The 56142-nt window shown below is 67.8% G+C and carries 56 protein-coding genes and 19 pseudogenes (1 of these 75 only partly in view); 13 read left to right on the forward strand and 62 right to left on the reverse strand.

Annotation, left to right across the window (positions count from 1 at the left end; genetic code table 11):
* The 16 genes and pseudogenes from QQK48_RS00005 to QQK48_RS00080 form a co-directional block, all read right to left on the reverse strand.
* A partial coding sequence (locus QQK48_RS00005) for a hypothetical protein (protein ID WP_284327056.1) occupies window positions 1–1123 on the reverse strand: 1123 nt, incomplete at its 3' end.
* A 178-nt stretch (window positions 1124–1301) separates the two neighbouring features.
* Window positions 1302–1725 (reverse strand): annotated as a pseudogene (gene nusB, locus QQK48_RS20820) (transcription antitermination factor NusB).
* Window positions 1725–2290 (reverse strand): annotated as a pseudogene (efp, locus tag QQK48_RS00015) (elongation factor P). The pseudogenes nusB and efp overlap by 1 nt, the downstream one beginning before the upstream one ends.
* 62 nt (window positions 2291–2352) lie before the next feature.
* The gene (locus QQK48_RS00020) at window positions 2353–2793 is read right to left on the reverse strand and encodes a type II 3-dehydroquinate dehydratase (RefSeq protein ID WP_284327057.1); all 441 of its coding nucleotides are present in this window, start codon (window positions 2791–2793) and stop codon (window positions 2353–2355) included.
* 5 nt (window positions 2794–2798) lie between these two features.
* Window positions 2799–3920: a 3-dehydroquinate synthase gene (gene aroB, locus QQK48_RS00025; RefSeq protein ID WP_284327058.1), complete on the reverse strand. Its 1122-nt coding sequence runs from the start codon at window positions 3918–3920 to the stop codon at window positions 2799–2801.
* Entirely contained in the window at window positions 3917–4438 is a 522-nt protein-coding gene (locus QQK48_RS00030) for a shikimate kinase (protein WP_284329258.1), read from the reverse strand. The genes aroB and QQK48_RS00030 overlap by 4 nt, the downstream gene beginning before the upstream one ends.
* A pseudogene (gene aroC / locus QQK48_RS00035) lies at window positions 4438–5620 on the reverse strand (chorismate synthase). The gene QQK48_RS00030 and the pseudogene aroC overlap by 1 nt, the downstream one beginning before the upstream one ends.
* 67 nt (window positions 5621–5687) lie before the next feature.
* A complete protein-coding gene (locus QQK48_RS00040; protein WP_284327059.1) occupies window positions 5688–5900 on the reverse strand; it encodes a hypothetical protein in 213 nt (70 codons plus the stop codon).
* Between the two features lie 401 nt (window positions 5901–6301).
* Window positions 6302–6514 carry a hypothetical protein gene (locus tag QQK48_RS00045; RefSeq protein ID WP_284327060.1) on the reverse strand — a complete coding sequence of 71 codons (213 nt, stop codon included), beginning with the start codon at window positions 6512–6514 and terminating at the stop codon, window positions 6302–6304.
* Window positions 6515–6516: 2 nt separating this feature from the next.
* Entirely contained in the window at window positions 6517–6942 is a 426-nt protein-coding gene (locus tag QQK48_RS00050) for a hypothetical protein (protein WP_284327061.1), read from the reverse strand.
* 97 nt (window positions 6943–7039) lie between these two features.
* Window positions 7040–8335, reverse strand: a complete 1296-nt coding sequence (pilM, locus tag QQK48_RS00055; protein WP_284327062.1) for a pilus assembly protein PilM — start codon at window positions 8333–8335, stop codon at window positions 7040–7042.
* Window positions 8336–8403: 68 nt separating this feature from the next.
* Window positions 8404–9123, reverse strand: a complete 720-nt coding sequence (locus QQK48_RS00060) for a prepilin peptidase (RefSeq protein WP_284327063.1) — start codon at window positions 9121–9123, stop codon at window positions 8404–8406.
* Between the two features lie 70 nt (window positions 9124–9193).
* Entirely contained in the window at window positions 9194–9514 is a 321-nt protein-coding gene (locus tag QQK48_RS00065; protein WP_284327064.1) for a hypothetical protein, read from the reverse strand.
* A gap of 16 nt (window positions 9515–9530) precedes the next feature.
* Window positions 9531–10847, reverse strand: coding sequence for a TadE/TadG family type IV pilus assembly protein (locus tag QQK48_RS00070; protein ID WP_284327065.1), 1317 nt, complete (start codon window positions 10845–10847; stop codon window positions 9531–9533).
* Window positions 10847–11356, reverse strand: coding sequence for a hypothetical protein (locus QQK48_RS00075; protein WP_284327066.1), 510 nt, complete (start codon window positions 11354–11356; stop codon window positions 10847–10849). The genes QQK48_RS00070 and QQK48_RS00075 overlap by 1 nt, the downstream gene beginning before the upstream one ends.
* Before the next feature lie 84 nt (window positions 11357–11440).
* Window positions 11441–12259, reverse strand: coding sequence for a type IV pilus modification PilV family protein (locus tag QQK48_RS00080; RefSeq protein ID WP_284327067.1), 819 nt, complete (start codon window positions 12257–12259; stop codon window positions 11441–11443).
* Here QQK48_RS00080 and QQK48_RS00085 point away from each other — a divergent pair.
* Window positions 12258–12494 (forward strand): hypothetical protein, encoded by a 237-nt coding sequence (locus QQK48_RS00085; RefSeq protein ID WP_284327068.1) that lies wholly within the window; start codon window positions 12258–12260, stop codon window positions 12492–12494. The two genes, QQK48_RS00080 and QQK48_RS00085, sit on opposite strands and share 2 nt — an antisense overlap.
* 55 nt (window positions 12495–12549) lie before the next feature.
* Here the strand turns inward: QQK48_RS00085 and QQK48_RS18490 are convergent, their stop codons facing one another.
* The 14 genes and pseudogenes from QQK48_RS18490 to QQK48_RS00140 form a co-directional block, all read right to left on the reverse strand.
* Complete coding sequence (locus QQK48_RS18490) at window positions 12550–13125, reverse strand: type II secretion system F family protein (RefSeq protein ID WP_348523727.1); 576 nt, start codon at window positions 13123–13125, stop codon at window positions 12550–12552.
* A 2-nt stretch (window positions 13126–13127) separates the two neighbouring features.
* A complete protein-coding gene (locus QQK48_RS18495) occupies window positions 13128–13508 on the reverse strand; it encodes a type II secretion system F family protein (RefSeq protein ID WP_348523339.1) in 381 nt (126 codons plus the stop codon).
* Window positions 13444–13785 (reverse strand): hypothetical protein, encoded by a 342-nt coding sequence (locus QQK48_RS18500; protein ID WP_348523340.1) that lies wholly within the window; start codon window positions 13783–13785, stop codon window positions 13444–13446. Before QQK48_RS18500 ends, QQK48_RS18495 begins: the two co-directional genes overlap by 65 nt.
* An 11-nt stretch (window positions 13786–13796) precedes the next feature.
* The gene (locus tag QQK48_RS00095) at window positions 13797–14078 is read right to left on the reverse strand and encodes a hypothetical protein (protein WP_284327069.1); all 282 of its coding nucleotides are present in this window, start codon (window positions 14076–14078) and stop codon (window positions 13797–13799) included.
* 115 nt (window positions 14079–14193) lie between these two features.
* A pseudogene (locus tag QQK48_RS18505) lies at window positions 14194–14259 on the reverse strand (hypothetical protein); the annotation flags it as partial.
* Window positions 14246–15445, reverse strand: coding sequence for a type IV pilus twitching motility protein PilT (locus QQK48_RS00100; protein ID WP_284327070.1), 1200 nt, complete (start codon window positions 15443–15445; stop codon window positions 14246–14248). The pseudogene QQK48_RS18505 and the gene QQK48_RS00100, both read right to left, overlap by 14 nt.
* 76 nt (window positions 15446–15521) lie before the next feature.
* A pseudogene (locus QQK48_RS00105) lies at window positions 15522–17205 on the reverse strand (GspE/PulE family protein).
* An 89-nt stretch (window positions 17206–17294) separates the two neighbouring features.
* Window positions 17295–18152 carry a shikimate dehydrogenase gene (locus QQK48_RS00115; RefSeq protein ID WP_284327072.1) on the reverse strand — a complete coding sequence of 286 codons (858 nt, stop codon included), beginning with the start codon at window positions 18150–18152 and terminating at the stop codon, window positions 17295–17297.
* Between the two features lie 2 nt (window positions 18153–18154).
* Window positions 18155–18850 carry an endolytic transglycosylase MltG gene (gene mltG / locus QQK48_RS00120; protein WP_348523728.1) on the reverse strand — a complete coding sequence of 232 codons (696 nt, stop codon included), beginning with the start codon at window positions 18848–18850 and terminating at the stop codon, window positions 18155–18157.
* A 437-nt stretch (window positions 18851–19287) separates the two neighbouring features.
* Complete coding sequence (ruvX, locus tag QQK48_RS00125) at window positions 19288–19641, reverse strand: Holliday junction resolvase RuvX (protein ID WP_348523729.1); 354 nt, start codon at window positions 19639–19641, stop codon at window positions 19288–19290.
* Window positions 19613–19774: pseudogene (gene ruvX / locus QQK48_RS18510) on the reverse strand (Holliday junction resolvase RuvX); the annotation flags it as partial. The pseudogene ruvX (QQK48_RS18510) and the gene ruvX (QQK48_RS00125), both read right to left, overlap by 29 nt.
* A gap of 8 nt (window positions 19775–19782) precedes the next feature.
* Window positions 19783–22444 (reverse strand): annotated as a pseudogene (alaS, locus tag QQK48_RS00130) (alanine--tRNA ligase).
* A 161-nt stretch (window positions 22445–22605) separates the two neighbouring features.
* Window positions 22606–23235, reverse strand: a pseudogene (gene rpsD, locus QQK48_RS00135) (30S ribosomal protein S4).
* Between the two features lie 161 nt (window positions 23236–23396).
* Window positions 23397–24753 (reverse strand): annotated as a pseudogene (locus QQK48_RS00140) (replication-associated recombination protein A).
* A 77-nt stretch (window positions 24754–24830) separates the two neighbouring features.
* Here QQK48_RS00140 and QQK48_RS00145 point away from each other — a divergent pair.
* Window positions 24831–25097: an ArsR/SmtB family transcription factor gene (locus tag QQK48_RS00145; protein ID WP_284327074.1), complete on the forward strand. Its 267-nt coding sequence runs from the start codon at window positions 24831–24833 to the stop codon at window positions 25095–25097.
* Window positions 25087–26784, forward strand: a complete 1698-nt coding sequence (locus QQK48_RS20825; RefSeq protein WP_431308254.1) for an MFS transporter — start codon at window positions 25087–25089, stop codon at window positions 26782–26784. Before QQK48_RS00145 ends, QQK48_RS20825 begins: the two co-directional genes overlap by 11 nt.
* A gap of 570 nt (window positions 26785–27354) precedes the next feature.
* Here the strand turns inward: QQK48_RS20825 and QQK48_RS20830 are convergent.
* Both QQK48_RS20830 and QQK48_RS00160 read right to left on the reverse strand, forming a co-directional pair.
* Window positions 27355–28017 (reverse strand): annotated as a pseudogene (locus QQK48_RS20830) (S-layer homology domain-containing protein); the annotation flags it as partial.
* A 33-nt stretch (window positions 28018–28050) separates the two neighbouring features.
* Window positions 28051–28992: a LysR family transcriptional regulator gene (locus QQK48_RS00160; protein WP_284327076.1), complete on the reverse strand. Its 942-nt coding sequence runs from the start codon at window positions 28990–28992 to the stop codon at window positions 28051–28053.
* 71 nt (window positions 28993–29063) lie between these two features.
* Between QQK48_RS00160 and QQK48_RS00165 the strand changes: the two genes are divergently transcribed.
* Window positions 29064–29984, forward strand: coding sequence for an EamA family transporter (locus QQK48_RS00165; protein WP_284327077.1), 921 nt, complete (start codon window positions 29064–29066; stop codon window positions 29982–29984).
* Between the two features lie 91 nt (window positions 29985–30075).
* Here the strand turns inward: QQK48_RS00165 and aspS are convergent.
* From aspS to QQK48_RS00175, 3 genes and pseudogenes are all read right to left on the reverse strand, one after another.
* Window positions 30076–31860: pseudogene (gene aspS / locus QQK48_RS00170) on the reverse strand (aspartate--tRNA ligase).
* Between the two features lie 95 nt (window positions 31861–31955).
* Window positions 31956–32483, reverse strand: a complete 528-nt coding sequence (locus QQK48_RS18515) for an ATP phosphoribosyltransferase regulatory subunit (RefSeq protein ID WP_348523341.1) — start codon at window positions 32481–32483, stop codon at window positions 31956–31958.
* A complete protein-coding gene (locus QQK48_RS00175) occupies window positions 32413–33303 on the reverse strand; it encodes an ATP phosphoribosyltransferase regulatory subunit (RefSeq protein ID WP_348523342.1) in 891 nt (296 codons plus the stop codon). The genes QQK48_RS18515 and QQK48_RS00175 overlap by 71 nt, the downstream gene beginning before the upstream one ends.
* A gap of 96 nt (window positions 33304–33399) precedes the next feature.
* Between QQK48_RS00175 and QQK48_RS00180 the strand changes: the two genes are divergently transcribed.
* The 6 genes and pseudogenes from QQK48_RS00180 (at window position 33400) to QQK48_RS00205 (ending at window position 36251) form a co-directional block, all read left to right on the forward strand.
* Window positions 33400–33834, forward strand: a complete 435-nt coding sequence (locus QQK48_RS00180) for a hypothetical protein (protein ID WP_284327078.1) — start codon at window positions 33400–33402, stop codon at window positions 33832–33834.
* The gene (locus QQK48_RS00185; protein ID WP_284327079.1) at window positions 33803–34201 is read left to right on the forward strand and encodes a peptidylprolyl isomerase; all 399 of its coding nucleotides are present in this window, start codon (window positions 33803–33805) and stop codon (window positions 34199–34201) included. The genes QQK48_RS00180 and QQK48_RS00185 overlap by 32 nt, the downstream gene beginning before the upstream one ends.
* Window positions 34198–34665, forward strand: coding sequence for a hypothetical protein (locus tag QQK48_RS00190; protein WP_284327080.1), 468 nt, complete (start codon window positions 34198–34200; stop codon window positions 34663–34665). The genes QQK48_RS00185 and QQK48_RS00190 overlap by 4 nt, the downstream gene beginning before the upstream one ends.
* Window positions 34577–35068, forward strand: coding sequence for a DUF349 domain-containing protein (locus QQK48_RS00195; RefSeq protein WP_431308385.1), 492 nt, complete (start codon window positions 34577–34579; stop codon window positions 35066–35068). The genes QQK48_RS00190 and QQK48_RS00195 overlap by 89 nt, the downstream gene beginning before the upstream one ends.
* Window positions 34971–35495, forward strand: a pseudogene (locus QQK48_RS00200) (DUF349 domain-containing protein); the annotation flags it as partial. The gene QQK48_RS00195 and the pseudogene QQK48_RS00200, both read left to right, overlap by 98 nt.
* Before the next feature lie 135 nt (window positions 35496–35630).
* Window positions 35631–36251, forward strand: coding sequence for a hypothetical protein (locus QQK48_RS00205; protein ID WP_284327083.1), 621 nt, complete (start codon window positions 35631–35633; stop codon window positions 36249–36251).
* Here the strand turns inward: QQK48_RS00205 and QQK48_RS00210 are convergent.
* The 27 genes and pseudogenes from QQK48_RS00210 to thrS form a co-directional block, all read right to left on the reverse strand.
* Window positions 36226–38475 (reverse strand): annotated as a pseudogene (locus QQK48_RS00210) (RelA/SpoT family protein). The gene QQK48_RS00205 and the pseudogene QQK48_RS00210 sit on opposite strands and share 26 nt — an antisense overlap.
* A gap of 271 nt (window positions 38476–38746) precedes the next feature.
* Entirely contained in the window at window positions 38747–39424 is a 678-nt protein-coding gene (gene secF / locus QQK48_RS18520) for a protein translocase subunit SecF (protein WP_348523343.1), read from the reverse strand.
* A gap of 101 nt (window positions 39425–39525) precedes the next feature.
* The gene (locus QQK48_RS18525; RefSeq protein WP_348523344.1) at window positions 39526–39819 is read right to left on the reverse strand and encodes a hypothetical protein; all 294 of its coding nucleotides are present in this window, start codon (window positions 39817–39819) and stop codon (window positions 39526–39528) included.
* Between the two features lie 10 nt (window positions 39820–39829).
* The gene (locus tag QQK48_RS18530) at window positions 39830–40585 is read right to left on the reverse strand and encodes a preprotein translocase subunit SecD (protein ID WP_348523345.1); all 756 of its coding nucleotides are present in this window, start codon (window positions 40583–40585) and stop codon (window positions 39830–39832) included.
* Between the two features lie 166 nt (window positions 40586–40751).
* A pseudogene (locus QQK48_RS20835) lies at window positions 40752–40829 on the reverse strand (hypothetical protein); the annotation flags it as partial.
* Window positions 40830–40987: 158 nt separating this feature from the next.
* Window positions 40988–41326 (reverse strand): hypothetical protein, encoded by a 339-nt coding sequence (locus tag QQK48_RS18540; protein WP_284329250.1) that lies wholly within the window; start codon window positions 41324–41326, stop codon window positions 40988–40990.
* Window positions 41319–41852: a preprotein translocase subunit SecD family protein gene (locus QQK48_RS18545; protein WP_348523347.1), complete on the reverse strand. Its 534-nt coding sequence runs from the start codon at window positions 41850–41852 to the stop codon at window positions 41319–41321. The genes QQK48_RS18540 and QQK48_RS18545 overlap by 8 nt, the downstream gene beginning before the upstream one ends.
* Before the next feature lie 107 nt (window positions 41853–41959).
* Window positions 41960–43010 (reverse strand): annotated as a pseudogene (gene ruvB / locus QQK48_RS00225) (Holliday junction branch migration DNA helicase RuvB).
* Window positions 43003–43212, reverse strand: a complete 210-nt coding sequence (locus QQK48_RS00230) for a hypothetical protein (RefSeq protein ID WP_284327084.1) — start codon at window positions 43210–43212, stop codon at window positions 43003–43005. Before QQK48_RS00230 ends, ruvB begins: the two are co-directional and overlap by 8 nt.
* 86 nt (window positions 43213–43298) lie before the next feature.
* Window positions 43299–43667, reverse strand: a pseudogene (gene ruvA / locus QQK48_RS00235) (Holliday junction branch migration protein RuvA); the annotation flags it as partial.
* 48 nt (window positions 43668–43715) lie between these two features.
* On the reverse strand, window positions 43716–44270 hold the full coding sequence (gene ruvC, locus QQK48_RS00240) for a crossover junction endodeoxyribonuclease RuvC (protein WP_284327085.1): 555 nt from the start codon (window positions 44268–44270) through the stop codon (window positions 43716–43718).
* Window positions 44271–44274: 4 nt separating this feature from the next.
* Window positions 44275–45029, reverse strand: a pseudogene (locus QQK48_RS00245) (YebC/PmpR family DNA-binding transcriptional regulator).
* Window positions 45030–45051: 22 nt separating this feature from the next.
* Entirely contained in the window at window positions 45052–45471 is a 420-nt protein-coding gene (locus QQK48_RS00250; protein ID WP_284327086.1) for a hypothetical protein, read from the reverse strand.
* Window positions 45468–45695: a hypothetical protein gene (locus QQK48_RS00255; RefSeq protein WP_284327087.1), complete on the reverse strand. Its 228-nt coding sequence runs from the start codon at window positions 45693–45695 to the stop codon at window positions 45468–45470. Before QQK48_RS00255 ends, QQK48_RS00250 begins: the two co-directional genes overlap by 4 nt.
* The gene (locus QQK48_RS00260) at window positions 45689–46105 is read right to left on the reverse strand and encodes a hypothetical protein (protein ID WP_284327088.1); all 417 of its coding nucleotides are present in this window, start codon (window positions 46103–46105) and stop codon (window positions 45689–45691) included. The genes QQK48_RS00255 and QQK48_RS00260 overlap by 7 nt, the downstream gene beginning before the upstream one ends.
* Before the next feature lie 31 nt (window positions 46106–46136).
* Window positions 46137–46361: a tetratricopeptide repeat protein gene (locus tag QQK48_RS20840; protein WP_431308255.1), complete on the reverse strand. Its 225-nt coding sequence runs from the start codon at window positions 46359–46361 to the stop codon at window positions 46137–46139.
* Window positions 46261–47115 carry a pyridoxal 5'-phosphate synthase glutaminase subunit PdxT gene (pdxT, locus tag QQK48_RS18550; protein WP_348523348.1) on the reverse strand — a complete coding sequence of 285 codons (855 nt, stop codon included), beginning with the start codon at window positions 47113–47115 and terminating at the stop codon, window positions 46261–46263. Before pdxT ends, QQK48_RS20840 begins: the two co-directional genes overlap by 101 nt.
* A complete protein-coding gene (locus QQK48_RS18555; protein WP_348523349.1) occupies window positions 47066–47242 on the reverse strand; it encodes a hypothetical protein in 177 nt (58 codons plus the stop codon). The genes pdxT and QQK48_RS18555 overlap by 50 nt, the downstream gene beginning before the upstream one ends.
* Window positions 47243–47302: 60 nt before the next feature.
* Window positions 47303–47533 (reverse strand): NUDIX hydrolase, encoded by a 231-nt coding sequence (locus QQK48_RS00275; RefSeq protein ID WP_284327090.1) that lies wholly within the window; start codon window positions 47531–47533, stop codon window positions 47303–47305.
* Entirely contained in the window at window positions 47487–47726 is a 240-nt protein-coding gene (locus tag QQK48_RS00280; protein ID WP_284327091.1) for an NUDIX domain-containing protein, read from the reverse strand. Before QQK48_RS00280 ends, QQK48_RS00275 begins: the two co-directional genes overlap by 47 nt.
* Before the next feature lie 81 nt (window positions 47727–47807).
* On the reverse strand, window positions 47808–47999 hold the full coding sequence (locus QQK48_RS00285; RefSeq protein WP_284327092.1) for a beta/alpha barrel domain-containing protein: 192 nt from the start codon (window positions 47997–47999) through the stop codon (window positions 47808–47810).
* Window positions 47965–48714: a beta/alpha barrel domain-containing protein gene (locus QQK48_RS00290; protein WP_284327093.1), complete on the reverse strand. Its 750-nt coding sequence runs from the start codon at window positions 48712–48714 to the stop codon at window positions 47965–47967. Before QQK48_RS00290 ends, QQK48_RS00285 begins: the two co-directional genes overlap by 35 nt.
* On the reverse strand, window positions 48711–49829 hold the full coding sequence (locus QQK48_RS00295) for a glycosyltransferase family 4 protein (protein WP_431308256.1): 1119 nt from the start codon (window positions 49827–49829) through the stop codon (window positions 48711–48713). The genes QQK48_RS00290 and QQK48_RS00295 overlap by 4 nt, the downstream gene beginning before the upstream one ends.
* Window positions 49830–49889: 60 nt before the next feature.
* Window positions 49890–50786, reverse strand: coding sequence for a phosphatidylinositol mannoside acyltransferase (locus tag QQK48_RS00300; protein WP_284327095.1), 897 nt, complete (start codon window positions 50784–50786; stop codon window positions 49890–49892).
* Complete coding sequence (gene pgsA / locus QQK48_RS00305; RefSeq protein ID WP_284327096.1) at window positions 50783–51463, reverse strand: phosphatidylinositol phosphate synthase; 681 nt, start codon at window positions 51461–51463, stop codon at window positions 50783–50785. Before pgsA ends, QQK48_RS00300 begins: the two co-directional genes overlap by 4 nt.
* Before the next feature lie 42 nt (window positions 51464–51505).
* Window positions 51506–52015 carry an HIT family protein gene (locus QQK48_RS00310; protein ID WP_348523350.1) on the reverse strand — a complete coding sequence of 170 codons (510 nt, stop codon included), beginning with the start codon at window positions 52013–52015 and terminating at the stop codon, window positions 51506–51508.
* A 3-nt stretch (window positions 52016–52018) separates the two neighbouring features.
* Window positions 52019–54023 (reverse strand): annotated as a pseudogene (gene thrS, locus QQK48_RS00315) (threonine--tRNA ligase).
* 174 nt (window positions 54024–54197) lie between these two features.
* Here thrS and QQK48_RS00320 point away from each other — a divergent pair.
* From QQK48_RS00320 to QQK48_RS00330, 3 genes and pseudogenes are all read left to right on the forward strand, one after another.
* Window positions 54198–55295: a HAMP domain-containing protein gene (locus tag QQK48_RS00320; RefSeq protein WP_284327097.1), complete on the forward strand. Its 1098-nt coding sequence runs from the start codon at window positions 54198–54200 to the stop codon at window positions 55293–55295.
* Window positions 55225–55674, forward strand: coding sequence for a sensor histidine kinase (locus QQK48_RS00325; RefSeq protein WP_284327098.1), 450 nt, complete (start codon window positions 55225–55227; stop codon window positions 55672–55674). The genes QQK48_RS00320 and QQK48_RS00325 overlap by 71 nt, the downstream gene beginning before the upstream one ends.
* Window positions 55671–56142, forward strand: a pseudogene (locus tag QQK48_RS00330) (response regulator transcription factor) (it continues 196 nt past the right edge of the window). Before QQK48_RS00325 ends, QQK48_RS00330 begins: the two are co-directional and overlap by 4 nt.

Here is a 56142-nt window from a genome sequence, read left to right on the forward strand (position 1 = left end):
GCTCGAAGTCGCCGAGCGACATGTCCTCGGCGGTGTCCAGGGTCGGACCTCCTGCCGTCGGCACTGGTGCGACGTTACCGGGATCGACAGCCGCCGACGGCTCAGTCTGAGTGCCCCACTTCTTGCGGTACTGGTGCACGGGTGACGGCGTGCCGGGGTTTCCTGCGTGGTCGAGCGGCACCACTCGCCAATAGCGCGTGTGGTTGGCCGTCTCCGACGTCGGCACATAGACCGTTCCGTTGACCACCCGCGTGACGGGGTTGAGGATGCCGTTACCCGAGGGATCCGAACCGAACTCGAGACGGTACTTCGCGGCGCCAGGCACCGGGTCCCGCCTGAACAGCAACTCAGAGTGAATGGTCGTCGTCTCGTTCACGGGCACGAGGTTCGAGGGAGCCTCCGCCCACGTGATCTGGAACTCCCGCTCCGGCGACCACGCTCCGGTCACCTCAGGGCTCGTGGTGGACGTGCCGTTGTACATTTCTGCGCGCACACGCCACTTCCACGTCAACACGCCTCCCGCGTTGTCCACGCGCGCGAGCGGCACTGCAGGTGCGTACTGGGTGCCATTGACCTTCACGGTCGTGCCAGACACTCCGCTACCGAGGGTCCCCGACGTGTACTCGAGCCGATAGCGGATAGCACCGGGCACGGGCTCCCACGAGAAGACCGTCGCGTCTGGGTACTCCACGATCCCCCGAACATCTTCAGCACCGGGCCCGATGGGCTGCGGCGTCACATCGTGCCCCACCACCAGCAGCGAGGCTTCGGTGGGCTCGCTCACGGTGAGAGCGCTACCCGATCCCGTGGTCGACGCCACACGCCAGTAGAGATCAGTCTCGTCGCCGACCACCGGCAGTGAGGTGGTGATGTAGTCGAGTGCGTACGTGTCCACCGTCTTGACGGTGCCGGTCGCGAACTCGGGGTTCTCGGACCACTGCAAGCGGTAACCGCTCGCGCCAGGTGCCGCGTTCCACGAGAAATGCACCGTGCCATCGGCGTTGGCGCTGGCCTCGCCACCGAGCGGAGCATCCGGCCCTGCCGCCTGCGCGGGCAGCGCGACCAACGTTGTTCCGATCAAGGTGGCTACCGAAATTGCCGCGACCGACCTGAGAAGGCTCATGCGTGCGCCTCTTCCTCAAAAGTGCGTCACCACGTCGCTTCGTCGGACGTGCTGGCCACACATTAGCGGAGCACGAGCCCCGGAACCAACGATTCCGCGACGGCGTGTGAGGGTGGCGACAGCACAAAGGGGACGAAGCGGTGCTTCGTCCCCTTTGTGCCCCGGAAGGTGCCCGGTTCTAGTCCTCGCTGGGTAGCGCTGGCGCGTCGCGTGCGATGCGGCCGAGCACTCCGTTGACGAAGTTCGCGGAGTCGTCGGTGGAGAGGTCTGCGGCGAGGTCGACCGCCTCGTCGATGGCCACGGCGGTCGCGACCTCGTCGTTGCAGAGAATCTCCCAGGCGCCGATGCGCAGAAGGTTGCGGTCGACGGCGGGCATCCGCTCCAGCGTCCACGACGTGGAGGCATCCTCGATGATCGCGTTGAGGCTCACGCCAGCGAGACACGATGCCGCGCACAATCTCCTGCGAGTACGCGGGCAGGGGGTGCTGGTGACCGGGGTGCGCGAGGCGCTCGTCGAGGACGTCGCCCACGTTCACGCCGCGCTGCTCGGCTTCGAAGAGGACGTCGAGCGCGCGCTTGCGTGCCTTGGTGCGGGCTCCCACTAGTCGTTCACACGGCCGAGGTAGTCGCCCGACTCGGTGTTGACCTTGACCTTGGTGCCGGCCTCGAGGAACAGCGGCACCTGGATCTCCTTGCCGGTCTCGAGGGTGGCGGGCTTGGTGCCACCGGACGAGCGGTCGCCCTGCAGGCCGGGCTCGGTGTAGGTCACTTCGAGCACCACGGAGGCGGGCAGGCTCGAGGAAGATGGGGTTGCCGTTGTGCGAGCCGATGGTCGCGTTCTCGTTCTCCAGCAGGAAGTCGGTCGCACTGCCCATGACCTCGGGCGACACGTTGACCTGGTCGAACGTGTCGGGGTCCATGAACACGTAGGACGCGCCGTCGTTGTAGAGGTACTGCATGGTGCGGCGGTCCACGGTCTCGAAGTCGACCTTGGTGCCTGCGTTGAAGGTCTTGTCGACGACCTTGCCCGAGAGGACGTTCTTGAGCCTTGGTGCGGACGAAGGCGCCGCCCTTGCCGGGCTTCACGTGCTGGAACTCGATGACGGACCAGAGGTTCCCGTCGAGGTTGAGCACGGAGCCGTTCTTGATGTCGTTCGAGGTCGCCACGGTGTAGTCCTTCGGAAGTTCTGAAAAAGAGCCGTCGGAAAGTCTACCCGCCGCATGCGGTTCTAGGCGCGTGAACCGATCGCGTCGAGGGCAAGGCGGTACGAGTCGACGCCGAGGCCGGCGATCACACCCGTCGCGACGCCGCTGATGACCGACGTGTGGCGGAACTCCTCGCGGGCGTGCGGGTTGGTGAGGTGGATCTCCATCAGCGTCAGTCCCGCGCCGGTGACCAGCGCGCAGGCGTCGCGCAGCGCGTACTCGTAGTGGGTGAAGGCGGCCGGGTTCAGCACCACGTGCCACCCGTCGTCGACGGCCCGATGCATCCAGTGCACCAGCTCGGCCTCGTCATCGGTCTGGCGCACCACGGCCTCGAGACCGTGCTCGCTCCCCCACTGCATGCACAGGGCGGCGATTTCGTCGAAGGTGGTGGTCCCGTATTTCTCGGGTTCGCGGGAGCCGAGACGGCCGAGGTTGGGGCCGTTGGCGACGAGCACGGTGGTCATGCGGGTCAGCCTAGCGAGATGGTGCCGCCGGAGACCGGAGCCGACGAGACCGCATCGTACGCTCCGAGGAGCAAGGCAGGGTCGGGGCCCTCGAGGCGCACCGGGTTGCCGATGCCCTGGAGCACCACGAATCGCAGCAGGTCGCCTCGCGTCTTCTTGTCCCGGCGCATCGCCGTGGACAACGCGTCCCAGCGGTCCCCCGGGTACGTGGTGGGAAGTCCCAGTGACTCGAGAATGCTGCGGTGGCGCTCCACCGAAGCCTCGTCGAGGCGCCCCGCGAGATGCGCCAACTCCGCGGCGAAGACCATGCCGACGGCGACGGCGGAGCCGTGACGCCACTGGTATCGCTCGGTGTACTCGATGGCGTGACCGAACGTGTGACCGTAGTTGAGGATCTCGCGCTGGAACGACTCCTTGAGGTCGGCCGCCACCACCGTGGCCTTGACCTGCACCTTGCGGGCGATGAGTTCCTCGAGAACGTCGAGCGTGGCCGGGTCGAGCTCCGGCGCGCTGAGCGCGGCCGCATGCTGCTCCACAAGGTCCAAGATCACGGTGTCGGCGATGAAGCCGCCCTTGACCACCTCGGCCAGTCCTGCCACGCGATCGTGGACGGGCAGGTTGGCGAGGGTGTCGAGGTCGCACCAGACGGCAAGGGGCTCGTGGAACGTGCCGACGAGGTTCTTGCCCTCGGCGGTGTTGATGCCTGTCTTGCCGCCGATGGCCGCGTCGACCATGGCGAGCACGGTGGTAGGCATCTGGATGACGCCGACGCCACGCAGCCAGGTGGAGGCGACGAAGCCTGCGAGATCGGTCACGGCGCCACCACCGAGGCCGATGATCACGTCGGTGCGCGTGAAATCGGACTTGCCGAGGACCTGCCACAGGAATGAGGCGACTTCGGCGGACTTGCCGCTCTCAGCGTCCGGGACCTCCGCCAGGATTGCGGTGCGGCCCGAGGCCTCGATGCGCGCCCGCAGAATCTCGGCCATGGCGGCCAGCGGCGCCGCGTGCACCACGAGGACGCGCACGGCGGCCTCGGGGATGGACGCCACGGCCGGCTCGATCAGCCCGGTGCCGATCGTCACGTCGTAGGGCTGCGTGGTGTCGACGGTGATGGTGCGGCTCATGCCTGCGCTCCCTGCTCGATCACCGCGGCCACCTGAGTGGGGGTGAGGTCATCGGTCACGACGGTCTGGGTCGCCAGTCGCTCGTACACGGGACGGCGCGCCTCCATGAGCGTCAGCCATTGCTGACGCGGGTTGCCCAACAGCAGCGGACGCGACTTGTTGAGCCCCACTCGCGGCGAGGCAGCCTTCAGAGACACGTCCAGGAAGACGATGGCCGCTCCGGCTCCCGCTGCCTGCTCCAGCAGCGCCTGGGTCGCGGGGCGCAGGATCGCTCCCCCGCCGAGCGACAGCACGCCGGCGTGGGTAGCCACGGCATCGGCCACGGCGGCCTCCTCCAGATCACGGAAAGCGTCCTCGCCATCGGCGAGGAAGATGTCCGCGATCGACTTGCCCGCACCTGCCGAGACGTCCTCGTCCGTGTCGCGCCAGTCAAGGCCCGTCGAGGCCGCCAGGGCGCGTCCTACGGAGGACTTGCCCGAGCCGGGCGGTCCCATCAGGATGTAGCGAGGCACCGCCATCAACGCAGGTGGTCCGGGATGGCCGCCTCGTAGGACGCAATGTTGCGCTTGACCTCGGCAACAGAGTCGCCGCCGAACTTCTCGAGGAGCGCGTCGGCGAGCGTCAGCGCCACCATGGCCTGCGCCACCACGGCCGCAGGGGCCACGGCGCACACGTCGGAACGCTGGTGGATGGCCTTCGCGGCCTCTCCCGTCGCGGTGTCGATGGTGTCGAGGGCGCGAGGCACGGTGCTGATGGGCTTCATGGCCGCGGACACACGCAACGGCTCGCCGTTGGTCATGCCGCCCTCAAGCCCGCCTGCACGGTTGGTCCGGCGCGTCACGGCACCGTCCTGGTACTCGATCTCGTCGTGCGCCTGCGAGCCACGGCGGCCTGCGGTGCGGAAGCCGTCGCCCACCTCGACGCCCTTGATGGCCTGGATCCCCATCAGCGCGCCCGCGAGGCGTGCGTCGAGGCGACGGTCACCGTGAACGTGGCTGCCAAGTCCCACGGGCAGGCCGTAGGCAACGACCTCGACGACGCCACCGAGGGTGTCGCCGTCCTTCTGGCATTCGTCGATCTCGGCGATCATGTCCGCGGACGTCTCGGCGTGGAAGCAACGGATCGGGTCGGCGTCGAGATCCTCGGTCGCATCGGCCGGGGGCAGCGGCGCGTCGTCGGGGATGCGCACCGGACCCACCTGAGTGGTGTGCGACACCAGGCGCACGCCTGCGGCCTGCTCGAGGAAGGCCTCGGCGACGGCGCCGAGCGCCACGCGTGCGGCGGTCTCGCGGGCCGATGCCCTCTCAAGGACCGGGCGAGCGTCGTCAAAGCCGTACTTGGTCATGCCGACCAGGTCGGCGTGACCGGGGCGCGGGCGGGTGAGCGCCGCCGCGCGTGCGCCGGTGAGACTCGGCAGCGTCCACGGGGTCCGCGCTCATCACGGTTTCCCACTTGGGCCACTCCGTGTTGCCCACCTGGATGGCCACGGGGCCGCCCTGGCTGACGCCATGGCGCACGCCACCGAGGACTGTGACCTGGTCCTGCTCAAAGTTCATGCGCGCGCCCGACCAGCCGAGCCGGCGGCGAGCGAGCGCCGCCTGGATCTCGGAGGAGGTCACCTGGACGCCTGCGGGGAGGCCGTCAAGGGTGCCGACGAGGGCGGGACCGTGGGATTCGCCTGCGGTGAGCCATCTGAGCATGGGTCACATTGTGGCAGACGAAAGGCCGGGTCCCGACGCGTGTCGGGACCCGGCCTTGGGCGAAGGACTAGTTCGCTCCGGACTGGGCGGGCGAGGACTCGGTCGGTGTCGTGAAAGCGTCGTCGGGAATGGACTCGGCGGTCACCACCGGACCCTCGTCCAGCGACGTCAGGTCCGCGTCCGCGAGGTACAGCGCGGCCTTGATGTACGTCTGGACGCCACCATCGCCGGGTTCCGAAACACCTGCGGGCACCGTGGATCCTTCGACCAACGAGGTCATGGTGACCTCGTAGATCTGCAGGAATGGCTGCTCGGGGTCCTGGAGAGTTTGAAGGAAGTCGTAGGCTCTCGTCCGCGGTTCCATACACGGTGAATTCGAAGGGCTGCAGTGCGAGGTTCTGCGCGAGCACCACGGAGCCCTTCACCGTCTTGACCACGGGTGTGAAGGCCGGGGCCACCACGTTGGTCGTCGCCGCGGGCCCCGTTTGGAACCGCTGAGCGAGTTGTGTGGAAGGCAATAGCGCGGCCGGAATTTCCCAGCCATCGATCATGTCGCCAAAGTCCTGCGCGGTTTCCCCCACCTCCACGCCGGACGATTCGAAGGCCTCCCACATGCGAGTGCGGAAGGTCTCGAGGTCGAGTCGCTGCGGTGCGTTGAGGTCGATCAGCGGCTGCAGCGGCTCATACGTGGCGAGGCTCGTCACCCATGGCAGAGATCGCCGCGGAATCGGCCTCGATCGTCGTGATGTTGGTGCGCACCAGGTCTTCGTCCGCGCTGAACGCCGCGGTCTCGTCGACCTGCGGCTTCACGGCGAGAAACCATCCGAGCACCAGCACCACGATGATGCCGAGGGCCGTCAGCGCCACGATGGGCGCGTACTTGGAGTTCAACATCGTCAGTCCTCCTCGGTGGCTGCGGGGCTGGGAGAGAGTGACGGCAGCGGGGCCGGGGCCGTCTCCTCGGCATCGAGCGCCTCGGGGTCGATCTCGACGGTGGAGCCGTCGTCGATGAAGCGGCCCGTGAGGGCGGACATGGTCACCGTGGCGGTGCCGTTGAACTCCCAGACCACCGCGCCGGAGGCGTCGACGTAGGTCTCCGAGGTGACGAGTACCTGCTCGAGTCCGGGAAGCGCCTCGACCGCGGCTGCCAGCGCCGTCGTGGTCTCGTACGACTCCGTCCAACCCGAGAAGTCGATGGTGCCCATGCCCGGGATCGCAGTCTCTGACGTGTTCCGCAGCCCGCTACCGGTCGCGGTGGGTCCGTAATAGACCACCTTCTGGAACGTAGTGCCTGACTCAGCCGCGCTGAGCACCGACGCCACCAAATCCTGAACAGCGATGTCGCCATAGCCGATCTGGCCGAGGGTCCACGCCTGCGACTCATAGGTCGAAAGGTCCTCGTAGACCGACTTCTGCTCATCACGGTTTTCGATCGCGGTGGTCTGGTCGGTGATCGCGTCGTCGAGCCCGTTCTTCGCGAGCCTGCTTGGCGCCGAGCGCGAGAACGTAGGCGCCCACCATCACGCCCACCGCGATGAGCACGGCGAACAGCGCAGTCATCTTGACGGCGCGCATCTTGGTGGCTTCCGCGATCTCCTGTGGAATCAGGTTGACCGCGGGGAGAGCGGGAGCGCCGATCTTCTTGTCTACGGGGTTCATCACGCGGCTCCCATCGCAAGACCCACGACGGTGGCGAGCGCGGCTTCGCGTCCGCGCGCCGGGGTCAGGTCCACCTTCTTGCTGATGCCCACGCCGGCGAGCGGGTCGCCGATCATGACCGGGAGACGGGTGGCGCTGGACAGTGCCTGGCCGAACCCCTGGAGGTACGCGCTGCCACCGGTGAGGACGAGCCGCTCCACGGCGCCGCCGGGGTTGGAGGCTCGCGAAGTACACCAGCGTGTTGCGAATCGACTCGATGAGCGGGCCCATCGCGTGGCTCACGGCGTCGACGGTCTGACGCTGTTCCGCGGGCGCAGAGGGGTTCATGCCGTACTGGTACTTCACCTGCTCGGCGTCGACTGTCGAGCCCTTGTAGGCGGAACGCACTGCCTTGGAGACATCATTGCCACCCTGGCCGAGCACACGTACCAGGCGCGGTGCGCCGCGCTGGGACACCACCACAGTGGTGATGGCCGCGCCGACGTTGACGATGGCGACCGTTGACTGCGTGAGCTCGCCCTTGCAGACGCCGCGCCACAGGGCGAAGCCGGTGTGGTCCACCCGCGAGAGGTGAACACCCGAGCCCTGGAGTGAAGAAATCACGCCTCGCACGAGTTCACGAGGCGCGGCAACGAGCATGCCGCGTAGCATCTGCCCCTGCTCCCCCGCGAACTCAGCGGTGGGATAGAAGTCGAGCAGTGCGTCGTCCACGGCCATGGGCAGAGAGTCGCGGACGTGGAACGCCAGCGACTTCCTGATCTGGTCCATGGGCTGCGCGGGGACGTCTACCTCGCGAAGCACCACGGTCGGATGGCCGATGTTGACGGCCGCCGACTTGGCGCTGACCTTGGCAGCAGCCACCGTCTGCTTGACCACCTCGGCGAAGGCACCCGGTTCCTCGATCTCGCCGTTGCGGATCACTCCGGCGGGAACGGCTCGCTCTGCGAAGGCCGTAATGCTCGCGCCGTCGCGGGGGTCGGAACCGCCCTTGAGTTCTACCTCTGCGACGCGCACCGCTGTCTCGCCGATGTCGATCGCGACTTGTCGTGTTGCCACCTAATGTCCCCTCTGAACTGCTGTCTTCACGCCTATCGGCATGCACGACCGCTCTCTATAACTCGTCTTCACAGCCCCGCCAAGCGCAAATAACTCTCGGAGATCGCGGTTCCGCACAGTAGCCCGGTCCAGACCCCTGCGAACATCCACGGCCCGAAAGGGATCGCTACTTGCGCCCCTTGCGGGTGATGGCCATCACCGTGACGCCCACGAGCGCGCCCCAGACAAAGGCCGCGAAGCCACCCACGATGAGTTCCGCCCACCCGTACCAGGCCAGCACCGCGCCGAGCACAGGCGCGAGCCTTCACATCGCCGAACCCCATCCCGCGGGGATAGATGAACCATGCGCCGAAGTAGAAGGCGCCAAGGATGGCCGCGCCGAGCAACGCATGAAGCAGACGGCTCCAGTCCCCATCGACACCCGTCCAGACCACCAGGTACACGGCGACCATGGCCGAGAACGGCACCACGACCGCATCGGGCAGGCGTCGCACTTCGAGATCGATGGCACTCAGCACGATCGTGAAGAACGCCACGATCAGGGCGAGACCCAGATCCCAGGTGACGCCGAGCCACGCCGCGAGAGCGCCGAACACCGCGCCTGTCAGGGCTTCGATCAGCGGATACCGGACGCTGATGGGCTCGTGGCAGTCGTAGCAGCGTCCCCCCAGGACCAGCCATCCGAGCACCGGCACGTTGTGCCGGAACCGGATCGCGTGCCCGCAGCGCGGACAGGCGCTCGGCGGGTGCGCCACGGACTCGCCGGCAGGCACCCTCGAGATCACCACGTTGGCGAAGGCTTCCGAGTGCACAGCCCACGAGGACCGCGAACACGATCAAAAAGGCCACGAACGCGACTCAACCTTCACGGACGTAGGACATGGTGAAGTCCGCGAAGGCGGGGTCGATGTTCTCCGATCCCACCTTGCGGTACGTGAATCCGAAGGACGGCTGCCAGTTGGACTGGCACGAGTAAATCTGTCCCGCGTAGCCGTTGCCACCGTTCGAATACAGGAACGTCTTTGTCGTGTAGGACAACAACGCCGTACTGGCGTCCATGTACATGTTGCCGGACACGAACTGAATTCCCACGGGGATACTCGTATCCCACGTGGTCTTGGTCGGGTCGGGCGTGGGGCACTCCGTGAAGCCATCCGGCGTGGGGGTGGCGAGGTACACGGAGTGCTTCTCTCCGTCACCGGAGATAATGCTGAGCGCCAGGTCCTTCTTGATGGACGAGCCGAAGATGACGAGGTCCGCGTAGAGCCTTGATGGTGAGGTTGCCGCCGTAGCCCATGTGGATGCCGGTCGAACACGCCGCGGTGGTGTCGATCAACGTGTTCTCGGTGATCTCCATCGTGCCCGTGATGTGGCTGGTCCGGCACTCCGTGCCCGCGATCAGGTTCGTGGGATACGAGGGATCGTTCCAGGCCTTCTTCGTGTAGTTGTCGAAGATGGGGTCGTCTGGCCGGAAGACCTCAAAGTCCTCTTCAAACACGTCATACTCATCGGGCTTGGGCACACTCATGTCCAACATGAAGGTGCGCTGAGGAGTGCTGTAGTTCGAGGAGGTCATGCACTCGTCCTTCTCCGCGTACGGCGCGAACACCGACGAGGGAAGGAAGACCTTAGCCGGGTACCTGCAGTAGCCGTCGAGGTAGCCGCGCGCACGAGTGGTGCCGCCCACCTTCGGATAGACGGCCGTGTACCACTTGGCGGTCGTGAAGTTCGACAGGGCACGGGGGTAGTTCCCGGACGCGATGTTGCCCGCGACGGTCAGGTTGCCGCCGACGGTCGTGCCGCTCGTGGCCGCGGGGAAGTAAAGATTGCCGCCCACGTACATGTCGCCGTCGGTGCCGCAGTTGCTGTTCTTGAAGTGGACGTCGCCCTTGACGTAGATGCTGCCAGGCACCTTGGTGCCGGCGTCACACGCGAGGTTGCCCTTGGTGAAAATGGTCGCGTCGTCCTCCTCGGAGGCGATCGACTGGATGGCGTTGGTGCCCACGAAGGTATCCGCGCGCACGGCGTGGTTGAACGTGGGCGGGTCCTCCGGCTTGGTCCACAGGGCCGTGACTTCAGCCTGGTCACCGGCCTCGTAGCCGCCCACGCCGTTGCTCTGCGCGGTGCCGGTCGAGACGACCTTGACGAAGTCGGGCCAGTTGTCCTTGTCCTCGAGGTCCGGGCAACCCTCTGTCCACGATCCGGTGCCGTCCTGGTCGTAGAACACCTGGGCGTCGTAGGCGGGCACCGCGCTCGACTGAAAATGGCCGTCAAGCGCCACACAGGCCGCGGGATCGGAATCCATGGTCGCGTATGCCACGTCCACCCCGGCGTCGGCAGCGGACTGCGACTCGACCGAGGCACGACTCTGCGTGGTGAAGTACGAGCCGAATACCGTAGTGCTGGCCACCACCATGAGGACCCCGGCCATCACGATGACCATGCCAAGCACCAGCACCAGGGCCTGGCCCTCCTCGCTACGGCCCTCGATGCGGTTACGAAGAATGCGCACTACCAACATGTCACCCCTGCCTCATCTGCCTGCGGCCGCTGCAACACCGTGGTGTCGATGCGCGTGCCATGACCCCAGACATCGGGATCGCCATCGATGAACACCTTGACGGTGCCCGCTGATTCGTCGCGTACAAATGCCTTTGTCCCGGTGGGCACCACGACGTCACTCACCGCGATGGTCCACGACGAGGAACTCGACGCCGTGGCCGCCACGACCTTCGCAGTATCCGTGGTCCGCCTCAGTTCGCCTTTGGCTGCGTCGTAAATCCAGGCGCGGCAGGTGTATGCCCCCGCGTCGGGGTCCCCCACCCAGGTTTTGGTGCGCAGCAGCGTGCCGTCGGTCGACACCTTGACGTCCTTGGCGTAGCGCACGTCGTAGGCGATGCCAGACGCGGCGTTCTGCATCTCGCCGGTGTTCTTCACGGTGCTGGTCACGACCGCCTGCGAGCGAAGCCCGTTGATGACCAGGACGGCGACCATGCCTCCGAGGATCAACAGGAGAAACATGTAGACCATGAGGCTCGACGAGGGTGAATCCTCCCTCGGAGTCTCGGTCCTGGAGCCTTGAATGCAAGGCGCGCATCATCACAGTCACCCCAGTCCGGGCACGGCGATCATGGTGGACACGTCGGCAACGTCGGGGTTGTCCGTGTCGAGAGACGTGACCTCCACGCGATAGGTCACCAACACGGTGGCCGCGTCCGGGTCTGACTCGTCCTTGCACCACGAGGTGTCAGCCTCGGTCTCGGCGACTGTCAGCCCCGGGACCTGGAAAGACTCGGTCAGCGAGTAGCGCGCCCCACGGGTATCCGTGTAGTCGTCGGCGGGTTCGCCCGCGATAAAGATGCGGAAGTCCGCGCACAAGGCCGCGGCGACGCGGGCCTGTTCAACCCGCTCCTGCGCGACCTCCTGGGCCGATGCGATGGTGGTGGTCTTCGCGGTCACCTGGAGCGCCAGCAGGATGGGCGGCACCATCGCGACGGCAAGGATGCCGAACAGCAGCATCGCGACGATGACCTCGATGATGCCGAGTCCATCGTCGTCGGTGGTGCGCAACCTGTTCGCCACGTGACCGGGCCCCTTTCCGCGGTGGTGAGTCTGATACAGCGACGCGGAGCCGCGGGTGGGCGCGAAGGTCCGAGGACCGTGCGGCCCACCCGCAGCCCGCGAGTGGAGAGACTTACTCTCGGTGATCGCGCCGTTGGCGTCCATCGTGAACACGGTGCCGGTGGGCGAGGTGATGGTGATCTCGACGGTGTCGGGGGCGGACATGTCAACCTCACCCTCGGCGAGGATGTTGCCGTCCGAAACCGCAACGGTCGAGGTCTCGGTGCCAGCGGTGATGGTGCTGGTCGAAGGGCCGGTCGCCGCGGTCCAGGACACGGCGTCCGCCTGCGGGTTCTCGGTCATGGCCGAGACCACGGCGGTACGCACGGTGTTCAGGTCGGCCTTGGCCGCCGAGTCCTTCGCCTTGTTCTGCTGGTTCAGGTACAGCGGGATGGCGATGGCGGCGAGGATGCCGATGATGATGATGACGACGAGGAGCCTCGACGAGCGTGAAGCCCTTCTCAGCGCCCTCAGCCTTCTCCTGCATACGCTTCTGGATCATCTTGATCATTCTGATTCCCTCATATTTCTCATGTGATGTGTCAAGATCCCGGTCTCCCGGGATCCCCCGGCGCCTGTGGCGGCGCCGAAGCCTATGTCAGCCAATCAGGTCGAAGACCTTGAAGATCGGCATGTAGAGCGCGATGACCATGCCTCCGATGACCGAGCCGAGCACGGCAATCATGAGAGGCTCGATCAGGCTCGTGAGCCTGTTCGGTGGTGGACTCCACCTCTTGGTCGTAGAAGTCCGCGATCTTGTCCAGCATGGAGTCCAGCGCACCGGTGTCCTCACCGACCGCGATCATCTGCACCACCATGGGCGGGAAGACCGTGTGCTGGGCCAGCGGCTTCGAGAGCGAGTCGCCGCGGCGCACGGACGACTGCACGTCCTTGACTGCGTCCTCGACCACCACATTGCCCGAGGACTGGCCCACGATGTCCAGCGCCTGGAGGATCGGCACACCCGAGCGGACCATCGACCCGAAGTTGCGGCTGAAGCGCGACACAGCGATCTTCTGGATCAGGCCGCCGAACACCGGCGCCTTGAGCAGTAGCGGCTGGTACCTCCGCCGCACCGACTCCTTGTGCTTGTTCTTGCGCCACCACACCACGAACACGATGATGCCGACGATGAGCGGACCCACCGCGATCTTGAGGATCGCGGACATGGTCACCAGGATTTGCGTGGGAAGCGGAAGGCTCGCCGCCGAGGCCCTCGAACATGGTCGCGAACACCGGCACGATGAAGATCAGCATGGCCGCCACACCAAGGATGGCGATGAACAGCACCACCACGGGGTAGGTCATGGCGGACTTGATCTTGCCGCGCCTTCACTTCTTCCTCGAAGTTCGCCGCGATGGAGACCAGCACCTCGTCGAGGAAACCGCCGACCTCGCCGGCCTTCACCATGTTGATCATGAGCGGCGGGAATGTCTCAGGGTGACGGCCAAGGGCTTTCGAGAAGGCCGAGCCGGTCTCCACGTCGCTACGGACCTCCATGACCACCTTCTGGAGAGCCTTGTTCTCCGTCTGGTCGGCCAGAATGGTCAACGCGCGCAGGAGCGACAGGCCGGAGGAGATCATCACGGCGAGCCTGGCGCGACAGAATCGCGATGTCCTTGAGCCCGATGGTCTCGCCGAAACCGGGGATGGTGATGTCCGCGTTGAGGCCCTTGCCTCCCGCTTCCTCCACCATCAACGGCGTGAGTCCACGCTCCTGCAGGCGCGACGCCACCACCGAGGAGGACGGCGCCTCCATGGTGTTCTTATGAATCTTGCCCGAGGCATCGCGCGCGGTGAACGCGTACTTCTGGGTCTGAATCGCCATCGTTTACTCCCCTACGCGCGTCCGGCCCGGCCGCACAGGCGGTTGAACTCTTCGTAGGAGTGGCACATCTCTACCGCGTCGTCAAAACCGACGGTGCCGGCCTTGACGAGCTCCGCGAGGTGCTGGTCCATGGACTGCATTCCCAGCGAGGCACCCGCTTGCATCGACGTGTGAATCTGGTGCGTCTTGCCCTCGCGCACCAGGTTCCTGATGGCAGGCGTCGCAACCATCAGTTCGACGGCGACCGCACGGCCGGGGCCATCGGCCCGCGGCAGAAGCGTCTGACAGACCACGCCCTGGATGGCGGCGGCGAGCCTGCGTACGCACCTGGCCCTGCTGCTCCGAGGGGAACACGTCGATCACGCGGTCCATGGTCTGCGCGGCATCCTGCGTGTGCAGGGTGGCGAACACCAGGTGACCGGTCTCTGCGGCGGTCAGCGCGACCTGGATGGTTTCCAGGTCACGGAGCCTCACCGATCAGGATGACGTCGGGGTCCTGACGCAGCACGTGCTTGAGCGCGTTGGCAAACGACTTGGTGTCGGTTCCCACCTCGCGCTGGTTCACGAGCGAACGCTTGTGGCGGTGCAGGAACTCGATGGGATCCTCGACCGTCATGATGTGACCACTGCGCGAGCGGTTCGCGAGGTCCACAAGCGACGCGAGGGTGGTCGATTTTCCCGAACCCGTGGGGCCCGTCACCAGGACGAGACCGCGCGGCAGGTAGGCAAACTTGGAGACGGCCTCGGGAACGCCCAAGGCCTCGAGCGCCTTGATCTCGTAGGGAATCACACGGAAGGCGGCACCGACGGCGTTGCGCTGACGGTAGATGTTCACACGGAAGCGCGCCTCGCCGATGAGCGAATAGGAGAAGTCCAATTCGAGGTGCTCGTCAAAGCTCTCGCGCTGCTTCTGCGTGATGATGCCGAAAATGGCCTTCTGGATGCCCTCAGGGGTGAGGCGATCGAAGCCTTCGACCGCCTTGAGTCCACCGTCGACGCGAATCATCGGAGCGGCGCCGGACGTGATGTGGAGGTCCGAGGCCTTGGCGGCGAGCATCGCGCGCAGCGCCGACTGGAGGTCGAAGTCGCCCTCCTGCTTCTCCTGGCCCATACCGAGGCGCGAGCCGCCCACGGGTGCGCTCGCCGCGGGACGTTGCGCCTGCGCGCCGGCGGGACGCTGCTGGCCCGCAGGGGCGGAAGGCTGCGCAGGCGCGGACTGCTGACCCATCATCGGCTGACGCTGGACGGGCTGCTGGCCAGACATCGGCTGACGCTGCACCGGCTGCTGACCGGACACGGGCTGCACGGCCGTCTGCTGCGCAAGGGCGGCACCGTACTGACCGGCCGCCGCCTGCGCCGTGGCCGCCTGCTGTGCGGCGCTCGGCTGGACGGCAGTCTGCTGGACACCGAACGGCTGACGCTGCACGGGCTGCTGGCCCGTGAGCGGCTGCGGGGGCGACGCGGGCTGCGGCGCCGAAAACTGCTGCGGGGCGGCCGCGGGCTGTCCGCCGGCAGGCGTCTGAGGAGTGAAGTGACCCATCGGCGGCTGCGCGGCGGAAGCCGACGAGGCTGCCTGACCCGGAACCTGCTGCTGACGCGCAGGCTGCACCGGGAAGTCCTCGGGCCGCTCAGGCAGGCCCTCGGGCATGAATGACGTCATCGTGTTTCCCTCGCCTTTTCGGCGGCACCCCTCGCACCACCGGTGGACACCTTATCGGCAGTTCTTTGCAGGGACGTTAACCGCAACGCCCTATTTCGCGACACGAAGCAGGCTCCTCAATCGAGGTGGTGCCATCCAGCACCTTGGCCCACCCATCCATGAGCAGCGTCTCCATGCCGTTGTCCTGTGCCGCACGGGCAATTTCGGCCGCCGAGGCCCGCGCCACGGCGAGACGTTCGATCTCCTCGTTCACGGACATCACCTCGTGCAGCGCGACACGTCCCCGGTAACCCGTGCCAGAGCAACGCTGGCAACCCGCCGGCCGCAGCACCGTCGGGAGCGGCGATCCGGACACAAAGCCCACATTGGCGGGAATCTCCGCCTCGTCTTCCACCACGTACTCGACGGCGCAGTGGGAGCACAAGCGGCGCGCCAGTCGCTGGGCCACCACGCAGTCCACCGCGGAGCCCACCAGGAACGGCTCGATGTCCATCTCGATCAGACGCGTGAGCGCCGACGGGGCATCGTTCGTGTGGAGCGTGGACAGCACGAGGTGACCCGTCAGTGCCGCCTCGATCGCGATCTGCGCCGTCTCGCCGTCACGGACCTCACCCAGCAGCACCACGTCGGGGTCCGCACGCAGAATCGACCGCAGCGCGGCGGCAAATGTCAGGCCCGCCTTCGGGTTCACCTGCACCTGGTTGATGCCGGGGATGCGGTACTCGACCGGGTCCTCGACCGTGATCACGTTGATCTCGGGGCGGGAAATCTGGTTCAGCGTCGCGTACAGCGTGGTGGACTTGCCCGAACCCGTGGGGCCCGTCACCAGGATCATCCCGTAGGGCTTGCGGAAGTTGACCGAGTACGCGGCGTAGTTCTTCTCGCGAATGCCCAGGTCCTCGAGTTCCAACGTCGCCGTCGAGTTGTCGAGGATACGCATGACGACCTTCTCGCCCCACACCGTCGGCAGGGTGGCCACACGGAGGTCCACCTTCTTGCCGTTGTGGGTGACGGACAGACGGCCGTCCTGCGGCTTGCGGCGCTCGGCGATGTCGATGTCCGCCATGATCTTGATGCGCGAGATCACGCCGCCCTGAATCGCCTTGGGGGCGTTCTGCATCTCGTGAAGCACGCCGTCGATGCGGTAGCGCACGCGGACGTCTCGCTCGGCGGGTTCGATGTGGATATCCGAGGCGCGGTCCTGAATGGCCTGCGTGATCAGCAGATTGACGAAGCGCACGATGGGCGCGTCGTCTTCCACGGCGGTCGACAGGTCGGCGAGGTCGGTGGCCTCCGCCTCGTCGTTGATCGCGCCCTGCAGGCTCGTCCAGTTCGGCGTCCGAACGGCAGTAGCGATCGATGGCGTTCAGCACGTCATCGTGCGCCGCCACCACCGGCAAAATCTGCATGCGGGTCAGCGTGCGGATGTCATCGACCGCGACCACGTTGCCAGGGTTGGACATGGCGATCTTCAGGATGTCGCCGTCGATCTGGATGGGCAGTGCGGCGTGACGCCTGCACACCGTGTCCGGCACCAGTGCCACCGCGGCACGGTCGACAGGGAAGTCACCGAGTTCGACGAACTCCATCCCCACCTGGCTGGCGAGCGCGCGCACCAACTGACCCTCGGAGATCATTCCCATCTCCACGAGGGTGCGTCCCAGCGACTGCCCACGACCGTGCTGCTCGTCGATCGCGTCCATCGCCTGGTCTTCTGTGAGGATGCCCTCCTCCATCAGAATGGTGCCCAGTTGCTTCACAAACGTCCCCTCATGCTGTCCAACCCCTGAGTAACGTATATCGGCTCGCCCTTGAGCCCCCTAGGGAGTGTGACAATTCCGACACACGGTCAGGCGTCGGGCAGGACCTTCGCCATGGCGTCGAGGGGCGCGGCCATGCCTGTCATGAGGCGGACCTGCTCTCCTGCCTGGTGCAACAGCATGCGCGTCCCGGGAACGAACGTTCCGCCCGCGGCGCGCCAAGCGGCCCCCAGCGGCGTCACCAGGGGCGAGTAGACCGCGTCCAGGAGCACCGCCTGGGGTCGCACAGGCCCCAGCGCCGGTACCAGCGCGGCTCCCGCCTCGGCCGGCACCGTGGACACCACGGCCTCGGCATCGGCCAGGTAGTGCGGCGCATCCTCGAGGGCCACGAAGCGCGGCTCCACGCCCATCTTGGTGGCGGCCCGCATCAGCCCACCGGCGCGGGCGCGGTTGCGCACCACGACCACGGGCCTGGTGACGCCGAGGCGTCCCAACGCTGCGAGCGCGGACGTCGCCGTCGCTCCCCCGCCGATCACGACTCCCTCGGTCGCCGCGCTCACCCCGCCCTCGGCCAGAGCCGCGACCACACCGTGAACGTCGGTGTTCGCGCCCACGAGTTGGAGGCGCGTGCCCACGGGTTGCACGAGCACGGTGTTGATGGCCCCGACCAGCTTCGCCATGGGCTCGATGAACTCCACCAGCGGCATCGCGGCCACCTTGAGCGGCATCGTCAGCGACAGGCCGCCCCACGTGCCGTCCAGCGCCGCCACGAAGTCGGGCAGCGACTCCTCGGTCACGTCATACGCGTCGTACGTCCACGCGAGCCCGAGCGCCTTATACGCGGCACCGTGCAGCGCAGGCGACAGCGAGTGGGTGATGGGGTGCCCCAGCACCCCCGCCCGCCGAGAGGCGCCGGCCCCCGAAGGGCCGGCCACCGCATCGGGCATCGCTACTCCTCGTCGTCGGACGACTGGTTCTCCGCCACCCACTGGTTGAGGATCTCCACGTTGGCGAGGTGGTCCTCAAGGTTGGTCGCGTAGGCCGTCTCACCCGTCTCCAGGTTCACCGTGACGAAGTACGTGTAGTCGTGGTCGGCCGGGTTGACCGCCGCCTCGATGGAGGCCTCGCCCGGCGCCGCGATGGGCGTCGGCGGAAGGCCGGTGTACATGTACGTGTTGTACGGCGAGTCGATGAGGCGATCCTCCTCGGACGTCCACACGCCCTCGGATGGAGCGATGTACTTCACCGTGGAGTCGAACTGCAGCATCATGTCGATGTCGAGGCGGTTCATGATGACGCCCGCGATCATGGGGCGGTCCTCATCCTTCTTCGCCTCCTTCTCGACGAGCGACGCGATGGTGAGGATCCGCTCACGGTCCTCCTCCGCCACGTCGTACTTGTCGAGCATCTTGATGGTGGTGCTCACCATCGTCGACAGCATCTCCGCGGGCTCGACATCGGGGTTGAAGGTGTAGGTCGAGGGGAACAGCCAGCCCTCGAGATTGCCCTCCGCCTCGGCGGGAAGACCGAGCGCGTCGGTGTCCTCCGCGATCTCCGCCACCTCGTCCGCCGTATAACCGGTGAGGTTCGCGATGGCCTGGAAGTACGCGTCGACGGCCTTGCCCTCGGGAATCGTGATCTTCAGGCTCGTCGCGGTTGGAGGGCTCGAGCAACGCGTCCATCGCGTACTCCGCCTTCATCTCCTTCTGCATGAAGTAGTAGCCAGCGGTAATCGACAGCGACTCATCGGGGCGCGAGTTGAACTCCTGGATGAACGCCTCCGGCGACGCGATCACGCCCGCCTCGTACAGCGTCTGCGCCATGTCCGCACCGGCGTCGCCCTGCTCGATGATGACCTGCACCACGCCCTGGCCAGCGCCGTCGTAGTCAGCGACGGACGACTCGTCGCCACCGCCGGCGAAGGACTTGATGAAGTTCCAGCCGAGGGACACGCCCACGGCCACCAACACCAGTCCTACGGCCGACACGATGGCCGTCCACTTCCGGCGCGCAGCGCGCCGCTTCTGACGCTGCAAGCGCCTCAGGTCCAGCGACGTCGTCGTGTCGTCGGCCTCGAAAAAATCAGTCATCTCCACCCTCACGCGGGATCGTCTCAGTCACCTTACTCAGATTCCCCCGGCGTTCAATGTCCAACGCGCTCTCCAGGATCACCACTGCGGCGGCCTGGTCGATCACCTGACGCTGCTGCTTGGCGTTGCGTCCCGCCTGCCTCATCGAGGCTGATGCGGTGGCGGTCGAGAATCGCTCGTCGACCAAACGGACGACCGCCTCGCAACGTTCCGCGACCGCGGTCGCGATCGCCCGCGCGTCCTCCGCGGACGCACCCTGCGCGCCCGACAGCCTTGCGCGGCAGGCCCACGTAGACGGCCGTTGCCTCACGTTCGGCGACGATACCGACCAGGGCGTCGACCGCATCGGCCGTCGCGGTGTCGCCCTTGCCGCGCTGCACGGTGGTGACGGGGAACGCCATGAGGCCGTCGGGGTCGGATGCCGCGACGCCGATGCGGACCGAGCCCACATCGACGCCGAGGCGTACTCCTCTATCCACGCAGGCGCCTAGCCACGGGCCTCGATGGCATCGCGCACAGCGACGAGCGCATCGGCCACCTTGGCCGGGTCCTGGCCACCGCCCTGGGCGAGGTCCGGCTTGCCGCCGCCACCGCCACCGAGCGTCTGGGCCGCCACCTTGACCAGGTCACCGGCACGCACCCCCAGGTCACGGGCGGGACCGTTGGTCGCGATGACCACCTGGGGACGGCCACCGACCACGGCCGATGCCGCGACCACCACGGGCTTCGCGTCGCCAAGGCGGGTGCGGACGTCCGTCACGAGCGTGCGCAGGTCGTCTCCGTCGGCCGCGGTCGCCGACTCGTGCGCCACCAGCCTGCACCCCGTTGACCTCGGTTGCGGTCTCCACCAGTTGGCCCGCCACCTGCTGCATCGCCTGCTGGCGGTACTGGGCGAGTTGCTTCTCCGCGTCGGACAGGCGCGTGAGCAGTCCGCCGATGCGGTCGCTCGGCTCCTCGGGACGCGCCTTCAGCGTGCTTGTGAGGCTCCGCCACGATGGAACGCTCGGCGGCAAGGTGGCTGAACGCATCGGCGCCCACGAGCGCCTCAATGCGGCGTGCGCCGGAGCCCACGGAGCCTTCGCTCGTGACGGTCAGCAGGCCGATCTGGCTCGAGTTCGCGACGTGCGTACCGGCGCACAGTTCGCGCGAGAACGGGCCACCGATCTCGACCACGCGCACGCGGTCGCCGTACTTCTCGCCAAACAGCGCCATGGCGCCAAGGTTCTTCGCCTCATCGAGGTTCATGACGTTGGTGCTGACCGGGAGTTCCTCGCGGATCGCACGGTTCGCGATGCCCTCGATCTCCTCACGGGCCATGGCGGTGACCGGGTTCCTCCACGAGAAGTCCAGGCGCATGTAGCCGGGCTTGTTGTACGAGCCGGCCTGGTTCGCGTCCGTGCCGAGCGTCTCGTGCAGCGCGGCGTGAATGAGGTGCGTCGCCGAGTGCGCCTTCGACGCCTGGTGACGGTTCACGCGGTCCACCTCGGCCGAGACCTGGTCGCCCGCGGCCACCTCACCCTCGGTGACGGTGACGGTGTGGACGATCACGTCGGCAACGGGCTTCTGCACGTCGATCACGTGCAGCGTCGCGTTTGCGCCGCGAATCTCGCCGGTGTCCGCGTCCTGGCCGCCGGACTCCGCATAGAACGGGGTCTCGGCAAGGATCACCTCGACGGTGTCGCCAGCGGTCGCCACGGGCACCGCGACGCCATCCTTGATGACAGCGGCGACGGACGTGGTCAGGGCAAGGCTCGTAACCACGGAAGACGGTGGGCTGGAGGGCCTGGTAGACGCCCACATCGGCGTGGCCACCCTTCTTGGCCTTGGCGTCCGCGCGGGCGCGCTCCTTCTGCTCCGTCATGAGCGAACGGAAGCCCGCCTCGTCGACGGTCACGCCCTGCTCGGCCGCCATCTCCAGCGTGAGGTCAATGGGGAAGCCGAGGGTGTCGTGGAGCCTTGAAGGCATCGGCGCCGGACAGGCTGGTGCGGCCCGCCTTCTTCGCGCTGGCCACGGCCATGTCCAGCACCGTAGTGCCCTGCACCAGAGTGCGGCGGAACGCGTCCTCTTCGGTGGCGGCCACGTTGACGATCTTCTCGATGCTCGCGTCCAGGTCCGCGTACGAGGGCCGCATGGCCTCATACGAGGTGCGCACCAGCGACTCGATCGCGGGGTCCTCGACGCCCATGAGGCGCAGCGAGCGGACGGTGCGACGAATCAGGCGACGCAGCACGTAGCCGCGGCCCTCGTTGCCGGGGACGACACCATCGTGAATGAGCATCATCGACGAGCGCACGTGGTCCGCGACCACGCGCATGCGGACGTCGTCTTCCTCGTTGGCCTTGTACTGACGGCCCGAAAGCTCCTGCGTGCGCGCGATGACGGGGAACACCTCGTCGATCTCGTACATGTTGCCCACGCCCTGCTTGAGGTACGCAATGCGCTCCAGACCCGCGCCGGTGTCGATCGCCTTCTGGTCGAGTTCGCGAATGAGCGGGTAGTCCTTGCCCGAGCCCTCGCCGCGCAGGTACTGGTCGAAGACCAGGTTCCAGATCTCGAGGTAACGGTCGCCTCCGGGGTCAACGATGCCGCCCACGGCGTCAGGACCGAACTCAGGGCCACGGTCGTAGTGCCACTCGGCACACGGACCCGCGGGACCGGGCTGGCCCGTGTCCCAGAAGATCTCCTCGCGCGTCAAGCGCACAATGTGCTCGGGGTCCACACCCACATTGGTGAGCGCGCTGAACGCCTCGTCGTCCTCGTTCCAGATGGTCACCCAGAAGCGCTCGGGGTCAAAGCCGTACTTGCCCTCGGACTCGGGTCCCGTCAGCAGGTCCCACGCGAAGTCGATCGCGCCTTCCTTGAAGTAGTCGCCGAAGGAGAAGTTGCCCAGCATCTGGAAGAACGTGCCGTGACGGGTGGTCTTGCCGACCTCTTCGATGTCCTTGGTGCGGATGCACTTCTGGACAGAGGCGATGCGGGGGTGCGGCGAGGTCTCCGTACCGATGATGTACGGGATGAACGGCACCATGCCTGCGACGGTGAACAGCAGCGACGGGTCGGGCGAGACCAACGAGGCGCTGGGCTCGATGTGGTGGTCCTTCGACTCGAAGTAGTCGATCCAGCGCTGCCTAATGTCAGCGGTGCGCATCTCAGTCCTCCGTCGCGGGGGTGCGGGCGGTCTCGCCCGGGTGAGGGAAGCATCGGCCATATGCCCGATGCCGGGAGTCAAGTCCCAAGTATGACAAAGCCGCTGGGCCCGGAAGGACCGGGACCCAGCGGCAAAGTGTGTCTTGCTGGTACTGCGCTCGCTTAGCGGGCGTAGTACTCGACGACGAGCCTGAACCTCGCAGGTCACGGGGACCTCGGCACGCTCGGGACGGCGGACCAGGCTTGGCGGTCGGCTTCTCGAGGGTGACGTCGAGGTAGTCCGGGACCTCGGGGAGCACGTCACGGTGCGCGCCAGCGGCGGCAGCCATGTAGGGCTCCATGGTGACAGCCTTGGGCTTGACCTGGATGGTCTGGCCGGGCTTCACGCGGAACGAGGGGCGGTCGACGATCTGACCGTCCACGAGGATGTGGCGGTGCAGAACGGCCTGACGGGCCTGCAGGATCGTGCGGCCGAAACCGGCACGCAGGACCAGCGCGTCGAGACGCATCTCGAGCAGGCTCGACGAACGCGTCACCGGTACGGCGCGAGTCCTTGCGAGCCTCCTCGAAGACGCGGGTCATCTGCTTCTCACGCAGGCCGTACTGGGCGCGAAGACGCTGCTTCTCGCGCAGACGAACGGCGTAGTCGCTTTCCTTGCGGCGGGCGGTACGACCGTGCTCGCCGGGCGGGTAGGGACGCTTCTCGAAGTGCTTCACGGCCTTCGGCGTCAGGGCGAGGCCGAGGGCACGCGAGAGCCGCACCTGGCGGCGTGCCTTCTGAACTGAAGTCATTCTTGGTGTTCCTTGCTTGATTGCCTCTGAGTGCGGGCGCGGTCGCCCGAACTCAGATCACGAGAGATGTCGCGGCGACAGCAGCCAACCGTCCGCGAGGGCTCGACAATCCTAGCAGGTCAGGCGGGGGCGCGGCGGAGAAGCACGGGGTGTCGCTGCGGTCAGGAACCGTCGCGTCCGAGCATGTCCCTGATTCGCGCCATGCGGTCCGTCACGGTGCGTTCAAAGCCGTACTCGGTGGGCTGGTAGTAGCGGCTGCCGCGCAGCGAGTCCGGGAGGTACTCCTGGTGCGCCACGCCGCCGGGGGCATCGTGACTGTAGACGTAGGACTTCCCGTGGCCGATGCGCTCGGCACCCGCGTAGTGCGCGTCACGAAGATGCTGGGGCACCACGCCCGCCTTGCCCGCGCGCACGTCCGCGATCGCGGCGTCGATGGCGCGGTAGGAACGGTTGGACTTGGGGGCCGTCGCAAGATACGTCGTCGCCTCGGCGAGCGGGATACGCCCCTCGGGCATGCCAATGAACGTCACGGCGTCCGCCGCTGCTTGCGCGATCACGAGCCCCTGAGGGTCAGCCATGCCGATGTCCTCACTCGCGAGGATCACGAGGCGCCGCGCAATGAACCGGGGGTCCTCCCCCGCGACCACCATGCGCGCCAAGTAGTGCAGCGCGGCATCGACGTCCGAGCCGCGCACCGACTTGATGAAGGCGCTGATGACGTCGTAGTGCTGGTCGCCCGACTTGTCGTAGGCGACAAGAGCGGCGTCCATGGTGCGCTCGGTGATCTCCCCCGTGATCTCCGGCAGCGCGTCCTGTGTGCTGGAGCCCAGGCCCAGGGCGGCATCGGCCACCGCTTCGAGGAGGGTGAGTGCCTTGCGTGCGTCGGCGCCGGCAACCCGCAGGATGTGTTCGCGGGCCTGGGGCGCGAGGTTCACCCTGCCGTCGAGTCCTCGTGGGTCCGCCACGGCGCGGTCGAGGAGCGCGCCGACGTCCTCGCTGGCAAGCGGCTGCAGGGTGAGCAGCAGGGAGCGCGACAGGAGCGGCCCCACCACGGAGAAGCCTGGGGTTCTCGGTGGTCGCGCCGATGAGCGTGACCCAGCGGTTCTCGACGGCGGGAAGCAATGCATCCTGCTGGGTGCGCGTGAAGCGGTGGATCTCGTCGACGAAGAGGACGGTCTCGCGCTCCCCCGTGGCGATGCGACGTTTGGAGTCGTCGATCACCGCACGCACGTCCTTGATGCCCGCAGTCACTGCGGACAGTTCGACGAAGCGCCTGTTGCCCGCGACCAGGTACGCGAGGGTGGTCTTGCCGGTGCCCGGCGGACCCCACAGGATGACCGAGGTGGCAGGAGCGGCCTCCCCCACGAGCCGGCGTAGCGGCGCGCCGTCGTGGAGCAGGTGCGCCTGACCCACGACCTCGTCGAGCACGCGAGGCCGCATGCGCACTGCGAGCGGCGCGGTGGGTCCGGGCTCTGGAACGCCGCTTCCCGTGCGCTCGGTCGACTCGAACAGGTCCATGTGGCCCACCCTAGTTGCCCGGGGTGACATTCTGGTTCGCTATTGAAAGATTCCTTTCGAAAGGATACTTTCAAAGCATGACAGACTCACCGGCCCCGCAGCAGACGGCCCCCACCACCCCTGACGCGCCGTGGCCCACCCGGGAGATCACGGACCCGAGCGAACTGCGCGCCCTCGCGCACCCCGTACGGTTCGCGCTCCTCGACCTGCTCGCCGCCGGTCCCCTCACCGCCACCCAGTGCGGTGAGCGCCTAGGCCAGACCCCCGCTAACTGCTCGTACCACCTGCGTCAGGCTCGAGCGCTTCGGGCACGTCACCCGCGCCGAGGGCGGCGTGGGGCGTGAGAGACCGTGGAAGATCCGCTCCGAGGGGATCACCTGGGACACGTCAGGCCAGCCGGGAGCCGCGCAGGACCGCGCCGCCGACGCGCTATCCGACGTGATCGAGGACTACCGCTTCGGCGCCTGGAGGTCATACCGCGCGCGCCGACGCGACGAGCCCGAACAGTGGCGCGCCGCGGACATGTCTACCGACGTTGTCGCATGGATGACGGCCGCAGAACTGACCGAGCCTCAAGGGGCAGATGATGGCGCTCTTCGCCCCCTTCGTGGACCGCGACCAGGCCCCCGAACGCCGCCCGGACGGCGCCCGCGCGGTGCGCTACTTCGGCTACGCCTACCCAGGCGACGAACGATGACCTCCCCCACCACAGTGGTGCGCCGCCGCTTCGTCACCCTCACCGCCCTGCGCTGGCTCCCTACGGGTCTCGTCGCCCCCACCTTCGTGCTGCTCCTGAGCGCACGTGGGCTGTCGCTGGCCACCATCGGTCTCCTCACTGCGCTCTACAGCGCCACCACCGTGCTGAGCGAACTTCCCACCGGCGGCCTCGCCGACGTGCTGGGACGCCGCCCCGTCATCGTCGCCGCCGCACTCGTCAGTGCTGCATCGGCCATCATGCTGGCCGTATCGACGACGCTGCCGTGGCTGATCGCCGCCGCCGTGGTGATGGGGTTGGCGCGCGCCCTCGACTCGGGCCCCCTCGAGGCCTGGTACGTGGACGCGGTGCATGCGGTCGAGCCAGGGGCAGACCTCACGCCTGGCCTCGCGCGCGCCGCGATGGCGGAGTCGGTGGCGTTGTCCGCGGGCGCACTCGCCTCTGGCGCGGTCGTGGCCTGGGCGCCGATGCCGACATCGGACGCGCTCGTCATCGCACTCTCACTGCCCTTCCTTCTGAAGGCCGCTCTCACCCTCGTGCAGTTGGTGTTCGTCGCACGCTGGGTGCACGACGACGTGGCCGCCACCACCGCCAGCGAAGCGGCCGACGCGACCGCGGGTGGTCGCGTCGCACGCATCGTGGCGAACGCCACCGCCACCTCGCGGGACGTGCCCCACGCCATCGGACGCGGCGTACGGCTCGCGGTGGCGCGCCACACGCTACGCCGGCTCCTCCTCCTGACCGCAGCCTTCGGCGCCGCTCTCGCCGGCATCGAACTCCTGGCGCCGTCCCACGCCGCCAACCTGCTCGGCGGCACAGCCAACGCCGCCGGTCCCTACGCCGTCCTCGTCACTGCGGGCTTCCTGGGCTCCGCCGCCGGGTCGGCGCTCGCGCCCCTGGCAGGTCGACTCGCGCGGCGCTCGTCCCGTGCCGCCGCGCTGGCGGTCGCGGGCGCCGCCGTCTCCCTTGCCGTGGTCGCTGCGCCGTTCGCGGGCATCGCCGCCGCGGCTTTCATCGGGTTCTACGTGCTGCTGGGAGTCGCCTTCCCGCTGACGCAGACGCTGATGCATGCCGAGGTCACCGCGACCGAACGCGCCACGATGCTGTCACTGAACTCGATGGCCCTCCAGTCCACCGCCATCGTCATCACCGCGACACTCGGGGCGCTCGCGGTCGCCACGTCGACCGCCCTTGCGTTCGCGGTGATCGCGGTGGTGCTCGGGCTGGGCTCTCTCACCCTGGTGCGGTGGCCGCACGACCCGGCCCCGGCATCGGCCGGGACCACGTCGGCGACTACCGCCGAGGCATCGGCCTAGTAGACGGCGTCGTAGTAGTCGCGCGGGTCGAACACCGCATCCATGTAGTAGAGCGAACGCCACCGGTGGAAGACACCGCGGTCGGAATTGGTGCCCGTGCCGTCCGACGTGTTGCCCTCGTAGAACCAGGCTCCGGAGGCTCGTGACGCGGTCCACGATGGCCGCGTGGCTGGTGCCGTCTCCGGCATGCCAGTTCATGAGCACCACGTCGCCGGGATCCAGGTCCGAGAGGCTGACGTTCCAGTCGAGCACGCCCTCGGACTGCAGCCTTGCTGACGAAGGACGGCGAACCGTACTCGAGTCGAAGTACTTCTCCTTCGGCACGTAGCCCGGGTAGCCCGCGGCCTCAAAGACCCACGACACGTACACGGAGCACCACGCGCTGCTGCCGCCGATCCAGTCGTTGTACTTGTTGTTGCGGAAGGACGGCTCGCGGTAACCGACCTGCGAGCGGGCGGTCGCGAGAATCTCGCTCGGCTTCCACGTCACCTTTGGCGGCACGTAGGTGGGCGCCTTGTACGAGGACTTTCCGTAGCCGCGGAAGAGGAACGCGGCGGTCGCCGCACGCGAGGTGCCGTCGTAGGGACGGAACGTGCCGTCAGCGAAGCCGGTGGTCATACCGGTGGAGGCGAGCCACGAGACCTCCTTGTAGAACTTCGACGACGTACGCATGTCCTTGAACCGAGACGACGACGGCGGCGAGTAGGACGGCGAACCCTTGAAGCGATAGAGGAACGCGGCCATCGCCGAACGTGAGATGGGCTCGTCGGGGCGGAACGTGCCATCCGACCAACCCCGAGAGATCCCCTTGCGGTCCAGCCACACGATCTCCCGGTAGAACTTGTCGCTCTTACTGACGTCCTTGAAGGGCGACGAGCCGGGCAGGGAAACCGACGGCTTACCCGCCAGACGGTAGAGGAACGCCGCGAAGGCCTCGCGTGAGACCTCCCAGTTGGGGCGGAACGACTTGTCCGCGAATCCGGTGGTGATGCCCTTGGAGGTCAGCCACGAGATCTCGCGATAGAACTGATGCGAGCCGGTCACATCCCTGAAGCCCGTGGTCGCGGCCTGCGAGGGTTGAGGGGTCACCGTCACGAGGGCCACCGCCATGGTGGTGATGACTGCCCAGACGGCTACTTTTCTGCTGGCGCTTCGCTGCACGTCGACTCCTTGCATGGTGCTCCTGCCTGCACCCCGGGGCGAGCGCATTCCGCCCACCGTAACCCGCCACATATGAGAATGCCCCTCAGAAGCGCGGGCCCGCCCTCAGGAGGTGCGCGTGGGTGCCGTGGACGTACGGGCCGGCCGAACGCGCTCCTCGAGAGTTGCCCCCACCTCGGCCAGAAGGTCCACCACGGCACTCACGGCGCGGCGCTGCGCACGGTCTCGCCGCGCCAGCGCCACGATGCTCCTGGTTGCGCGCACCCCGGTGAGCGGCAGCAACACCAGTCCGGCGCTCGCAGGCGTTGAGAAGCGAGGGAGAAGCCCGACCCCGTGGCCCGCCTCCACCAGAGACTCCACCAGGCGGTTGTCCCGCACCCGCGCGATGCGGTTCAGGGGCACCCCGCTCGCCGCCTCGATCGACTCGTGAATGGTGCCGAAGGGATACCCGGGCGGTACCGCCACCCAGGGCTCATGACAGACGTCCGCAGGCCCGACGGCATCCCTCGAGGCGAGGCGGTGGTGTGAGGGGACGGCGACGTCGATGGGCTCGCGCAACACCACCCGGGACACGAGCCCGTGCGCGCCCGCGGGAACATCGGCGCTCAGACTGTGCGCGATGACGAGGTCGGCGTCCGCGGTGCGTGCGGCGTAGTCAGCCTCGGCGAGATCGAAGTCATCGAGGACTACGTCGATCAGGGTGTCGGCAAGCCGCGTGAACAGGCCCGGCATGAGGGCGGCGCCCGCGCTGGGAAGGGTCCCGATCTTGACCGTGCCCGCGGGCGCTCCCCTGCCGGCGTCCAGCCTCCCCTGGACTCGCGCGACAGCGGTCAAGACATCGTCGGCGCCATCGGCGAGGATCTGACCGGCCCACGTGAGTCGTAGCCCCCGCGAGTAGGGCTCCACCAGCGCCACCCCCAGTTCGCGCTCCGCGGTCTTCAACTGCTGCGACAGCGCCGAGGGCGTACGAAAGCTCGCCTCTGCGACGGCCGCCAACGTGCCCCTGTCTCGCAGGTCCCGCAGCAGTTCCAGGTGGCGCACTTCCATGAAGGCTCCCTACATAGTTAAGGCCTTCATTATTGCTGGTGCATTCACACTCCACCAGCGAGACTCGGGCCATGCCCACCCGCCACGTCCTCCTCGCCTTGACCGTCGCCGTGCTCTGGGGCCTCAATTTCCTCGCCATCCACGCCTCGCTTGAACAGTTCCCGCCGCTCTTCCTCGTGGCGCTACGGTTCGGGATCATCGCCATCCCCACCGTGCTCTTCGTCCCGCGCCCCCGTGTCCCGTGGAAGTGGCTCATCGCCTACGGGCTCGGCTTTGGCACCCTGCAGTTCCTGTTCCTGTATGCGGGCATGACCGCAGGGTTCCCCACGGGACTCGCATCGCTCGTCCTCCAAGCATCGGCCCCCTTCACCGTGCTCCTCGGCGCAGCCTTCCTCGGCGAGCGCCTCGGGCGCCGAGCCCTGACCGGCATCGGCGCCGCCAGCGCGGGCCTCGTGGTGGTGGGCCTTTCGTACGGCGATGCGGCACCGCTCGGGCCCTTCTTGCTCGTACTGTGCGGGGCGCTTGGATGGGCCTTAGGCAACATCGCCAGCAGGCAGGCCCGTGCCGACAAGCCTCTGAATCTCGTGCTGTGGATGAGCATCGTGCCGCCGCTGCCGATGCTCGCACTGTCGCTTGGCGTCGAGGGTCCAGCCCGCATCGGGGACGCTATCGCTACCTCGCTGAGCCCGGCCGCGATTCCGGCGTGGATCGGCCTCGCCTACACGATTGCGCTGGGCACGCTGCTCGGGTCAGGGATCTGGGTGTGGCTGATGGCACGTCACCCCGCGGGGTCGGTCGCACCGTTCTCGATGCTGGTTCCGGTCGTCGGCATCGCCGCCGCATGGATCGTCCTCGACGAACGCCCCGCGTGGCTCGAGCTCGCGGGCGGCGTGCTCATCGTGGGCGGGGTGCTGTGGGCCTCACGGCAGCAAGCTCGGGACTCCAGCCAGCCGCACCCTGGGCAGCCCGCCACCGCATCGGCGCTCCCCTAGATGCACCAAATGGATCCATTTGTCTCATGTCAGCGCTTAGACGAGACAAATGGATCCATTTGACGGAAAGACGGTGGGTGCTGCGGAAGGGTTAGGCGGTGGGAGCCTCCGCGGCCTCGTCGTCCACCTCGGCGACATAGTCCACGCCAGCCTCCGCGCGCTGCTCGTCCGTAATGGGAGCGGGCGCCGAGGTCAGCGGGTCGTAGCCGCCACCCGACTTCGGGAACGCGATGACGTCGCGGATCGAGTCCGCGCCCGTCAGCAACGCCACGATGCGGTCCCAACCGAACGCGATGCCGCCGTGCGGAGGCGCGCCGAACGAGAAAGCCTCGAGCAGGAAGCCGAACTTTTCCTGAGCCTCCTCCTCGCCGATGCCCATGACCTTGAACACGCGCTCCTGCACGTCCTGGCGGTGGATACGAATCGAACCGCCACCAATCTCGTTGCCGTTGCAGACGATGTCATACGCGTAGGCGAGCGCGTTGCCGGGGTCGGACTCGAACGAGTCGAGCCACTCGGGCTTGGGAGAGGTGAATGCGTGGTGCACGGCGGTCCACGACGAGTGGCCGAGCGCCACGTCGTCATCGTCCGCGTCGACAGCCTTGAACAGCGGCGCGTCGACCACCCAGCAGAACTCGAAGCGGTCGGGGTCCATCAGGCCCAGACGGCGTCCGATCTCCAGACGTGCGGCGCCGAGCAGGGCGCGTGACGCACCCGGCTTGCCGGCCGCGAAGAACACGCAGTCGCCGGGGTTCGCACCCGTGGCCTCGGCCAGTCCCGCGAGTTCTGCCTCGGAGAGGTTCTTGGCCACCGGCCCGGTCAGGGTGCCGTCCTCCTGCACCAAGACATACGCGAGGCCCTTGGCACCGCGCTGCTTGGCCCATTCCTGCCACGCGTCGAGGGTCTTGCGCGGCTGCGACGCGCCTCCGGGCATGACGACCGCACCGACGTACTCGTTCTGGAACACCCGGAACGGGGTGTCCTTGAAGTACGCGGTGAGTTCGGTGAGTTCGAGGCCGAAGCGCAGGTCGGGCTTGTCCGAACCGAAGCGAGCCATAGCGTCGTTGAACGTGATGCGCGGGATCGGCGTCGAGATCTCGACACCGATGAGGCTCCACAGTTCCTTGACGATTTCCTCGCCAAGGGCGATGACGTCGTCCTGGTCGACGAAGGCTCATCTCGATGTCGAGCCTGAGTGAACTCGGGCTGGCGGTCTGCGCGGAAGTCTTCATCGCGGTAGCAGCGAGCGATCTGGTAGTAGCGCTCCATGCCGGCCACCATGAGCAGCTGCTTGAACAGCCTGCGGCGATTGCGGCAGCGCGTACCAGGACCCCGGCGCAAGGCGCGCGGGCACCAGGAAGTCGCGAGCACCCTCGGGCGTCGAACGCGTCAGCGTCGGCGTCTCGATCTCGAGGAACTCGTGGCGGTCGAGCACGCGGCGTGCCGCCTGGTTCGCCTTGGAGCGCAGCACCAGGTTGGCGCGCGGCTGCGGACGGCGCAGGTCGATGTAGCGGTACTTGAGGCGAGCCTCCTCGCCGACGGTGACGTGCTCATCCACGGGCATCGGCAGCGGCGCGGCCTCGTTGAGGATGGTCACCTCGGAGACGACCACCTCAATCTCACCGGACGGGAGGTTGGGGTTCGCGGAACCTGCGGGGCGCTCGCGCACTTCGCCCGTCACCTGCAAGACGTACTCGTTGCGGAGGCTGTGGGCCACCTCCTCGCGGATGACGACCTGGGCGAAACCCGAGGCGTCACGCAGATCAATGAACGCCACGCCGCCGTGATCGCGGCGACGCCCGACCCATCCGGCCAGAGTGACGGTGGTGCCCGCGTCGGTGGCGCGGAGGTTTCCTGCGAGGTGGGTGCGAAGCACGATCAACCTTTCTGGGCACGCTAGACGGGCGTGCCGGTTCGCTTGAGGGTTGCGGTCAAGTCTAGGGCCCACGCTGTGGGCCGGTGGCGTCAGCCTTACGGGCGGACGATGCCGGGACGGGCGTCCTCGGCGGGCGGCACCCAGGCATCGGCATCAGCAGGCGCCTGGTCACCCGAGCGGATGTCCTTCACCTCGCCGTCGCCGTCCGCACCTGGGAACCACACGAAGGGAATCGCGCGACGGTCCGCGAACTGAATCTGCTTGCCGAACTTCGCGGCGGTGGGCGACACCTCACAGGCGATGCCACGGGCTCGCAGGCGGTCGGCGATGGTCGCGGACTGCGCTCGCGAGTCCTCGTCGATCACGGCGACGAGGACGGCGCTCGGGACACCACGATTGGCCCTCGCGAGGCCCGCGCCCAGCATGCGGCTGAGCAGACGCGAGACGCCGATCGACATACCGACGCCGGGGAAGCCCCCACCGGCGACGAGCGAGTCATACCGGCCGCCCGAACAGATGGACCCCAGGTCTTCGTGCCCCTGCAGGAACGTCTCATAGACCGAGCCCGTGTAGTAGTCGAGTCCGCGTGCGATCCGCAGGTCCGCCACCGCGGTACCCGGCACGGCCGCGTTCACACCCTCGACCAGCGCCACCAGGGCCGCGATGCCTGCGCTGAGCCTGCTCCTGCGCATCGGCCACATCCTCGATGGTGGTGGTCGTCGCCCACAGGTCCTCGATCGCAGTGGCGAACGAGCCGTCGGTCGCGCTGATGCGCGCAAGCCTCCAGGATTGCATCGGTCGCCGTGACGGCGATGCCCTTCTCGGTGAGCTCAGCGCGCACCCCGTCGGGGCCGATCTTGTCGAGCCTTGTCGACGCTTCGGAGCGCACCAGCGACGTCCTCGATGCCCACGCCGCGGTAGAAACCGTCGACGAGCCTGGCGGTTATTGACGTGCATCGTCACCGCGGGCAAGGGCAGCGATGCGAGCGCGCGCGCCATGACGACGGCCACCTCGACCTCGAGGTGCGCGGGCAGGTTGTCCCGGCCCACGATGTCGATGTCGGCCTGATAGAACTCGCGGTAACGACCCTCTTGCGGCCGCTCACCGCGCCACACCTTCTGAATCTGGAAGCGACGGAACGGGAACGCCAGGTCGTTCTGGAACTCCTCCGTGTAGCGCGCGAACGGCACCGTCAGGTCGAAGTGAAGCCCCGCCTTCGCCTCGGAGTCCTGCTCCGCCCCCAGCCGGCCAAGCGTGTAAATCTCCTTGGCGGCATCGGACTTGCCTGCGAGGCGGTCCAGAGTCTCGACCACTCGCGTCTCGATCTCGGCGAAACCGTGAAGGCGGAAGACCTCCTTCAAGGAGTCGATCACCTGCGCCTCCACCACGCGGTCGGCAGGGGTCCACTCGGGGAATCCGGACAGGGGTCGCACTCGGGCCATGACGGCCATTGTTCCATCCTGACTGGTGGAACCCTGTCCACTCACGACCCCACCCCTAGACTGACGCGCGAACAGCCACTGAGACGTTGAGGTGACATGACCACCAAGAAGCAGGCCAAGGCCAACGCCAAGCGCCAGCACTCCAAGCTCGAAGCGCGTCAGGCCGCGAAACGAGCCGCGCACGAGCGCCGCATCAGGATCGTCGCAGCGATCACGGTCGCCGCGCTCGTCCTCGGTGCCGCCTCCACCCTCATCGTGATGGCCGTCATCAACAGCGGGAACGACGACGTGGCCGCGACGCCCACGCAGACGGCCGATGCCTCGGCGAGCGACGACGCCATCAGCACTTCCTCAGGATGGGCCAACTCCCCCGAACCCCCGGACCCCTCGACGGCCGAGTCCAGGCAATGGTCCGCGACCATCGCGACCAACCTCGGTGACATCACCGTGACTCTTGACGGCGAGAACGCTCCCCAGGCCACCGCAAGCCTTCATCGCGTTGGCCCAGGACGGCTACTTCGACCAGACTGAATGCCACCGCATCACCACTAGCGGCATCTACGTGCTCCAGTGCGGCGACCCGACGGCCACAGGAACGGGCGGTCCCGCCTACTCGTACGGACCCATTGAGAACGCTCCCGCGGACGACGTTTACCCGGCTGGCACCCTCGCGATGGCACGGGTGGGCGGCGACGGCGAATCCATGGGAAGCCAGTTCTTCATCGTCTACGACGACTCCACCATCCCCTCCGACTCGGCCGGCGGCTACACAGTGTTCGGGCAGGTCACGGAGGGTTTGAGTATTGTTGAGGGCGTTGCCAGTGCCGGAACCATCACAGGCGAGTCCGACGGACAGCCGGCACAGTCCGTCATCCTGAACGAGGTGTCTGTATCGTGACCACCCCCAAGCCCAAGCCGACCCCCAAGCCCGGCCCCCGTCCCGGAACCCCCAGCCCCGTCGTGCTCGCCCAGCACGCGACCCACCCCGTGAAGGTTCCGGTGGTTGCTGAGGTCACCGACGAGCAGGTCGAGACTGCGAAGGGCTTTGGTGCCATCGAGGGCGAGTCCGTTGTCGTCACCATCGGCGACGAGAAGGTGACCGTGGGAGCCGCCACCGGCGACGACCCGCTGGCCCCGTACGCGAAGGCGTTCTACGAGCTCTCGGCGTCGATCGAGCGCTTCCACGCACGCCTCGCGTCCGCGGAGCCTCAGCCCCAAGGACATCGACGACTCGATCGGCGCGCTCTCGCCGCAGTTGGAGACCCCGGCCGTGGTGGGCGACGTCGCCGCGTTGCGTACCCGGTTCGCGGAGGTCGAGAAGGAAGCGCTGGAGACGCGCGAGCGGATTCAGGCCGAACGTGACGCCGCACGCGCCGAGGCGCTCGCTGCCCGCGAGGAGATCGTGGTGAAGGCCGAGGCCATCGCCGCGAAGCCCGAGTCCCAGGTGCACTGGAAGAACGACACCGCCGAACTGCGTGCCCTGCTTGACACGTGGAAGGAAGCGCAGCGCAGCAACGCGCGCATCGCGAAGGATGCCGAGCGCGAACTGTGGAAGCGTTTCACCGCCGCCCGCTCGGGATTCGAGAAGGCACGCAAGCACCACTTCGCGCAGGCTCGACAAGGACAACGCTCAGGTCGCCGGCCGCAAGGAGGACCTTGTCGCCCAGGCCGAACGCCTCGCAGAGTCCTCCGATTGGGACCGCACGGCGCGCGCCTTCAAGGACCTCATGGGCGAGTGGAAGACCGCTGGCCGTGGTCGCCGTAGCGTCGACGACGCGCTGTGGAAGCGGTTCCAGACGGCCCAGGACGCGTTCTTCGACGCGCGCCGCTCCGCCTCGGACGCCGAAGACGAGGCCCTCGCGGGCAACGTCGAGGCGAAGGAGGCCGCGGTGGTCGAGGCCGAGGCTCTGCTGCCCCTGACCGACCTCGACAACGCGAAGCGACAGTTGCGTGCGATCCAGGACCGCTTCGAGGACGCCGGCCGGGTGCCGCGTGCCGACGTGGCTCGCCTCAACAAGCGCATGGGCGTGGTCGAGAAGGCCGTCCGCGACGCCGAGGACGCCCAGTGGAACTCCCGCAACCCCGAGCGAGCGTCGCGCCACGGGTGCCGCCGCCCAGGCTCGAGGCCGCGATCGGCGAACTCGAGGCCGATCTCGCCGCCGCGAAGGAGGCCGGAGACAAGCGCAAGGTGAAGGAGGCCGAGGAGGCCCTCGCCGCCCGCCGCGCCTGGCTTGAGCAGATCCAGGGAGTGGTGTCCTAAGACACCCACCCAGCCACCAGGGGCCGGGGATGCCGCACTGGCGTCCCCGGCCCCTGTGCTGTCTCCCGTGCTGCTTGTCCACAGCGTTGCGGCCCGCAGCACAGCGGGCGCGCTCGCTGAGCACAATGGAGTGATGTGGCTCGTCGACTCCTCCCAGGTAGGCCAGGTCGCGTTCCAGCGCATGGTGCGTGACGGCGACCTGATCGCCCTGATGGGGACCGGGGCACGGCCGGTCGACATCCCGGACAGCGCACCGCTGCGCACCGCGGCCCTCGCGCCCCTGGTGAGGCCGGGGCTCACGCTGACAGGCTTGGGAGCGCTGTGGGCACACTTCGGCGGCACACCGCCGACCTCACTCGACGTCCTGGCGTACGAGCATCGCCACTGGAGGTCATGGTCGCCGCCGATGCCCACCAGGATGCACACCACGCCGGTGCGCCACGGCGCCGTCGCCACACCAGGTGTCGCGCTCGCGGATGCGTTGCGGTGGGCCGACCTGCGCCGGGCGATCCCCGTCGCCTACGCGCTCCTCAGCAGTGGCCGAGTAGCAGCGGCCGATGCGCTCGGCGCGCTCGACGCCATTGCGGCGCAGGACAACTCGTGGCGTCGCGCGTGGTCCGCGTGGGCTGCGGTGCGCGACGCCCAGGGAGCGGCGCGACGGGTCACAGCGGCCGCTTCGCCCCGGTAATGCGGCGGGCGTCGTAGACGCCGTCGATGCGGCGAATGGCGGAAAGCACCGCACCGAGGTGGGACGGGTCGGCCATCTCGAACGTAAAGGTGTTGAGCGCGACGCGGTCGCGGTTGGTCGAGACGTTCGCGCCCAGGATGTTCACGTGATAGTCCGAGAGCGCCTTCACCACGTCGGACAGGAGACGGTTGCGGTCGAGCGCCTCCACCTCGATCTGCACCAGGAAGGTCGCATCCGACTGACCGGTCCACTGGACGTCGATGAAGCGTTCGGCCTGCGTATCGAGGGAGGCGAGATTCGCGCAGTCCGCGCGATGCACCGAGACGCCATTGCCGCGGGTCACGAACCCACGGATGGGGTCGCCGGGCACCGGCGTACAACACTTCGCGAGCCTTGACCACCACATCAGACAGCCCGTGGACGGACACGCCCACGTCCCCACGGCGTGCACGCTGGGCGGACGTGCCGGGACGCGTGATCTCGGTGACGTCCTCGTCCGCACCCTCGTCACCGCCGACGGCCTCCACCATGCGACTCACCACATCGGAGGCCTGCTCCTTGTGCTCGCCGATCGCGGCATAGAGCCCGTCAACGTCCTCGTAGTGCATCTCCTTGGCCAAGGCCAGGAGCGTCGACTTGGACATGAGGCGCTGCATCGGAAGGTGCTGGCGGCGAATCGCCCGCGCAAGCATGTCCCGACCGGTCTCGATCGACTCCTCGCGGCGCTCACGGGTGAACCACTGACGGATCTTGTTGCGGGCACGCGTGGACTGCGCAAAATCCAACCAGTCGCGCTTCGGGTGTGCGTTCTGGTCGGACGTGGTGAGGACCTCGACGGTGTCGCCGTTCTCCAGCGTCGAGTCCAGGGGCACCAGCCGCCCATTCACCTTGGCGCCGATGGTCTTGTGGCCCACCTCGGTGTGCACGGCGTAGGCGAAATCGATGGGGGTGGCGCCCTGCGGCAGGGCAAGCAACCTGCCACGCGGCGTGAAGACGTACACCTCGGCGCGGGAGATCTCACCGCGTAGCGAGTCGAGGAACTCGGTGGGATCGGCGGTCTCCTGCTGCCAGTCGGCGATCTGACGAAGCCAGCCCATGTCATCGGACTTACCGCCGCCGGCGCCCTTGACCGTCTCCTTGTAGCGCCAGTGGGATGCGAGGCCGTACTCGGCTCGTCTGTGCATCTCCTGCGTGCGGATCTGGAGCTCGACGGGCTTGCCCGACGGACCGATGACGGTGGTGTGAAGCGACTGATAGAGGTTGAACTTGGGCATCGCGATGTAGTCCTTGAAGCGACCGGGCACCGGCTGGTACCTCGCGTGCATCGCTCCCAGCACCGCGTAACAGTCGCGCACCGTCTCGACCAGGATCCGGACCCCGACCAGGTCGTAGATGTCCGCAAGGTCGCGACCTCGCACAATCATCTTCTGATAGACCGAGTAATAGTGCTTGGGCCGGCCGGTGATCTCGCCCTTGATCTTCATCTGCCGCAACTCCGCGGCGATCTCCGTACGAATCTCGGTCAGATACTTCTCGCGCTCCGGTGCGCGCTCCGCGACCACGTCGACGATCTCGCCGTAGATCTTCGGATACAGCGTCTTGAAGGACAGGTCCTCAAGTTCCCACTTGATCGCGTTGAGCCCCATGCGGTGCGCGAGCGGCGCGTAGATCTCGAGGGTTTCCTGCGCCTTGCGGCGGGCCGACTCGACGGGCACATGCTCCCAGGTGCGGGCGTTGTGAAGGCGGTCGGCAAGGCGAGGAGCAGGACTCGGATGTCCTTCGCCATCGCGACGACCATCTTGCGGACCGTCTCGGCCTGCGCCGCATCGCCGTACTTGACCTTGTCGAGCTTGGTGACGCCGTCGACGAACTCGGCGACCTCGTCGCCAAACTCCTCGCGGAGCGTCTCGAGCGGATACGAGGTGTCCTCGACTACGTCGTGCAGCAGCGCCGCACAGATCACCGACTCTGGTAGCCCCATCTCTGCAATGATCTGCGCGACCGCGATGGGGTGGATGATGTACGGCTCACCGCTCTTACGCTGCTGGCCGCGATGGGCCTTCTCCGCGACCTGATAGGCGCGCTCGATGAGCGTGGTCTTGCCCTTGGGGTACATCCGTCGATACGTGTCGAGGATGCCGTCAATCGCGGTGACCTCGCGCGGCGCGCGGCGCAAGAACGCCAGCGGCCCGAGCGCGGACGACGTGGGTCGAGTGTCCGTCATGTCGCCTCCTCGGGTGGAACCGCTAGAAACACCAGTCTACGGGCCATGACAGTCACGCAAGCACGCCCTTCGACCCACGCTCACGCCCCAAGGAACGGGACGCGGATGGCCGCATGTGCGGCGTGTCGCGCCTCCAAGTGCCGCACATGGGGCAATCTGCGGCACTGAGCGGGGTCATGCGGGAGTGCGGACCTGGGAAGGTGCAGGGTTGCGGGCACGCGGGACCGCGCTGGGCCCAGGGCCGGATCGAGACGATGCCGGCCCTACGCCGCTACTTGCGGCGCTTGCGCTTGGGCTGCGACGACTGACCGAGGTGCTCCCCCGGAGTCAGCGCGCCCACGTGAACGGTGCCGTCCTCGCGCACCACGTCGCTCGAACCGCCTGCACGCAGCGCCAGCACCTTCGCGGTGTGCTCCTGGATGCGCGGCTCACGGCCCCGCAGCGCCACCTCGAGGGGTGTCGCCACGAAGATCGACGAGTACGTGCCAACCGCCATACCGACGAACAGCGACAGCGAGATATCCATCAGCGTTCCCGCACCGAGCACGAACGTGCCGATGAACAGAATGGCCGCCACGGGCAGCAACGCCACGATCGACGTGTTGATGGAGCGCACCAACGTCTGGTTCACGGCGAGGTTCGCGAGTTCCTCGTAGGTGTAGCGCGTCTGCTCCGTGAGGTGAGCGGTGTTCTCCTTGACCTTGTCGAACACCACGACCGTGTCATACAGCGAGTAACCGAGGATCGTGAGGAATCCGATGACCGCCGCGGGTGTCACTTCGAAACCGATGAGCGCGTAGACACCCACCGTGAGCAGGAGGTCGTGAATCAGCGCGAGGATTGCCGCCGCCGCCATGCGCCAGGCACGGAAGTACAGCGCGATGACCGCGAACACCAACAGGATGAAGATCACCAGCGCCTGGACGGCCTGCTTGCCGAGCCTGTGCACCCCAGGTGGGACCGATCTGGTCGAAGGCGACCGCATCGACCGAGACGTCGTACGCCTCCGCCAGCGCCTCGGTCATTGCCTGCTGGTCGGCATCGGAGAGGTCACCCAGCCTGGATGCGGATGTCGTCCTCACCGAGCACCGTGATGCGGGGCTCCTGGGTGGAGTCGATCTCGTTGACGACATCCTCCGCCGGACCCGCCGAGGGGTTTGCGACGTTGGTGATGATGTACTGCGAGCCGCCGGTGAAGTCGAGGCCGAGCGTGAGGCCCTTGCCGAACAGCAGCACGAGCGACGCGACCACCAGGATGATCGACACCAGGAACCAGCGCTTGCGCTGCTGAACGATCGGGTAGGTGATCTCACCCGAGTGGAGCCTTGTTTCCCCAGGTAGCAAGGCTCATGTCTCAGCCCTCCGACTTCGTGGTGTCATCGTGGTCGGCATTCTTGGAGCCCGAGGCCTCGGCCTCGTCGGTCGCGGCGCCTGTCTCGTCCGTGGTGGGCTCGCCCGCCACCTCACTTGACTGAGCGGCCTTGCGGCGCGCCGCCTTACGCTCGGCGAGGGTCAGGCCTTCGCCAGCGTCGTCATCGGACTCGGCCGATGCCGCGGTCACAGCCTTCGGTGCAGAGGATCCGGTGCGCACGCGGCCACGGCCCTTGTACATCTGCTCACGACCCAGGCGGCGGGGGTCAAGCCCGGACCACTTGTGGCCCTCGCCCCAGAACTTCGTCTTGGCGAGTAGCACCATCACGGGGTGGGTGAACAGCATCACGATGACGATGTCGATCACGGTGGTGAGCCCCAGCGTGAACGCGAAGCCACGCACACCGCCGACGGCCAGCATGTACAGCGTCACCGCGGCAAGCAGCGAGATCGCGTCGGAAGCCAGAATGGTACGCCGTGCACGTTTCCACGCATGGTCGACGGCGCTGGGCAGGGAACGTCCCTCACGCAGTTCGTCCTTGATGCGTTCGAAGTACACGATGAACGAGTCAGCCGTAATACCGATCGACACGATCAGACCGGCAACACCGGCGAGTGAGAGTCGATAGTCGAGGCCCCAGGACAGCAGCGTGATGACGCCGTAGGTCCCCACACCGGCGAGGATCAACGAGCCCATGGTCACGAGGGCGAGGGCGCGGTACTGGAACACCGAGTACACGATGACCAGCAGCAGGCCGATGGCGCCTGCGATGAGGCCCTTCTCGAGCCTGCTCTGCGCCGAGCGTCGCGGACATCTGCTGGTTGGACTGCACCTCAAGGCTCATGGGCAGGGCACCGAACTTCGCCTGGTTGGCGAGGCTCTCCGCCTGCTCCTGGGTGAAGTTTCCGGTGATCGATGCCTGGCCGCCGGAAATGCGGGCGGAGACGGACGGGGCCGAGATGACCGCACCGTCCAGAACCATCGCGAACTGGTTGCGCGGGCTTTCGAGCCTGGGAGATGCGCTGCGTGATCTCGTCGAACTTCTGGGCGCCCTCGTCGGTGAACGTGAGGCGAACCTCGTACGCACCGGTCAGGTTGCCCGCCTGCGTGCTCTCGGGGCCGGAGGCCGCGGTCTCCAGGTCATCGCCGGACAGGCTCGACGGGACCCATCGCGTACTTCACGATGTCGGCGGAACCACACGCGACGTAGCCGGCCTCCGGGTCGCCCATGGAACGACCCGAGTAGTTCTCGGCATCGAGGCAGTCGAGAGCGGCGAAGTCGGCCTGGACGTCAGCAGTCAGCCACTCGAAGGACGAGGGATCGGTGGTGCCGTACACGGGCCCGGTGGACGCGTCCGTGGTCGCCTCAGGGCTGGCCGATGCCGTGGGCTCCGGGGTCGCGGAAGCGGACGTCGCCGTCGCGTCGGTCTCGGCGGACGTCACCTCGGGAGTCACGGTCGCGTCGTCGGTCTCACCCACGACGTTGGCCATCTCGCTGGCGCTGACCTCGGGTTCTGGCGACGTCGAGGCATCGGCCGAAGCCGAAGGCTCCGCGGAGGCCGAAGCGGACGCGCTGGGCTCGGGGGTGGCCGACGTGGACGTCGTGGGGCTCGGGTCTCCGGTCATCAGCACGGGGCGGAACTGGAGCCTGCGCCGACTGCGCAACAAGGTCCACCGTCGCCTGGTCGGGGTTGCCGGGCAGCGCCACCACAATGTTGTTGCCCTGCGTGGTGATCTCCGCCTCGGCGACACCCGAGGCATCGACACGGCGACGAATGATCTCGACGGCCTGGTCAAGGTCCGACTGGTCGATCTGCTGGGTCGCCCCCTCCTCCAGCACGGGCGCCAGAATGATCTGGCGGCCTCCTGCGAGGTCGAGAGCGAGCCCGGGGGTCCACGAGGTGACGCCCGTCGCGGCACCCACCGCAAGGCCTCCGTAGATGAGGGCGAGGATCGCCCCGAGCCAGATCAGCGCCTTGCGAGCGCCCTTGGTTGCTTGAGACACAGGATTCCTTCGTCTGACGCCTTCGTGTTTGCCCCCGAGGGAGCCCAGCCGATTCTAGGGGCATGAGGCGCCAGCGTCGAACAGGCCCCGCTACGAAGAGCAACAGTTCAGTCGAACAGCCGTCCGCCCACCTGGCCAGCCACAGCATCGGCCGGCGGGGTGAGGCCAAGGTGGACCCATGCGTCGGCCGTGGCGATTCTGCCTCGCGGGCTGCGACTCATGAGGCCCTCGCGTACCAGGAACGGCTCCGCGACAGTCTCGACGGTCTCGGGCTCCTCACCGACGGAGACCGCCAGGGTCGACAGGCCCACGGGACCGCCTCCAAAGCGGGTGCACAACGCGCGCAGCACGGCTCGGTCCAGGCGGTCGAGCCCCTTGTCGTCCACCTCGTACACCTGGAGAGCCTCACGCGCGTTCGCGAGGGTTCCCCGACCGCTGCCGTGGACCTCGGAGAAGTCGCGCACGCGGCGCAGGAGCCGGTTGGCGATTCGGGGCGTGCCGCGCGAGCGGCCCGCGATCTCGTGCGCCGCCGAGGTATCCATCGGGAAGTCGAGCAGGCGTGCCGAACGTCCCAGGATGCGCTGGAGTTCGGCGGGCTCGTAGAACTCCAGATGGCCCGTGAACCCAAAGCGATCCCTGAGCGGCGCCGGTAGAAGCCCCGCCCGCGTGGTCGCGCCCACCACCGTAAAACGAGGAAGTGTCAGCGGAATCGACGTGGCGCCAGCGCCCTTGCCGACCACCACATCGACACGGAAGTCCTCCATGGCGAGGTAGAGCATCTCCTCGGCGGGCCGTGCCAGGCGATGAATCTCGTCAAGGAACAGCACATCGCCCTCTTCAAGAGAGGACAGGATGGCGGCCAGGTCGCCCGCATGCTGGATGGCCGGTCCGGAGGTGAGGCGGAGGTTCGCTCCCATCTCCGTGGCGATGATCATCGCCAGCGTGGTCTTGCCCAGTCCTGGCGGCCCCGAGAGCAACACGTGATCGGCCGTCGTGCCGCGCGCCACCGCGGCGCGCAGCACCAGGCTGGTGATCTCGCAGGGTCTGTTGACCGACGAATTCGTCGAGGCTTCCGGGACGAAGCGCCGCCTCGGATGACCGTTCGATCGCGTCCGCGTCGGCGGAGACGAGCCGGGGATCGAGGTCGGCGTCAGACACGCGCCGCGCCCATCGTCCGCAGCGCGGCGCGCAGGGTCACCGCCACGTCCTCCTGCGCCACCGGTCCGTCAGCCACATCGTCCACGGCCTTCGCCGCGGCCTTCGGGTTCCAGCCCAGGCTGACAAGCGCGTCCTCGACCTGTCCCCTGGCGTCCGCGGGGCCCGCCGAGGGACGCGCCTCGCCGTCTGCGTCGTCGAGCACGGGGAGGCTGAGCCTTGCCGCCCAGGCTCCAGCAGAAGGCGTGCCGCGACCTTCGCGCCGATGCCGGGCACCTGCTCGAGGGCCTTGCGATCCCCCGAGGCCACCGCCTGCGCAAGCGCATCGGGCGAATGCACCGCCAGCATGGCGAGCGCGAGCCGGGGCCCCACGCCCTGTACCGACTGCAGCGCCTCGAACGTGTCGCGCTCGTGCTCCGTACCAAAACCGAACAGCGTCAGGGAGTCCTCACGCACAACAAGGTGGGTGTGCACCCGCACGGTGGCGCCGTGACGGAGGTCGGCGAGCGTGGTGGGCGTCGACAGCACCTTCATGCCGACGCCGCCGGTCTCGATCACCGCCGCCGTCGCGCCGACGGACAGCACCGTGCCATGCAGCGTGGAGATCACGCATCCTCCTTCGAACGTATGTACGAATACGCTACGGGATGACGCTGACACCGACGGCCGCGACGCGCCGCGTGAGCGACGCGCGGGCAGGCAGCGCCGTCAGCGCCTGCGTTTGGCGGCCTGCTCAGCCTCGGCCCAGAGCCGCTGCGCCGCCGTCGTACCACCCGTACCCACGGGCGCGGCCGCGCCCCGCCAGGCGTGCGCGATGGCGATCGCGAGGGCATCGGCCGCATCGGCCGGCTTGGGCACCTCGGTGAGCCCCAAGACCTTGGCGACCATGTAACCCACCTGAGCCTTGCCTGCCCTGCCCTCGCCCGTGACCGCGGCCTTGACCTCGGACGGCGTGTAGAGCGTCACCGGCAGGCCCCTGCGCTGCGCGAGCAGCATCACCACGCCCGAGATCTGGGCCGTGCCCATCACCGTGGAGACATTCGCCTGAGCGAACACGCGCTCCAACGCGATCGCGTCGGGCCGATGCTCGTCGAGCACGCGCTCGATCGCGTCGGCAAGGCGTCCGATCCGCGCGGGAGTGTCCGCGGTCGACGGGCTCGTGGCCGCGCTCACGTGCACCAGCGACACTCGCCTGGCACCCGCGGCATCCACGATGCCGAGCCCGCAGCGCGTGAGCCCTGGGTCGACACCGAGGATGCGCACGGAGTTACTCTGCGGCGGCCTCGAGGACCTCGTCGGAGGCGTCCATGTTGGCGTAGACGTTCTGAACGTCGTCGCAGTCCTCAAGCGCGTCGATGAGACGCAGCATCTTGCGCGCGCCGTCGACGTCGAGGTCCACCTTCATGGACGGCACCCACGCGGCCTCGGCCGAGTCGTAGTCGATGCCCGCATCCTGGAGCGCGGTACGCACGGCCACGACGTCGGTGGCCTCCGAGGTGATCTCGAACACGTCGCCGCCGTCCTCGATCTCCTCGGCGCCGGCCTCGAGGGTTGCCTCCATGAGCGCGTCCTCGGTGGTGCCCAGCCTTGGGAACGACCACCTGGCCCTTGCGGGAGAAGAGGTAAGCGACCGAACCGGGGTCGGCGAGCGTGCCGTTGTTGCGGGTCAGCGCGGTGCGGACCTCCATGGCGGCGCGGTTGCGGTTGTCGGTGAGGCACTCGATCAGCATGGCCACGCCGTTGGGTCCGTAGCCCTCGTACATGATGGTTTCGTACTGCGCGCCACCGGCCTCCAGGCCAGAGCCACGCTTGACGGCGCGGTCGATGTTGTCGTTGGGGACCGACGACTTCTTCGCCTTCTGGATCGCGTCAAACAGCGTGGGGTTTCCGGCGGGGTCTCCACCACCCGTGCGGGCCGCGACTTCGATGTTCTTGATCGCCTTGGCAAACAGCCTTGCCGCGCTTGGCATCGATAACGGCCTTCTTGTGCTTGGTGGTGGCCCACTTGGAGTGACCGGACACGTGTGCTCCTCGAATGACGGGTTCAGGACTGCCGACCAGTGTACTCAGGGCGAGGGGATGACCCTACGAGCCGATCAGCAGGATGGCCCAGCGGCCGATCGCGCCGAGCGCGCCCGCCCAGAGCAGGCTCGCAAGCGTGCCGATGATGAAACGCTCCGAGGCCTCCGACCGTGCCATGGGGTCCGTGTCCCGCAGGCTCTGGATAGCGGCCGAGACCCTTGATCGCCACCACGATGGCCACCCCTTCCGGCATCCCCACGAGGATGCACCCCGCCACCAGAAGTCTCTCCATGACGCCGACCCACATCCCGCCGCGCAGCAGGCCGGGCGTGGGGGCGATGGGTTCGATGCGCCTGAGTGCCCACGCCACCAGCGGCGCTCCGAGCCCCGCGGCGAGCGCGAGAGTGGCAACGCCGATGGCGACGGTGAGAGCGACGGTCATGATGACGGCACCGTACCCGAAGGGTCCGACTCGACGCCGGCGTCCGTGACAAGCCGGGCCGCCAGCGGCCGCGCGGCCGCCTCCTCGTCGAGCATCGCCACGGCCGCGCGCTGGCTGACTGCCTGGGGCGAGATTGCCAGCGCCCTCGCCGCCTCGCGTCGCGTTGCTCCCCCGGCGAGCGCATCGGCCACCTGCCAGCCCGCCTCGGAACGGCGCCTCACCACGGCGCCGAGCAGTTGGAGGATCGCCGTGGCCTCGGCCGCGGCCGCCGGGCTTCCCCGGCGACCACCAACGGCACCGACTCTCCCCTGCCCCTGGCGCGCTCAACGGCGTCGCGGGCATGGACAAAGACGGGGCCTGAGCTCGCGCGCGACGACGGCCCGAGCGGGAGTTGGGCTCGTCCCACCCCGATGCCGACGGACCAGTCGCCCTCGCGCATGAGGCGCAGCGCGAGGTCCACAGCGGCATCGGCCGCGGTGAGCACGATCTGGACTTCATCGCCGACCGTGCGCTCAAGTGGCAGCGCGATCGCCTCGCGCCACTGCTGGCTCCAGGGAGTCAGCGCAGTCAGGAGTTCCTCGACGCGCTCACCCGAGACGGTACTGGCGCGCTGATCGGCGGTGATGACGAACATGCAACAAGGCTAGAGCCTTGAAGCGCACGTATCAAGGCTCCGTGCTTGATTCTCCGCGATCAAGGTCCGCCGCGTACCGCACGAGAGCCGCCGAGTACTGGGTAGACGCCACGGCACCGAGCGCCGCCTGCAGCGCCTCGGTGTGACGCCCCAGGTCATGCCGCGCGAGGGCAAGGAAGCCCGCCGCGGCGGGTGCAAGCGCCTCGCTGACGGACGTCGACTCGAGCAACGCCACCGCATCGGCCGGACGCCCCACGTTCCGCAGCGAACTCGCGAGCCTGAATGACCGCTTCATCCGCCCGGCGCCCGCCAAGACCCGCCGCCAGAGCCCGCTCGTACAGGACGACGGCCTCCGCCTCGCGCCCCACGTAGTCGTGAGCGGACGCGACCTCGTACAGCGCCGCGGCGTCGCCTGCCGGCCGGGCCTCGGCCAGCGCGTGCGCTCCGGCGATCACGCCCGCGACGTCGTCACGCTGCACGCCATCCCAGAAGGCCTCGACGCGCACCTCCCACACATCATCGGAAGGCTCCGCGCGCGTCGGTTGCTCCCATGTCAGATCAGGTCGAGCAGGTGCTGGTGTACGCGGAGCCTCGTCGGAGATCTCCGGGTGGAACGCCGTCGCGAGGCGCGAGCCGTACTGCACCGCCACCGCATGCTCCACACCGTCGCCTGCGACCGCAGTGGCGAGCACCTCCACCTCATCCGCGTAGGACTCGACCCAGGGCGCCCTGATGAACGTGGCGCGCATCGAGGAACCATCGGGCAGCCACGTCAACGACGCCTCGGCCGAGTCCACCTGCCGTCCAAACGCGTTGCGGCGCACCGTCATGGGAATCGCCTCGAGCGTCTGCTGGCCCTCGATGCCGTCCACCAGATCGGTGGCGAGCAGGATCATCCCGGCGCACGATCCCAGCACGGGAAGGCCAGCCTGGATCCGTTCCATCAGAAGGTCGCGCAAGTCAAAGGCGCGCAGCAACTTGTCGATGGTGGTCGACTCGCCCCCGGGCAAGATGATCGCGTCGACCTGCTCGCTCGCGCGCCCTGCGCACCAGCGTCACGTCCGCGCCCAGGCTCGTCACCGCCGCGGCGTGCTCCCGCACGTCGCCCTGCAGCGCCAGCACTCCTACCGTCGTCACTCGTTTGCCTCTCCCAAATCCATGGTCACGCCGTCCCACTCTAGAAACGGCGCCCAGTCCTCACGCAACTGCACGGGGAACACCTCGATCTGCGCAGCCGCGAGCCTCGGCGCGGGTCATCCATACCGTGTCGTCGATCGTGTCGAGCTCTGTCTCGGTCCAGGCAATGCCCGCGGTGGACTGCGCGTCCGCAAGGCGTGCCACGAAGTACACCTCGTGCTGAATGTACGGCCGCGACTGGAAGTCAAACAGCGCGGTGCGATCCCAGACGGGGCCGCGCAGCGCCTCCACGGGGACCACCAGGCCGGTCTCCTCCGTCAGGCTCGCGTGCGGCGGCCTCGGCGGCGCTCTCCCCCGGCTCAATGCCACCCCCGGGGGTGAACCACCAGGACCGCTCAGGCCGATGCGAGTCGTGAGCCCGCATCACCAGCAGCCGACCCTCGTCGTCAAGCAGCAGCACCCTGGCGCCCTCGCGCCTGATCACCTGCGGCTCGCCCCCGGAGAAGAGGAGACGGCCGATGCAGAGCCTCTCCCCGCATCGGCCGTCATCTCTGTCCTCGCTGACTTACCAGCCGCGCTCGGCGAGGCGGTGCGGCTCGGGAACCTCGTCAACGTTGATGCCGACCATGGCCTCACCGAGGCCGCGCGACACGTCGGCGATCACGGCGGGGTCGTCGTAGAACGTGGTGGCCTTGACGATGGCCGCGGCACGCGACGCCGGGTCACCGGACTTGAAGATGCCGGAGCCCACGAACACGCCCTCGGCGCCGAGCCTGCATCATCATCGCGGCGTCCGCGGGGGTGGCGATGCCGCCGGCGGTGAACGTCACGACGGGCGCTTGCCGGTCTCGGCGACCTCCTGCACGAGCGGCAGCGGCGCCTGCAGTTCCTTGGCGGCGACGTACAGGCTCGTCCTTGGGAAGCGAGGTGAGGCGAGCGATCTCCGCGCGCAGGGTGCGCATGTGCGTGGTGGCGTTCGACACGTCACCGGTGCCGGCCTCACCCTTCGAGCGGATCATGGCCGCGCCCTCGGAGATGCGACGCAGCGCCTCGCCAAGGTTGGTGGCACCGCACACGAACGGCACGGTGAACTGCCACTTGTCGATGTGGTGCGCGTAGTCGGCGGGGGTCAGAACCTCGGACTCGTCGATGTAGTCCACGCCAAGGCTCTGGAGCACCTGCGCCTCGACGAAGTGACCGATGCGGGCCTTCGCCATGACGGGAATCGAGACGGCGTCGATGATGCCGGCGATGAGGTCCGGGTCAGACATCCGGGCCACGCCACCCTGCGCGCGGATGTCTGCGGGGACACGCTCGAGGGCCATGACGGCCACGGCGCCCGCGTCCTCGGCGATCTTCGCCTGCTCCGGGGTGACGACGTCCATGATCACGCCGCCCTTGAGCATCTCGGCCATGCCGCGCTTGACGAGGTCGGTTCCGACCTTGGGGGTGGTCTCGGCGGTGTCGCTCATGCCTGATGCTTCCTTGGCTTCTCGAGGTGCGGAGGTGTGCTGAACCCTCCCGCGGGAACAGGCTCCGCGTCCAGTCTAATGGCGTCGCGGTACGTCTCTTCGATCCTGGGTGCCACCTGCTGCCAGTCGAACGTCAGGGCTCGCTGCTGGCCGCGTTCGGCGAGCGCCGCGCGCGCCTGAGGGTCGTCGAGCAGGGCCGTGACACGGGCCGCCAGTTCCACCGAATCCCCCACGGTGTGCAGGGCGGCACCCACCTCGCCGTCGGCGTCCGTGGCGACGTCGCGGAACGCGACGAGGTCGCTGGCCACTACGGCAGCGCCCGCCGCCATCGCCTCGACCAGGACGATGCCGAAGCTCTCTCCGCCGGTGTTGGGCGCGCAGTACACGTCGACCGACGCCATGAAGCGTGCCTTCATGCCCTCGTCGAGTTCGCCGACCACCTCGGCGCCCGCGCGCGCCGCTCGCGCGGCAACGCGGTCGGAGAAGCGGCCTGCGACCAGGAATCGGGCACGCGGGTAACGGGCGCGCACATGCGGGATGGCGCCGAGGTACTCCTCGAGTCCCTTGCGCGGCTCGTCCATCCTGCCCAGGATGCCGATGGTCGGCGCCTGGCGCGTACCCGTCCATTCGCCACGGGGCTCGGCGACCACGTACTCCTCGGTGTCGACGCCGTTGGGGATGATGTGCGTCGCCGCCACCCCCAGGTGCTCCTTGACAGTGCGGTCCGCCGACGGGGACACCGCAATGCGCGCATCGAGTTCCTCGTAGCCGGGCTTGATGAAGGGCTTCGCGATGCGCATCATGCGCGAATGGTCGTTCGAGGTGTGAAAGGTCGCGACGGTGGGGCCGAGGCGCGCCCACATCGCGATCACCGACAGTGACATGGTGCCGGGCTCGTGCAGGTGGACCACGTCGAAATTGCCGTCGCGCAGCCAGATGCGGACGCGTGCCGCGGCGATGGGGCCGAACTTCACGCGCGCGACCGAGCCGTTGTAGTGCACGGGAATCGACTTGCCTGCGATGGAGACATAGTCGGGAACCGCGGTGTCCGGGGATCCGGGGGCGATGACGGAGACCTCATGCCCTCGCTCCATCAGGATTTCTGCGAGGTCCATGATGTGCAGTTGCACTCCGCCGGGACGGTCAAAGCCTATACGGACAGACGATGCCGATTCTCATGATGTCCACCCGAACCTCTGCAGCATGTGCCAGTCGGCCGGATGAGCGGCAATCATGTCTCCCATCCAGGTGGCCCACTGCTGACTCAGGGCAGCGACGCGTTCATCGCGCGGCACGTCAAGATCGCTGGCATCCAGCGCGGCGCCGAAGCTCAGCACCACGCCCCAAGGCGACCCTGCCGCACGGCGGCGGGCGCCGTGCAAGGGTTCGTAGCGCACGTGCACGGGAACGAGAGGTGCACCCGTGGCGACCGAGAGCGCGGCCGGTCCCGGTGCCACCTTGACCCCGTGACCCCACATCGTGACCTCGACGCCCGAGCCGGAGAGGTCACGATCAGCCAGCAAGCAAATCAGGGTGCGCTCGTTCTTAGCGATGCGGATCAGTTCACGGAACGTCGCGCCGCCCTCATGCCCCAGCACCCGGATTCCGACGTCCTCACGCATCGCCACGAACCGGTCATACATCTCGCGCGGCTTGAGCACCTCTGCCACCGCCGTGACGGGGATGATGCGGGGCGACGCGTAGGCGCCCACAAGGTCCCAGTTGCCGCTGTGCGACAGGACGGCCACCACGCCCGTGGGCGAGGTCGTCAGGAGTTCCTGAACCGGCTCGTAGCCCTCAAGCCGCACCCGGGCGTCCACCTGGGAGGCGCTGAAGCGATCGAGGGTCAGCGCCTCCGCGTAGTAGCGCGAGACCGACTGCAACGACTCCTTGGACAGATCACGCAGGGCGGACCCCGTCAGCCCGGTGACCCGGTGGAGGTTGTCCTCGAGCCGACGCACCGCCTTGCCAGGCCGATGCCACGCGAGGGTGGCGCCGACGGAAGCCAGGACACGTACGGCGCCGACGGGGAGCACGCGAGACGCGCGCCATGCGGTGAGAAGGGCGTTCATCGAGCGGTCGTGTCACCCTCGGCAACGTCCGCCTGGCGTGCACTCACAGCGTCACCAGGAGTCGCGAGGCGGTGGTCCTTCGCATTCTCGCGCATCACGATCAGCGTGCGCTGGACCACGGTGACGGCGGCCGCCACGGCAAGCAGGTAGAGCACCCAGGTGAGCACCCACAGCGGCAGGCCAAGGCCCACCAGGGCCGTCGCGAGCAGGCCGATCACAAGGCGGTCGGAACGCTCGGCGATGCCACCCTTCGCGTCGATCCCGAGACCCTCCGCGCGCGCACGGGCGTACGGGACGAACGAGCCGAGCGTGAGGCACAAGAGCGCGGCAAGCGCCGTCGCGGGCTCGTCCACACGGAACGTCCACACGAGGGCGCCGAAGATGGCCGCATCGGCCACGCGGTCCAGCGTCGAGTCAAGGTACGCCCCCAGGCGGCTGGACTTGCCCGAGAGGCGCGCCATGGTGCCATCGAGCATGTCGGTCACCACAAAGAAGGTGATGAACAGCACGCCCCAGAACAGCCAGACGCCGCCGCGCGGGAAGAAGAAGCAGGCGCCGAACACCACACCGAGGGTGCCGATGATGGTCACCGCGTTGGGGTGAATACCGAGGCGTAGCAGCCCCTTGGCGGGGGCGGACCACAGCCGGCCCATGAACGGGCGCAGCCAACCGAGCATCAGGCCACCTCGCCCCACGCGGCCGAGACCTTGGCCCACGTGTCATCGAGGAGCCTCGGGAAGCGCCTTCGTCTTGCCGATGATCGGCAGGAAGTTGGAGTCACCCATCCACCGTGGCACCACGTGCTGGTGCAGGTGCTCCGCGATGCCTGCTCCCCCAATGGCGCCCTGGTTCATACCGATGTTGAAGCCCTGGGTGCCGGAGACCTCGGACAGGACTCGCATGGCCCGCTGCGTCAGCACGCCCATCTCGTCGCGTTCCGCATCCGTGGCGTCCGTGTACCAGCCGATGTGGCGGTACGGGCAGACCATGAGGTGGCCGGGGTTGTACGGGTACAGGTTCAGCACCACGTAACAGTGCTCACCCCGGTGCACCACGAGCGCGTCGCGATCGGGCATCTCGAGCTTGGCGCACAGCGGGCAGTCGTGGCTGCCCTTGTACTCCTCGCGCGACTTGCCGTCCTCGATGTACGCCATGCGATGAGGCGTCCACAGGCGCTCGAAGCCGTCCGGCTCGCCGCCCATCTGTTCGCCGTTGACGATCTCAGGCACGCGTTACACCTGCGCCTTGGACCGGACGGCCTCCACGATGCGAGCCACGGCATCGGCCACCGGCACGCCGTTGTCCTGGCTGCCGTCGCGGAATCGGAACGAGACGGCGCCTGCCTCCGCGTCATCGCCTCCGGCGATGAGGGTGAAGGGGATCTTGTCCTTGGACGCGGTGCGGATCTTCTTGGGGAAGCGCTCGTCCGAATCGTCGAGCTCAACGCGGATGCCTGCGGCCTTCGCCTGCGCCACGACATCGGCCATGTAGTCGTTGAAGGCCTCCGCCACCGGGATGGCACGCACCTGAACAGGTGACAACCACACCGGGAAGGCGCCCGCGTAGTGCTCGGTCAGGATCGCGAAGAAGCGCTCGATCGAACCGAACAAGGCGCGGTGAATCATGACAGGACGCTGGCGGGTGTTGTCCGGCGCGGTGTACTCGAGCTCGAAGCGCTCGGGCAGGTTGAAGTCGAGCCTGGATGGTCGACATCTGCCACGAGCGGCCGATGGCGTCGCGGGTCTGCACGGAGATCTTGGGGCCGTAGAACGCGGCGCCGCCCGGGTCGGGAACGAGCTCGAGCCCGGAGGCCTCGGCGACCTCACGCAGCGTGTCGGTGGCCTCCTCCCAGATCTCGTCGTCGCCGACCGACTTCTCCGGGTTCTTGGTCGACAGGCTCGAGGTAGAAGTCCTCGAGGCCGTAGTCCTTCAGAAGTCCCAGCACGAAGTCGAGAGTCTTGGTGAGCTCGTCCTTCATCTGGTCGCGCGTGCAGTAGATGTGCGCGTCGTCCTGGGTGAAACCGCGGGCACGAGTGAGGCCGTGCACCACGCCCGACTTCTCGTAGCGGTAGACGGTGCCGAACTCGAACATGCGCAGCGGCAGTTCGCGGTACGAGCGTCCGCGCGCGTCGAAGATCAGGTTGTGCATCGGGCAGTTCATGGGCTTCAGGTAGTAGTCCTGGCCCTGCTTGGTGATGTTCCCCGCAGAGTCGCGCTCCTCATCGAGGTGCATGGGCGGATACATGCCATCCGCGTACCAGTCGAGGTGCCCGGAGATCTCGTACAGGCGCGACTTGGTGGCGTGAGGGGTGACCACGAACTCGTAGCCCTCCTCGATGTGACGCCTGCGCGAGTACTCCTCCATCTCGGTGCGGATGATGCCGCCCTTGGGGTGGAAGACCGCCAGGCCCGAGCCGATGGCGTCGGGGAACGAGAACAGGTCGAGGCTCGGTGCCGAGCCTTGCGGTGGTCGCGGCGCTCGGCCTCTGCGAGCCGTTCCTTGTAGGCGGTCAGGCTCGTCCTTGGTGGGCCAGGCCGTGCCGTAGACGCGCTGAAGCCTGGGGGTTCTTCTCGTTGCCCTTCCAGTACGCCGCCGCGGAGCGCATGAGCGACCAGCCGTTGGCGAGCACCTTGGTGTTGGGCACGTGCGGCCCGCGGCACAGGTCACCCCAGGCACGCTCGCCGCCGCGGCGCACGTTGTCGTAGATGGTGATGTCGCCCTCACCGATCTCTACCGATGCACCCTCGGCGCCTTCGGTGTCGTGGGTCAGGAGCCTCGCACTTGTAGGGCTCGTGAGCGAGGCTCTGCGAGCGCCTCCTCGCGCGTCACCTCGCGGCGCACAAAGGTCTGCCCCTCCTTAACGATGCGCTGCATCGCCTTCTCCAGCTTCTTGAGGTCCTCCGGGGTGAAGGGGGTCTCGACGTCGAAGTCGTAGTAGAAGCCGTTCTCGACGGGAGGACCCACGCCCAGGCTTGGCGTCAGGGTTCACCTGCTGCACCGCCTGCGCGAGCACGTGTGCGGTCGAGTGGCGCAGCACCATGAGACCGTCGGGCTCGCCAATGGTGACGGCCTCGACCGTGGCGCCCTCGGGGACCTCGCGAGCAAGGTCCCACAGCCGCCCGTCGACGCGCATGACGAGCACGTCGCGCCGCTCGCCGTAGAGGTCGGTGCCCGTCGTACCGGCGGTCAGGCTCTCGCTCGTCGCCGTCGATGGTCGCATGCAGGCTGGGCACCAGGGGTCTCCTTGAAAGGGTTGTGCGCGCATGACAGCGCGCGGTCGGTCCCCACGATGCTACCGACCCCGGCGGCCTGCGGGCACGTTCGTGCGGCCGATGCGCGGGTCGGGGACATCCCCGGTCTCACCCCGGCACCGGCTACCGTGGGCCTACCTCGACCATCGGAGCCGCCCCGTGAGCCTCGCCCATCGCCTAAGCCGCGTGTCCGTGCGCGCCAGAATCGGCCTCGCCGTGCTGGCCCTGACCGGTCTCGCGCTTGCCGTGGCGGGACTCGTAGCCCTCGCGGTCCTGGACGACGCCGAGCGCGACAGGATGCACGCCGACCTTGTCAGCGACCTCCAGGAGTTCGTGGTGCTCGCCGAGGAGGGCGTTGACCCGGTGACCGGCGAGCCCTTCACGGATCCGGGGGCCGCCGTGCGGACCTCGATGGAGCGCAACGTGCCCGACACGAACGAGGGCGTGGTGGGATTCCTCGACGGCAAGCCTGGAGTGGGTCTCGCGAGACGCGCAGACCCCCTGGACGCCGACACGGAGTTCATCGAGGCCGTCGCTCCCCTCACCCTCGCCACCGACATCACGTACACGTCGCTGTCGACAGCCCACGCCGACTACCTCGTTGCTGTCGCCCCGGCCCGTGCCGCCGATGGCGGTGGGCTGGTCGTCGGCGCCGAGGGTTCGGGGCAAGGGTCTACCGCCGCGCAAGTGTTGGCGTACGACGTGAACGCGGAACTCGGCCTCTTGCATCGCGCCTTCCGCATCTATGGCCTGGTGGCTGCTGGGGCGTTTGTGGTGGTCGGCATCCTGGCGTGGCTACTCGCCGGGCGTCTCCTCCGTCCGGTGGGGGCCCTCGCGGCAGCAGCCCAGCGCATCGGCCGGGAGGACCTCACGGAGCGCGTCGCCGTCTCGGGTGGCGACGACGTGTCGGACATGGCGCGCTCGGTCAACACCATGCTCGACCGTCTCCAAGCAGCCTTCGATTCCCAGACGGCGCTGCTCAACGACGTGAGCCACGAACTGCGCACCCCCATCACCGTGGTGCGCGGCCACCTGGAACTCATGGATGCCGACGACCCCGCGGACGCGCGCGAGGTGCGGGCCCTCAGTCTCGACGAGCCTGGATCGCATGACCACACTCGTGGAGGATCTGCTCACCCTCGCGAAGGCCGACCGTCCCGACTTCGTGTCCCCTGCCCCGGTCGACGTGCGCGACCTCACCGAGGCGGTCTTCGACAAGGCCGCAGCCCTGGGCGCGCGTCGTTGGGTCCTCGATGAGGCTGCCGATGCCGTGGCACCGCTCGACCGTGACCGGGTCACGCAGGCGTGGCTTCAGTTGGCATCCAACGCTGTCCGCTTCTCGGACGACGACTCCGAGGTGGGCATCGGCTCGCGGATCGGCGACGAGTGCATCGAACTGTGGGTGCGCGACAACGGTGTCGGCGTGCCCGAGGACGCGCAGTCGCGGATCTTCACCCGCTTTGCCCAGGCCGATGCCGTCCGGCGCGACGGCTCGGGGCTGGGGCTGTCCATCGTGACGGCCATCGCTCGCGGGCACGGGGGTCACGCGAGCGTCTCGTCCCGCGAGGGCGAAGGGTCCACGTTCACCCTGACTCTTCCGCTCACGGGCTCAGACCAGGACAATACGGACGCATGAGCCAGATCCTGATTGTCGAGGACGAGCAACGCATCGCCTCGTTTGTGGCCAAGGGCCTCAAGGCGGCGGGGCTGACGAGCGAGCACGTCACCACCGGTGCGGCGGGGTACGAGCGCGCCATGACGGGCGATTTCGAGGCTCATCGTGCTCGACCTGGGGCTGCCCGACATGGATGGCATGGACGTCCTGGAGCGCCTGCGGGGCTCGGGAAACACGTTGCCGGTGATTGTGCTGACCGCCCGCACCACGCTCGAGGCCTCGGTGGGGAGCCTCGAGGGCGGCGCCGATGACTACCTCGCGAAGCCGTTTCGATTCGAAGAACTGCTCGCCCGCATCCGGCTGCGTCTGCGGACGGCGACGGTGGCCGCGGCTGGACCGGCGATCCTGCGGTGCGGGGACGTGGAACTTGACCCGCTCACGCGACGTGTCACGGTCGCCGGCGCGGAGGTGGACCTGTCCGCGCGCGAG

The organism is Demequina litorisediminis, from assembly GCF_030161615.1.
Taxonomy (GTDB): domain Bacteria; phylum Actinomycetota; class Actinomycetes; order Actinomycetales; family Demequinaceae; genus Demequina; species Demequina litorisediminis.

Excerpts from the sequence above, each read along its gene's own strand:
- QQK48_RS00020 (WP_284327057.1), bottom strand. The coding sequence starts at position 2,793 with ATGACCACCGTGCTCGTCGCCAACGGCCCCAACCTCGGCCGTCTCGGC.
- aroB (WP_284327058.1), bottom strand. The coding sequence starts at position 3,920 with ATGAGCCGCACCATCACCGTCGACACCACGCAGCCCTACGACGTGACG.
- QQK48_RS00030 (WP_284329258.1), bottom strand. The coding sequence starts at position 4,438 with ATGGCGGTGCCTCGCTACATCCTGATGGGACCGCCCGGCTCGGGCAAG.
- QQK48_RS00040 (WP_284327059.1), bottom strand. The coding sequence starts at position 5,900 with ATGACCTCGTTGGTCGAAGGATCCACGGTGCCCGCAGGTGTTTCGGAA.
- QQK48_RS00045 (WP_284327060.1), bottom strand. The coding sequence starts at position 6,514 with ATGTTGAACTCCAAGTACGCGCCCATCGTGGCGCTGACGGCCCTCGGC.
- QQK48_RS00075 (WP_284327066.1), bottom strand. The coding sequence starts at position 11,356 with ATGTTTCTCCTGTTGATCCTCGGAGGCATGGTCGCCGTCCTGGTCATC.
- QQK48_RS00085 (WP_284327068.1), top strand. The coding sequence starts at position 12,258 with ATGGCCGAGACCACGGCGGTACGCACGGTGTTCAGGTCGGCCTTGGCC.
- QQK48_RS00080 (WP_284327067.1), bottom strand. The coding sequence starts at position 12,259 with ATGACCGAGAACCCGCAGGCGGACGCCGTGTCCTGGACCGCGGCGACC.
- QQK48_RS18490 (WP_348523727.1), bottom strand. The coding sequence starts at position 13,125 with ATGTCCGCGATCCTCAAGATCGCGGTGGGTCCGCTCATCGTCGGCATC.
- QQK48_RS18500 (WP_348523340.1), bottom strand. The coding sequence starts at position 13,785 with ATGGCGATTCAGACCCAGAAGTACGCGTTCACCGCGCGCGATGCCTCG.
- QQK48_RS00100 (WP_284327070.1), bottom strand. The coding sequence starts at position 15,445 with ATGACGTCATTCATGCCCGAGGGCCTGCCTGAGCGGCCCGAGGACTTC.
- QQK48_RS00115 (WP_284327072.1), bottom strand. The coding sequence starts at position 18,152 with ATGCCCGATGCGGTGGCCGGCCCTTCGGGGGCCGGCGCCTCTCGGCGG.
- ruvX (WP_348523729.1), bottom strand. The coding sequence starts at position 19,641 with ATGCGGTCGACGCCCTGGTCGGTATCGTCGCCGAACGTGAGGCAACGG.
- QQK48_RS00145 (WP_284327074.1), top strand. The coding sequence starts at position 24,831 with ATGACAGACTCACCGGCCCCGCAGCAGACGGCCCCCACCACCCCTGAC.
- QQK48_RS00160 (WP_284327076.1), bottom strand. The coding sequence starts at position 28,992 with ATGGAAGTGCGCCACCTGGAACTGCTGCGGGACCTGCGAGACAGGGGC.
- QQK48_RS00165 (WP_284327077.1), top strand. The coding sequence starts at position 29,064 with ATGCCCACCCGCCACGTCCTCCTCGCCTTGACCGTCGCCGTGCTCTGG.
- QQK48_RS00175 (WP_348523342.1), bottom strand. The coding sequence starts at position 33,303 with ATGGCCCGAGTGCGACCCCTGTCCGGATTCCCCGAGTGGACCCCTGCC.
- QQK48_RS00180 (WP_284327078.1), top strand. The coding sequence starts at position 33,400 with ATGACCACCAAGAAGCAGGCCAAGGCCAACGCCAAGCGCCAGCACTCC.
- QQK48_RS00250 (WP_284327086.1), bottom strand. The coding sequence starts at position 45,471 with ATGACCGTCGCTCTCACCGTCGCCATCGGCGTTGCCACTCTCGCGCTC.
- QQK48_RS00260 (WP_284327088.1), bottom strand. The coding sequence starts at position 46,105 with ATGTTCGTCATCACCGCCGATCAGCGCGCCAGTACCGTCTCGGGTGAG.
- QQK48_RS00290 (WP_284327093.1), bottom strand. The coding sequence starts at position 48,714 with ATGAGCGACACCGCCGAGACCACCCCCAAGGTCGGAACCGACCTCGTC.
- QQK48_RS00295 (WP_431308256.1), bottom strand. The coding sequence starts at position 49,829 with ATGGACCTCGCAGAAATCCTGATGGAGCGAGGGCATGAGGTCTCCGTC.
- QQK48_RS00300 (WP_284327095.1), bottom strand. The coding sequence starts at position 50,786 with ATGAACGCCCTTCTCACCGCATGGCGCGCGTCTCGCGTGCTCCCCGTC.
- pgsA (WP_284327096.1), bottom strand. The coding sequence starts at position 51,463 with ATGCTCGGTTGGCTGCGCCCGTTCATGGGCCGGCTGTGGTCCGCCCCC.